Genomic DNA, 56,889 nt, shown 5'->3' on the forward strand with positions numbered 1-56,889 from the left:
CGGCAGTCTGGTCGCGTACGGCACCGACATCGGGCCCCAGGCCATCTGCTACCGCTCCGACCTGTTCGCCGAGGCCGGCCTGCCCACCGACCGCGCCAGCGTGGCCGAGTTGTTCACGGGGGACTGGGACAACTTCTTCGAGGTCGGCGCGGACTACGTCGCGACGACCGGTCGGCCCTTCATCGACTCCGCGAACTCGGTGCTCCAGGGCATCATGAACCAGATCGAGTACACCTACGAGGAGCCCGACGGCACGATCATCGCCACCGAGAACCCCGAGGTGCAGGAGACGTACGAGACCGTGGTCGAGAAGGCCATCCCGATCTCCGCGTTCCCGGGTCAGTGGACCGATGACTGGTACGCGTCGATGGCGAACGGCGAATTCGCCGCGATGCTCTGCCCGGGCTGGATGCACGGCATCATCTCGGGCGAGGCACCCGAGGTGGAGGGCTGGGACATCGCCGATGTCTTCCCGGGTGGTGGCGGCAACTGGGGCGGGTCGTACCTGACCGTGCCCGCCGACGGAGCGAACGTCGAGGCGGCGCAGGACCTCGCCGCCTGGCTGACGGCGCCCGAGCAGCAGGTCAAGGCGTTCGTGAACGCCGGGACCTTCCCGAGCCAGACCGATGCCTACTCCGACACGAACCTCACCGGGTTCACGAACCCGTACTTCAACGACGCCCCCACCGGCGAGATCGGTGTGGCGCGGGCCGAGGCGGTCGCGGTCTCGCCCTACAAGGGACCGAAGTACTTCCAGTTCCACGACGCGCTGCAGAACGCCGTGACCCGCGTCTTCGACGGCCTCGAGACTCCTGAGGTCTCGTGGGAGAACTGGCTGACCGAGGTGTCAGCCTTCTAGGCGGCTCCATCGCTCGGGGTCCCGTCATCCGATCCAGGATGCCGGGACCCCGACATCCGCCGCTCTCGTCTCCCCGCCGCCGCAAAGGATCCCCGTGACCGACACCGCCACGCGCCCGTCCGTGCAGGACGAGGCCCCGCCGCCCCGCGCACCCCGTGTGCTCTCGTTCAGTCAGAACCTCAGCCGCTTCGACCTGAAGGTCTCGCCCTACCTCTACATCTCGCCGTTCTTCATCCTCTTCGCGGTCACGGGTCTCTTCCCCATCGTCTTCACCGCGGTGATCTCGTTCCAGGACTGGGATCTCGTGCGGGGGGAGGGCACCTTCGTCGGGTTCGACCAGTACATCTGGATCCTGCAGCAGCCCCACTTCTGGACGGCGCTGCGCAACACGTTCAGCATCTTCCTGATCTCCACCGTCCCGCAGCTGATCGTGGCGGTCTTCATCGCGGCGCTGCTCGATCGCAACATCCGCGCCAAGACCTTCTGGCGGATGGGTGTGCTGCTGCCCTACGTCGTGGCCCCCGTCGCGGTGGCGCTCATCTTCTCCAACCTGTTCGCCGACCGGTTCGGGCTCGTCAACACGCTGCTCGGCGGCATCGGCATCGGCCCGATCCCCTGGCACACGGATCCGTTCTGGAGCCACGTCGCGATCGCGACGATGGTGAATTTCCGCTGGACCGGCTACAACACGCTGATCCTGCTCGCGGCCATGCAGGCCGTCAACCGGGACTACTACGAGGCCGCCGCGATCGACGGCGCGGGCGCATTCCGGCAGTTCGTCTCCATCACGCTGCCCTCGCTCAAGCCGACGCTGATCTTCGTGATCATCACCTCGACGATCGGCGGACTGCAGATCTTCGACGAGCCGCGCATGTACGACCAGTTCGGACGGGGCGGGGCCGCGCAGCAGTGGCTGACGATCACGCTCTACCTGTACGACATCGGCTGGGGGCAGTGGAACTTCGGCCGCGCCGCGGCGATGGCCTGGATCCTCTTCCTGATCATCATCGTGATCGGGCTGATCAACCTGTTCGTCACACGTTCCCTCGTGCGCGACGAGGGTCGACGCGGAGCCATGTCGCGCAGCCACCGGCGCGCGGAGCGCCGTGCACGAAAGGACGCCCGATGACCTCGCTCGGAACACCTCCGCTCGCCATCGCCGACAGCAGCATCCCGAACGCGCGCAAGAGCCGCCGTGGCGCTCGCGCCATCCGCATCCGGGGCAACCGCCCGGGTGTCTGGACGTACGTCGCCCTCGGGGTCGTGCTCGTCGCCTCGATCTTCCCGTTCTACTGGTCGTTCCTGATCGGCTCCGGCGACGCCAGCACGATCCGCGACCCGAACGTCTCGTGGATCCCGGGCGGCAACTTCCTGTCCAACGCGGCGGCGGTGATGTCCGATCCCGCCGTGAACTTCTGGCCGGCGCTGTGGAACTCGATCTACAGCTCGGCGCTCATCGCGCTCTCGGTCGTGGCCTTCTCCACCCTCGCCGGGTGGGCGTTCGCCAAGCTGCGCTTCCGCGGGAGCGCGTGGCTGCTCGTGTTCGTCATCGCCACGATGGCCGTGCCGATGCAGCTGGGCGTCGTCCCGCTCTACATCCTCTTCAGCGACCTCGGCTGGACCGGCAGCATCGGGGCGATCATCATCCCCTCGCTCACGAGCGCGTTCGGGGTGTTCTGGATGACGCAGTATCTGCGCCAGGCGGTGCCCGACGAGCTCATCGAGGCGGCACGCGTCGACGGGGCGTCGATGATCCGCACGTTCTGGACCGTCGGGCTCGTCGCGGCCCGCCCCGCGGCGGCGATGCTGGGTCTGTTCACCTTCGTCACGGCATGGAACAATTTCTTCTGGCCGTTCATCGTGCTCGACCGGCAGAACCCGACCCTCCCGGTCGCGCTGTCGCTGCTGCAGTCCAACTACTTCGTCGACTACTCGATCGTGCTCGCCGGCGTGCTGCTGTCCACCATCCCCCTGCTCATCCTCTTCGTGTTCGCGGGGAGGCAGCTGGTGAGTGGCATCATGCAGGGGGCAGTCAAGGGCTGAGGCTGCTGCGTCACAGCGCCTTCCGTCCGTCATCTCCACCGAGAAAGGAGCGCGCGATGAGCGTGCCCGAAACACGTCCATTCCCGACCGACTTCCTGTTCGGCGCGGCCACCGCCGCGTACCAGATCGAGGGAGCGGCCTTCGAGGACGGGCGGACTGCATCCATCTGGGACGCTTTCGCGCGCGTTCCCGGAGCCGTCATCAACGCCGACAACGGCGACGTCGCCTGCGACCACTACCACCGGTACCGCGACGACGTCGCGCTGATGCAGCGCTTGGGGCTGCAGACGTACCGGTTCTCGACGTCGTGGTCGCGGGTGCGTCCCGACGGCGGCGCGGTGAACCCGGCGGGCCTGGACTTCTACAAGCGTCTAGTGGACGAGCTGCGCGAGGCGGAGATCATCCCGTGGCTGACGCTGTACCACTGGGACATGCCGCAGGCCCTCGAGGAGAAGGGCGGATGGACCTCGCGGGAGACCGCCGAACGGTTCGCGGAGTACGCGCTCTCGGTGCACGACGCGCTGGGCGATCGCGTCGGCATCTGGACCACGCTGAACGAGCCGTGGTGCTCGTCCTTCCTCGGATACACGGCGGGAGTGCACGCCCCGGGGCGGCAGAGCGTCACCGACGGGGTCCTCGCCGCGCACCACCTCCTTCTCGGGCACGGCACGGTGGTGCGGGAGCTTCGCGCCCGCGACGCGGATCTCGAGCTCGGCATCACGCTCAACCTGACGGTCGCCGAGCCGGTGGATCCGGCCGACCCCGCCGACGACGACGCAGCCCGGCGCATCGACGGGCAGTTCAACCGATGGTTCCTCGATCCGATCTTCCGCGGGCAGTATCCGGACGACGTCCTCGGCGATCTCGTCACGGTGGATGCCGCGGCCCGCGCCGCCCTCGACGCCGCCATCCTTCCGGGCGACCTCGAGACGATCGCCACGCCCATCGACACCCTCGGCGTGAACTACTACCACGGCGAGTTCGTCGGCGGCCGCGAGGCCCCGAACCCCCCGCGGCCCGGGGAAGCCCCCACGGACCGCGAGGGAAGGTCTCCGTTCCCCTCGCACGAGGGCATCTTCTGGCACGAGCGGGGCTTGCCGCGCACGTCGATGAACTGGGAGGTGCAGCCCGAGGGCCTCACGACCCTGCTCGAACGGGTGTGGGAGGAGTATGCGCGACCGGCCGGCACGACGCTGTACGTGACCGAGAACGGGGCGGCGTACGACGATGTCGTCACGATGTCGGAGTCCGGTCCCCGCGTGCACGATGAAGAGCGCCGCGAGTTCGTCCGCATGCACCTGTCGGCGGTCCTCGACGCCCTCGCGGCAGGGGTCGACGTGCGCGGGTACTTCTACTGGTCGCTGCTCGACAACTACGAGTGGGCGTGGGGGTACGAGAAGCGGTTCGGCATCGTGCGGGTGGACTACGACACCCAGGAGCGCACCGTGAAGGACAGCGGCCTGGAGTATGGTCGCATCATCGCCGCGCGTGCCCTCGACCCGGAGTCGGCCGCGCGACGCTGACCCGTCCCGCGCCCGGGGCTCGACGTCGAAGCGCCGCTGCGCCCGCCGCCGTGCCGCACCCCGATGAGAGAAGACATGTCCACCGACGCCGTTCGCGACACCCCGACGATCGAGCAGGTCGCCGCGGCGGCGGGGGTATCGCGCTCCACCGTCTCGCGGGTGGTGAACGGCTCGAACGCCGTCAGCCCCGCGGCGCTCGCGGCGGTCAAGGGTGCGATCGAGCGTCTCGCCTACGTGCCCAACCGCGCGGCACGCTCGCTCGCGAGCCGGCAGACCCACGCGATCGCCCTCGTGGTGCCGGAGGACGTGTCGCAATTCTTCGGGGACCCGTATTTCGCGAGCATCGTGACCGGCATCAGTCGTCGCCTCAGCGAGAGCGACTACCTGCTGAACCTCATCATCGCGTCGGACGATCCCCGCAACAAGACGGCGTCGTTCGTGCGCGGCGGGGCGGTCGACGGGGCCTTGGTCGCGTCGCAGCACGCCGGCGATGGCTTCATCGAGGCGATTGCCGCCGCCGTCCCGCTCGTGTTCGGCGGCCGTCCGGCCAGGTGGAGCGACACGCACCACTTCGTCGACGTCGACAACGTCGCGGGTGCTCGCGTGGCGACGCAGCACCTCATCGAGCGTGGGCGGACCCGCATCGCGACGATCGCGGGTCCGCTGTCGATGCCCGTCGGCATCGACAGGCTCGCCGGCTGGCGTGCGGCCCTCGCCGATGCCGGGCTGCCCGAGGGGCCCATCGAAGACGGGGGTTTCAAGTCCGCTCTCGCCGAGGACGCGATGCGACGGATGCTCGCAACGGGAAGACCGTTCGACGGGCTCTTCGTCGCGAGCGACATGATGGCGCGCGCCGCGATCCGCGTGCTCACCACCGAGGGTATCCGGGTGCCCGAGGACGTCGCGATCGTCGGCTACGACGACACTCCGGTCGCCACCGATCGCGAGCCCCAGCTGACGACGATCCGTCAGCCGCTCGAGCGGATGGGCGAGACGATGGCGTCGTTGCTGATCCAGGTGATCGCGGGCACGGCACCGGCGGAGCGGGCGCTGATCATGCCCACCGAGCTCGTGGTGCGCGAGACGACCTGATTCCGCGGATCCGCGGAGCTCAGCCGCGACCGGGGGAGCTCGCCAGGAGCGCGTTCCCCCAGGGGTCCTCGAACGACAGCGTGCGTCCGTCATCCTGCACGGCCGTGCCGAAGTGGGCCAGGCGCTCGCCCAGACCGCCCAGGGCGTCGTCGTCGGGGAGCGTGAGATCGATGCGGCCGAGCCCGAGCGCCGGCATGCGGGGCCCCGCGCCCCGAGAGTTCCACACGTTCATCGCCATGTGGTGGTGGTAGCCGCCGGCACTGACGAACAGCGCCTGGCCGCCGAGGGCGGCCGTCTGGTCGAAGCCGAGCCGGCCCACGTAGAACTCGTGAGCGGTGGCGATGTCGCCGACGGACAGGTGCACGTGGCCGACGGATGCCGGCGACGAGCCGCTCGCGGCATCCTCGCTCAAGTGCTCGCGGAGGAAGGCGGCCGGGTCGAGATGCAGCGTCGCCATCTCGATCTGCCCGTGGGTCCACGACCACGTCGTCCGGTCGCGATCCCAGTACAGCTCGATCCCGTTCCCCTCCGGGTCGGTGAGGTAGAACGCCTGGCTCACGAGGTGGTCGGCGCTGCCGGTGAACGTGTGGGGCGCCCGGGTCGCGACGGAGTACAGGGCCGCCGCGAGATCGGCCTGGCTCTCGAAGAGGATCGCGGTGTGGAACAGCCCGGCCGACCGCGGCGCGGCGGCGCGCAGGTGGGGGCTGTGCCGGAGCACCACGATGACCCGGCCGTCGCGGCCGAGCGCGACGGTGTCACCCTGGGCGTCGATCACGGTGAGCGTGATCACGTCGCGGTAGAACCGCGTCATCGCGTCGAGGTCGGCGACGTCGAGCGTGACGGCACCCATCGTCGTGGCCGGGTCGATGCCCGGGCGGGCTGTCTCATTCACATGTATGCATAACGCGCGGCGAGGTGCGGGCATTCCGCGGGTCCCGGCCCGCCGATGGCCGGTCGGCGGGCCGGGAACCCCCGATCAGTCCTGCGGGTCTCCGCCGATCTGTCCGACCACCGGCAGCGGGCCTCCGTCGTCGGCGCCGGTGCGACGCCAGCGGGCGATCGCGTTGCCCGCGTGATAGATCACGAGCGCGGCGGCCGCGCCGAGCACGATCGCGCCGAGCTGGAAGCCGCCGCCCAAGTCCATCGTGAATCCGGCGATCGCGATCACGAGTGCGACGGCCCCGGTGTACTGGTTGACGGGCCGGGAGAAGTCCACGCGGCCCTCGACCCAGATCTTGATGCCGATGATGCCGATGAGCCCGTAGAGCGCCGTCGTGACCCCGCCGAGCACGCCCGCGGGGATCGAGTTGAACACCTCGCCGACCTTCGGCGAGAGGCTGAGGAGGATCGCGACCGATCCCGCCACCCAGTACGCGGCCGTGGAGTAGACCCGGGTCGCCGCCATGACGCCGATGTTCTCGCCGTAGGTGGTCGTGCCCGATCCGCCGAAGGCTCCCGCGAGGGCGGTGGCGGCGCCGTCCGCGATGAGCGCGCGACCGGTCGAGGCGTTGACCCGGTCATCCGTCATCGTCGCGACGCCGCGCACGTGGCCGACGTTCTCGGCGATCAGCACGAGCACGACGGGCAGGAACATCGCGATGACGCCCCACGTGCCGGGCGAGGCGAAGTCGGGCAGGGTGAAGGAGGGCAGGCCGATCCACGAGGCATCCGCCACCGCGGCGTAGTCGACCTCGCCGCGCAGCAGCGCCACGACGTATCCGACGATGACGCCGACGAAGATCGAGATGCGTCCGAGGAAGCCCCGGAACAGGACGCTGAAGAGCACGACCGCGACGAGGGTGATGGTGGCCGTGATCGGCGCCTGCTGGTAGCTGTCCCACGCCACCGGCGCGAGGTTGAAGCCGATCAGGGCGACGATCGCGCCCGCGACGACGGGCGGCATGAGCCGGTTGATCCACCCGAGGCCCGCGAACTGCACGACGACGCCCACGAGGGCGAGCAGGACGCCGGTGGCCACGATCCCCGCGAGGGCCGACCCCATGCCCGCCGACGCGGTGGCCGCCGTGACGGGCGCGATGAAGGCGAACGAGGAGCCCAGGTAGCTGGGCAGCCGGTTCTTCGTGATGAGCAGGAAGAGGATCGTCCCGACGCCGCTGAACAGCAGCGTCGTGGCGACGGGGAACCCCGTGATGGCGGGTACGAGGAACGTCGCCCCGAACATCGCGACGACGTGCTGCACGCCGACGGCGGCGGTGAGCGGCCAGTTCAGGCGCTCGTTCGGCGCCACGACGGCGTCGGGGGCGACGGTGCGGCCGTCGCCGTGCAGGCTCCACAGGGGCATGGGTTCTCCGTTCGGAAGGGTTGTCGGGTCGGACGCCGCGGTCGGCGCCCGACCCGGCTGCGCGAGGTGCGCAGTGAGTCGGGCTGGTGTCTCGTCGGGCGCTCAGGCGCCGGTGAGTCGCGTGAGCAGCTCGCGGTAGCGCGCGCTCGTGCGGTCGATGATGTCCGCCGGCAGGGCGGGCGGCTCGCCCGTGCGATCCCAGTGGGCGCCGAGCCAGTCGCGCACGATCTGCTTGTCGAAGCTCGCCATCCGCTGCTCGGGCGTGCCGCCGGCGTTCCACGCCTGTGCGTCCCAGTAGCGCGACGAGTCGCTCGTGAGCACTTCGTCGGCCAGGCGCAGCACGCCCTCCTCGTCGACGCCGAACTCGAACTTCGTATCGGCCAGGAGCAGGCCGCGCTTCTCCGCCAGGGCCGCCGCGCGCCGGTAGATCTCGAGCGAGAGGTCGCGCAGCTGCGCGGCCCGCTCGGCGCCGACCAGCTCGACCGTGCGCTCGTAGGCGATGTTCTCGTCGTGCTCGCCGAGGGGGGCCTTGTATGCGGGCGTGTAGATCGGCTCGGGAAGCCGGTCGCCGTTGCCCAGGCCCTCGGGCAGCCCGATGCCGCACACCGTGCCCGAGGCCTGGTACTCCGCCCACCCCGAGCCCGTCAGATACCCGCGGACGACGCACTCGATCGGCGCCATCTCCAGCGAACGCACGACCATCGCGCGGCCGGCGACCGCGTCGGGCACCCGCGAGCGGGCGTCGTCGTCGAGACCGAGGTCGGCGGCGGCCACGAGGTGGTTCGGGATGCCGCGGCCACCGTCGCCGCCGGCGAGCATGTCGAACCACCACAGGCTCAGGGTCGTCAGCAGCTCGCCCTTTCCGGGGATGCCGGGCGAGAGTACGTGGTCGAACGCGCTGACCCGGTCGGAGGCCACCACCAGCATCCGCTCGGCCACGCCGCCCTCGGGTGTCGTGTCCGGGACGTACAGGTCGCGCACCTTGCCGGAGTAGACGTGCCGCCAGCCGGGAAGATCGTGGGGGGAGCTCACCCGCCCATTATCGCGGAGGCGCGCGGCGCGCCGTGGTCAGCGCCGCCGGGGGCGGTCCTCGCGCTTCGCGGAGGCGCCGTGGCGGTCGGGCTTGAGCTCGATGAGCTGGCCGCTGATGCGCGTGCCCTCGAGCCTGCGCAACGTGTCGCGGGGGAGCTCTGCCGGCAGCTCGACGAGCGAGAAGTCGGTGCGGATCTGGATCGCGCCGAAATCCTCCCGGCGCAGCCCGCCCTCGTTGGCGAGGGCGCCGACGATCTGGCGGGGCTCGACGCGGTGCCGGCGGCCGACCGAGATGCGGTAGGTCGCGCGCGTCGCGCCGCCGTCGCGGCTGCGGCGCTCGCGGCCGCCGCGGTCGGTACCCGGGCGCGCGTCGCGCTCGCGCCCGCCACGCGGTTCCGGCGCGGCGTCGGGCTCGAGCAGCAGCGGGGTGTCGCCCTGCGCGACGATCGCGAGCGCCGCCGCGACATCCGCTTCGGGAACGTCGTGGTGCTCGACGTAGTGGGCGACGATGTCGCGGAAGACGCCGATCTGCGACGGATCGGCGAGGGCCGCGGTGATCGCGTCGTCGAAGCGGGTGAGGCGCGTGGCGTTGACGTCGTCGACGCTCGGCAGCTTCATCTCGGTCAGGGGCTGGCGGGTAGCCTTCTCGATCGCGGAGAGCATGCGGCGCTCGCGGGGCGTGACGAAGCTGATCGCCGCCCCCGTGCGCCCGGCACGGCCCGTACGCCCGACGCGGTGCACATAGGACTCGGTGTCGATCGGCAGGTCGTAGTTGACGACGTGGCTGATGCGGTCGACGTCGAGGCCGCGCGCCGCGACATCCGTCGCGACGAGGATGTCGAGCTTGCCGCTCTTGAGCTGGTTCACGGTGCGCTCGCGCTGCGCCTGCGCGACGTCGCCGTTGATGGCGGCGGCGGTGTAGCCGCGGGCCCGCAGGCGCTCGGCGAGGGTCTCGGTCTCGTTCTTCGTGCGCGTGAAGACGATCATGCCCTCGAAGTTCTCCACCTCGAGGATGCGCGTGAGCGCGTCCACCTTCTGCGGGTACGACACGACGAGGTACCGCTGCGTGATGTTCGCGGAGGTCGTGGTCTTGGTCTTGACCGTGATCTCTTCGGGGTCGTTGAGGTACTGGCCCGAGATGCGGCGGATCTGCGCCGGCATGGTCGCGGAGAAGAGGGCCACCTGCTTGCCGGAGGGGGTGTCGGCGAGGATCGTCTCGACGTCCTCCGCGAAGCCCATCTTGAGCATCTCGTCGGCCTCGTCGAGCACGAGGAAGCGCAGCTCGGAGAGGTCGAGGGTGCCCTTGTCGAGGTGGTCCATGATGCGGCCGGGGGTGCCCACGACGATGTGCACGCCGCGGCGGAGGGCGGAGAGCTGCTGGCCGTATCCCTGGCCGCCGTAGACCGGCAGCACGTGCACGCCGCGCAGGTGCGCCGCGTACTTCTCGAAGGCTTCGCACACCTGCAGGGCCAGCTCGCGGGTCGGTGCGAGCACGAGTGCCTGCGGCGTCTTCTGCGACAGATCCAGCTGGGAGAGGATCGGAAGTGCGAAGGCGGCGGTCTTGCCCGTGCCGGTCTGGGCGAGACCGACGACGTCGCGGCCCGACAGCAGGGGCGGGATCGTCGCGGCCTGGATGGCGGACGGGGTCTCGTACCCCACGTCCTTCAGTGCTTTCAGCACCGCGTCGTCGAGACCGAGGTCGGTGAAGGTGGATTCGACGAGGGCAGGCTCTGCCTCGGCGTGCGTGTTCTCGGAGGAGGCCATACTGCGACCGTAGCCGGGTGCCTGCCCCGTCGCGACCCGGCGCGCGCGGGCGGACGCCCCGAGGGGTCGGCGCGGGCCCCGGCGACCGGCGCGGCTCAGGCCCGGGCGCGGCTCAGGTAGTGCTCGATCACGTACTGCGCGATCGCGATCGAGCTCGTCGCGGCGGGGGAGGGAGCGTTGCGCAGCACCGTGACGGGCCCCACCTGGTCGACCGCGAAGTCATCGAGCAGCTCCCCGGCCCGGCCCCAGGCCTGCGCGCGCACGCCCGCCGACGTCTTCGCCGTCAGGTCGCTCATCCGCAGCTCGGGGATGAAGCGCCGCGCCTTGCGGTAGTAGAGCGGCTTGATGAGCGATCCGCTGATCTCGTCCACCCCCATGCGCCAGTGCTGCTTCGCGAGCGGCCATGCGCCGGGCCACCGCAGCGACGCCATCGTGTCCTTCGGAGAGATGCGCAGCCAGCCGTATCCCTCGCGCGCCAGCGCCGGCACCGCGTTGGGCCCGACGTGGATGTCGTCGTACACGCCGCGGGTGAAGTGCACGCCCAGGAAGGGGAAGCGAGGGTCGGGGACCGGGTAGATCATGCCGCGCACGAGGTCGCCGCGCTCGGGCGCGAGCTCCCAGTACTCGCCGCGGAAGGGGAGGATCCTGGGCGACGGGTCGGCCCCGACGAGCTGCGCGACGACATCGGACTGCAGGCCCGCGCACGCGATCACTCGGTCGAACACGTGCTCTCCCGAGGGGGTGACCACCCGCACGGCGCCGTTCTCCAGGTGGATGCCGGTCACCTCGCTGTGCAGCAGGATGTGGCCGCCCGCCGCGCGCACATCCTGCGCCATCGCCTCGGTGATGGCGGCGTAGTCCACCGACGCGGTGTGCGGCGAGTGCACCGCGGCGACGCCCGCGACGTGCGGCTCGATCTCCCGGATCCGGCCGACGTCGTCGATGCGCACCAGGTCGGGCACGCGGTTCTCGATCGAGCGGCGTTGAATCTCGGCGAGAGCGGGCAGTTCGGTCTCGTCCACCGCGACGACGAGCTTGCCCACCTCGCGGTAGGGCAGCCCTTTCTCCTCGCAGAACTCGCGGATCGACACGCGTCCCGCGGCGCACAGCGTCGCCTTCAGCGATCCGGGCTTGTAGTACAGGCCGGCGTGCACGACGCCGGAGTTGTGTCCGGTCTGGTGCGCCGCGAGACGCGACTCCTTCTCGAGGACGGTCACCTCGCCCGCACCCGTCGTCGCCAGTTCGCGTGCGAGCGCGACGCCGACGATTCCGCCCCCGATGATCCCGATGCGGTCAGCAGACATCCCGAGCTCCCCCCAGAAACACGGTGCCCCCTGCACCGTCCCCTGCCAGAACCGTACCGGCAATCGCTTCGGCGCGCGCGCCCGGATCGGGAGGGCGCGCGCCCCGGTCAGTCCGCGACGCGGGCGGCGATGTCGGTGCGGTGGTGGGAACCCTCGAGGTGGATGCGCCCGAGCGCTTCGTAGGCCCGTTCGCGGGCTTCGCCGAAGCCCTCCCCGGTCGCGACGACGCTGAGCACCCGCCCGCCCGTCGCGACGAGCGCCCCGCCCCGCACGGCGGTCGCGGCGTGGGCCAGGTGCACGCCGGGGACGGATGCCGCGGCATCCGCGCCGTCGATGACCCGTCCGGTGACCGGGGCATGCGGGTAGCCCTCGCTCGCGAGCACGACCGTGACGGCCGCGTCGCCCGCGAAATCGGGCCGCGGCTCGTGGTCGAGGTGACCGGATGCCGCGGCCATGAGCAGGCCCGACAGCGGCGTGCGCAGGCGCGGCAGCACGACCTGCGTCTCGGGGTCGCCGAAGCGCGCGTTGAACTCGATGACCTTGACGCCCTGCTCGGTGAGGATGAGGCCCGCGTAGAGCAGACCGATGAAGGGGGTGCCCTCGGCATCCAGGCGCCGGATGACGGGCTCGGCGATGTCGCGCGTGACGAGGTCGACGAACTCGCGCTCGGAGCCGAAGCGCTCGGCGAGCCACGGCAGGGGGGAGTAGGCGCCCATGCCGCCCGTGTTCGGGCCCGCGTCGCCGTCGTAGGCGCGCTTGTAGTCCTGCGCGGGGGACAGCGGCAGCACGGTGTCTCCGTCGGAGAGGAAGAAGAGCGAGACCTCGGGACCGGAGAGGAACTCCTCCACGAGCACCGCACCGCTCTCGAGGTAGGTCGCCGCGTGGGCGAGGGCGGCGGACCGGTCCTCCGTCACGAGCACGCCCTTGCCTGCGGCGAGGCCGTCGGCCTTCACGACGAAGGGGGCGCCGAGCTCGTCGAGCGCGGCCTCGACCTCCGCGGGCGTCTGGGCGCGCATGGCGCGGCCGGTGGGCACCTTCGCGGCATCCATGATGCGCTTGGCGAACGCCTTGGATCCCTCCAGCTGCGCTGCGGCGCGGCCGGGGCCGAACACCGGCACGCCGCGGGAGCGCAGCGCGTCGGCGACCCCTGCGACGAGGGGGGCCTCGGGCCCGATCACGACGAGGTCGACCGACTCGGTCTCGACGAAGTCGCTCACCGCGACGGGGTCGACGGGGTCGACGTCGACGAGCGTCGCGACCTGCGCGATGCCCGCGTTGCCCGGGGCCGCGAGCAGGTCGTGCCCGGCGCCCTCAGACGCCAGCGCGAGGACGATGGCGTGCTCTCGCGCGCCGGAGCCGAGGACGAGGATTCTCACCCGGCCAGCCTACCCAGGGCCCCGCCGGGTACCGTGGTGGGGTGCCCCGAAAGATCTCCGTCGCCGACGGCCGCGCCGCGCTCGACGCCGTGAACGCCTCACCCGACGAGCCCGCCCGCGACGATCTAGCGACCGCCGTGCGCTACCTGCTGCAGCTGCTCGTGGAGAAGGCGCCGGGCAACGCCGTCGAGGTGAGGGTGCCCCCGTTCGGAGCCGTGCAGGCGATCCAGGGGCCGCAGCACACGCGCGGCACGCCTCCCAACGTCGTCGAGACCGACGCGGCGACGTGGATCGCGCTCGCGACGGGGGCCGTGCGGTGGGGGGATGCCGCGGCCGCCGGCCGCATCATGGCCTCCGGCGTGCGCGCCGACCTCTCCGACGTCCTCCCGCTCCGCCCCTGACCCCCGCCCCGCCCCCGCCCGCCCCGCGCCGAGACACCACTTCCGCGCCGAGACACCACGCCGCGTACGGTGGCTCGACGCAGAAGTGGTGTCTCGCCCGGGGGCAGCGCCCCGGCATCCGGTGGGAGAATGGTGTGGTGAGCACCGAACAGCCCGAGGGCACGCCCGCTCCGCAGAGCGGGGCGATGCAGGATGCCGCGGCCGGGCGTCAGCACTGGACCAGCGACGAGATCCTGGCCGCCAGGGTGAGGCGCGTGCCCAAGTACAGCGTCTTCATGGTCTTCGGCGTCGTCGTCGGCATCTTCGTCGCCCTGATCCTCACGTTCTCGTGGAACGGATCGGCGGGGCCGAGCCCGCTCACGGGGGTGCAGTACTCGTCGGCGCAGGTCTTCGGCTTCCTGGCGATCTTCTGCGGCGTCATCGGCCTCGGGATCGGCGGGATCGTGGCCCTCGTCATCGACAAGATCTCGGGCCGCCGCGCCCGCACCGTGCTCGCCGACCGGGAGACCGTCGTCGACGACTGAGGATCGTGCGGTCGCTGAACGTGCGCACGCTCACGGCTTCACCCCGTCAGGCGATCTCCGCGATGATCGGGTGGATCGCCGAGTCGAACGCGACCACGTCGCTGCGCAGGCCGTCGGTCACGGCGATCGTGAGCGACCCGATCCACCACACGCCGCGCTGCGACAGCGGCAGCACCTGGACGTTCAACTCGAACGAGTGCGCGCGCCGGCCCACCTCGCGCTCGTGCTGCGCGATCGCGCCCGCGTAGGCCCGGTACGACACCCCGCTCCGACCGATCGGCTCGGACGAGTGGCGCTCGTGCACCCGGCGGGCGAAATCCAGCGCCTCGAGGTGGGCCGTCATCTGCTCGCGCAGCTCGTCGAACCCCTCGACCGGCAGCGCGGCGTACGTCTCGAATCCGTCGACGAGGTCGAGCGGTCCCGTCGCCGGATGCGCCTGCGGCTCCACGGTCAGCGCCCAGTACTCGCGCCACTGCCGCTCGAGCAGCGCCTGCGTGGCCTCGTCGCGCCGGCCGACCGGGGTCGTGGCCAGACCCCGGAGGGGCGGCAGCTCCTCGGGGGATCGGATGCCGATCAGCTGGCGCAGCGTAAGAGCCAGGATGACCGCGACACTCGCGTCTTCGCGGACCACCCACTCCGGCTTTCCGGCGCTGTGCATGCCGATATTGTAGGCGCGGGTGCTCGGTGGACGGCAGGCGCCCCCTGCCCTGCCGGTAGGCTGTGGGGGTGGCCGAAGCCTCGCACCAAAACTCCCCTGATCCCTACGCCGCCGCCGGTGTCGACACCGCCGCGGGCGACGTCGCCGTCGAACTCATGAAGACGGCGGTCCGGCGCACCCACGGACCGGAGGTGCTGGGAGGGGTCGGCGGATTCGCCGGTCTGTTCGATGCCAGCGCCCTGCGGGACTTCGAGCGCCCCCTGCTGGCGACGAGCACCGACGGCGTCGGCACGAAGGTCGCGATCGCCCAGGCGATCGACAAGCACGACACGGTCGGCCTCGACCTCGTCGGCATGGTCGTCGACGACATCGTCGTCGTGGGCGCGAAGCCCCTGTTCATGACCGACTACATCGCGTGCGGCAAGCTCGTGCCCGAGCGCATCGCCGACATCGTCGCGGGCATCGCACGGGGCTGCGCCGAGACCGGCACGGCCCTCGTGGGCGGCGAGACCGCCGAGCACCCCGGTCTCCTCGGGCCGAACGACTACGACATCGCGGGCGCGGCGACGGGGGTCGTCGAGGCCTCCCGCATCCTCGGCGCGCAGCGCGTACGCGCGGGCGACGCGGTTCTCGCGGTCGAGTCCAGCGGCCTGCACTCCAACGGCTACTCGCTCGTGCGCCACATCGTGGCCGGCCGCGGCATCCGCTACGCCGACCGCGCGCCCGACCTCGGCGTGAACGGCACGACGTGGGGCGAGGCGCTGCTCGAGCCGACCCGCCTCTACACGACGCCCCTCCTCGCGCTCGCCGCTGAGCACGGCGACGCCCTCCACGCCCTGAGCCACGTCACGGGGGGCGGTATCGCGGCGAACCTCGCCCGCGTGCTCCCCGCCGGAACGTGGGTCGACGTCGACCGCTCGACCTGGTCGCCGCCGCCCGTCTTCCGCATCCTCGCCGAGGCGGGCGACCTCGACCTGACCGACACCGAGGGCACATGGAACCTCGGCATCGGCTTCCTCGTGGTGATCGACGAGGCGGTGGCGGATGCCGCGGCATCCGCGCTCACCGCCGGCGGGCTGCCCGCGTGGCGGGTCGGAACCGTGCGCGGCGACGCCCGCCCCGAGGGCGACTACGAGCAGGGGGCGAAGGGCGTCGACGGCGGCGCCGTACGCCTCGTCGGCGGCTACCGCGCGGATGCACCCGCCACGGACGGAGCGAAGTAACACCCATGTGCGGCATCGTCGGCATGGTCGGTCAGGGACCGGTCAACCAGGAGATCTACGACTCGCTGCTTCTGCTGCAGCACCGCGGCCAGGACTCGACGGGCATCGCGACCGCCGAGCCGAGCGGCGTCTTCCACATCGCCAAGGCGCGAGGCCAGGTGCGCGAGGCCTTCCGCACGCGCGACATGCGCGCGCTGATGGGAAACCTCGGCCTCGGACACGTGCGCTATGCCACGAAGGGCACCGCCGGCAACGAGGAGGAGGCGCAGCCCTTCTACGTCAACGCCCCCTACGGCATCGTGCTCGTGCACAACGGCAACCTCACCAACACGCGCGAGCTCACGCAGGAGCTGTTCACGAAAGACCGCCGTCACCTCAACACCACTTCCGACACGGAGCTGCTGGTGAACGTGCTCGCCAACGAGCTGCAGGCGTCCATCTCGGGGCTCGACCTCGACCCGGAGCAGATCTTCCAGGCGGTCACCCGCGTGCACGAGCGCGTCGAGGGCTCGTACGCCACGATCGCCCTCATCGCGGGATACGGACTGCTCGCGTTCCGCGACCCCTTCGGCATCCGCCCCCTCATCCTCGGCGCTCGCAAGACCGAGTCGGGCCGGTACGAGTGGATGGTCGCGTCGGAGTCGCTCGTCCTCGAGAACGGCGACTACGACGTCGTGCGCGACGTCGCCCCCGGCGAGGCGGTCTTCATCGACCTCGACGGCGCCCTGCACACGCGCCAGTGCGTCGCCGACCCGCAGCTCAAGCCCTGCTCGTTCGAGTACGTCTACCTCGCGCGCCCCGACTCGATCATGAACGGCATCTCGGTCTACGAGGCGCGGCTTCGCATGGGGGAGCGGCTCGCCGACACGATCGCCAGGTACACGCCCGCCGGCGCGATCGACGTCGTCATGCCGATCCCGGATTCGGCGCGTCCCGCGGCGATGCAGGTGGCCCGCAAGCTCGGCATCGAGTACCGCGAGGGGTTCTACAAGAACCGCTACGTCGGCCGCACGTTCATCATGCCGGGGCAGGCCGTGCGCAAGAAGAGCGTGCGCCAGAAGCTCAACGCCATGTCGAGCGAATTCAAGGGCAAGAACGTGCTGCTGATCGACGACTCGATCGTGCGCGGCACGACGAGCAAGGAGATCATCCAGATGGCGCGGGATGCCGGCGCCAAATCCGTCACCTTCGCCTCCGCCGCGCCGCCGGTGCGCTTCCCGCACGTCTACGGCATCAACATGCCCTCGAGGCATGAGCTGGTGGCGCACGGCCGCACGATCCCCGAGATCGCGCAGGAGCTCGGCGCCGACTACATCGTCTACCAGGAGGTCGAGGACCTGAAGGCGGCGATCCTCGAGGGGTCTGATCTCGACGACCTCGACCTCAGCTGCTTCGACGGTCGCTACGTCACGGGCACCGTGTCGGAGGAGTACCTCGCGTGGGTCGAGGGAACCCAGACGTCCTGACCGGGCACCCAGCTTCCTCGAGATTCATCGGGTTACCGTGACACGATGAGCGACACTCAGGCTCCCTTGGAACGGGAGATCCGGGCGGACATCGTCCGTGCCGAGCGACCCGACCGTCCTCTTCGCCGCCTGCTGCGCCGTCTGCGCGCGGGGGTCGCGCGGCACCGCGCACTCGAGGCGGCCTACCGCGTGGGTGTCGCGCTCCTCGGCGGTGCGCTCACCGTCGGCGGACTCGTACTCGTCCCGCTCCCGGGCCCGGGGTGGCTCGTCGTCTTCCTCGGACTCGCCGTGCTCGGCACGGAGTTCCACTGGGCCAGGCGCATCGCGGGCTGGCTGAGGCGCCGGCTGGAGAGCTTCTGGGCCTGGTGGAAGCGGCGCCGAGCTCGCAGGGCGGCCGCCGGGGTTCACCGCTGAGACGAGCGGCCCGTCAGGCCTTCTCGTCCTCGTATTCGTCGGCGTAGTCATCCGCCCACTTGTCGATGAACTCGTCTTCGCCCTCGGGGCTGTGTGCGAGTTCGCGCTCGAGCGCAGCGTAGTTCACCGACGGGCTGTACGACTTGAGCTCGCGGGCGATCTTGGTGTGCTTCGCCTTCTGACGGCCACGCCCCATGCGAGACCCCCTCACGATATGTGACTGCGGACGCTGAGTGATGATGTCCGCTGCGTTCATGACACCGGTCCGTGCGGCCGGTAAGAGTAGCATTCAGAATAGCACGGGCGCGCGTGCCGAAGCCGGTATGCGCGGCCTCCGGCAGGAGGGAGGATTTCATGTCCGAGACCGATCCCGGCGCATCGGCGCGGTCGGAGGATTCCGACGAGGTCATCCACGGCGCGGTGATCGTCGCGGTGGTTCCGGGCCAGCCGACGCGCGTCCTCAAGGAGGCGGCGCACTATGCGCGCCTCATGTCGGCGCCGCTCGTCGTCGTCCACGTCGACGTCACTCGCTTCGTCACCTACGAAGACCCCGACGGGTTCGTGCACTCCGCGCCGATCGACCTGAACATCGCGCCGGGAGAGAGCGAGCTCGAGGAGGTGCGGGGCGTCGCGGCATCCGTCTACGACTCCCGCGGCATCGCCTGGACGATGCGGCAGCTGGTCGGTGATCCCGCGCTGGCCATCAAGCACCTGGCCGAGAAGATCGACGTGAAGCTCATCGTCGTCGGCACGCGCAACCGCGGGCTCGGCGAATCGATCCGCGAGTTCTTCACGGGTTCCGTGGCGGCGCGGCTCGCCCACCGCCAGGGGCGACCGATTCTCGTGGTCCCCGTGACCGAGCCCGCCGCCGACGACGAGGAGATCTGGGCCGAGTAGGTCAGCGCTCGCGTCTCAGCGCGTCGCTCAGCGTGCGCGCGGCGTTCTCCAGCGCCTCGGTCAGCTCGTCGACGACGGATGCCGCGACGTCGCCGCCCCGGGCGACGTGGGCCCGCAGCTCCGCCCGGACGCGTCCGCGGACGTCGTTCAGCGCGGCATCCGCCCGGTGCAACTGCTGGCGGCTGTGCGCGCGCGGATCCTCCGCCGGCGGTGACGCCTCGCCCTGCCGTTCCCGTGCGGCGGCGGCGAGATCGGCGCGAAGGCTCTTCATGGCCTCGCGCACGCTGCCTCGCACCTCCTCGGCGATGAGGCGCACCGAGTCGGTGAGACCCGCCTCGATGCCCTCGAGCTCCCCGGCGCGCGCGAGCACCTCGGCGCGTCCGGCCTCGGTGATCGCGTAGACGGTCTTTCGGCCGTCGACCGACTTCGAGACGAGCCCCTCCTCCTCGAGCTTGGCCAGTCGCGGGTAGATCGTGCCGGCGCTCGGGGTGTAGGTGCCGCCCGTGCGGTCGGAGAGCGCCTGGATGATGTCGTAACCGTGGCGCGGAGATTCGTCGAGCAGATTGAGCAGGTACAGCCGCAGGTCGCCGTGGGAGAAGACGGGGCTCACGATGCGCCCTCCTCGATGTCGCCGACCCGCGCCGATGCGCAGCCGGGGCGGCGCAGGACGGTGAGGTCTCCCGAGACCGAGTTCGTGCGCACGTCGACGAACGTCCCGCTCAGCTCACCCGTCGAGCCGGTGTACGTCGTGGGGCCCGAGCCCGAGCGCACCACCCCGTCCACCTGGATTCGGCCCGTGATGCTGCGGCAGACGTAGTTCGCCGGGAGGCCCTCGTCGAGGCGGATGGTGGTGTTGCCGGCGACGGTGTTCACGCTGATCTGCTGGATGTCGCCTTCGGAGTCGATGACGACGGCTCCGGAGACCGTGTCGACGTCGGCCTTGCGCAGCCGACCGGTCGCCGCGACGTCGCCGGAGACGCTGTTGGCGGAGAGCGAGCCGACGAGCCCACGAGCCTGCACGTCGCCGGAGACCGCGTTCACCTGGAGATCTCCCGTCAGGCCGTCGACGATCACATCCCCCGAGACGGTGTTCAGGCGCGCCTCGTGCTCCAGGCCCGAGACGAGGGCGGATGCCGAGACGACCCCGAGCGTGAGGGCGACCTCGCGCGGCACGGCGACGCTGATCTCGGCGCGCGGCCCACCGGCTCCGAAGTTGCGGAACACATCGAGGAAGTTGTCCCACCGAAGCTGCGGGTGGTCGATCTCGACGGCATCGCCGGTCGCCTCGATCCGCAGGTCCTTCACGGTGACCGAGTGCACTTCGATGCGCACGCCCGGCTGATCGTGCGCCACGACGTCGATCTGTCCCCCGGCGAGCCCCACCTTGAGGGAGCGCACGCTCTCGATGTCGATCACCCGCGACCCGCCGGGGTGGACGAGCCACTTCTCCATGGTCATGTCGTGCTCCTCACGATATATCGTGAGCCGACAGTAACACGTTATATCGCGTTACGCCAGGGCGCGACGTAGAAATGCGGATGCCGCGGCCGACGAGACGTCGAGCCGCGGCATCCGCGGAGGTGGCCGGTCAGTGCACCCGATTCACGGACCGGCCGACAGAAGCGGCTATGCCTTGCGGTTGCCGCTGATCACCCGGAAGAGGAAGACGATCAGTGCGATGAGGCCCGCGATGATCGCGACCCACAGCAGCCAGTTCAGCGCCGAGTTCAGGCCGCCCACGATGGCGAGGACGATCGCAACGACGATGACGATGATGAGTGCGAGGTTCATGGAGGGTCTCTCCCTTTCATGTCAGTCGCCCCCGGACGTGGGAGCGGAGTGCCGGAGCACGAGCACACTCTGCCATTACGCCGTGGGTTCTCCCGAGGGGCTTGACGGTCGCTCGCCCGCGATGGTAATCGCGGATCTCGGCGCCGACGCCTCCTGTCAAGCCCCCGTGCGGCGGGGGCGCGCGGCTCTAGCATCGCGGTGTTCACCCAGACGAGAGGAGTCGCCATGCCCCAGGGACGTGGATCGAACAGCCTGAAGGACCCGGAGCTGTATGAGGAGCTCCGTAAGGACGGTGCGTCGAAGGAGAAGGCCGCGCGCGTATCGAATGCGGCGGCACGCGACGGCCGGGGCGAGGTCGGCCGTCGCGGCGGATCGTCGGGGGACTACGAGGAGTGGACCGTGCCGCAGCTGAAGGGCCGCGCGAAGGAACTGGGGATCACGGGCTACTCCGGCAAGCGCAAGGCTGAGCTCATCTCGATGCTGCGCGATCACTGAGGGTGGCGAGGCTCAAGCGGGTCCGGCCGCTCGAGGACCGGGGCTTCGCGCGCGTGCGCGCGGGACGGGGGTTCCGGTACGTCGACCACCGGGGTCGCGTCGTCGCGCGCGTGCATCTCGACCGCATCGAGACCCTCGTCATCCCGCCCGCCTGGACGGACGTCTGGATCTGCCGGGAGGCGCGGGGACACATCCAGGCGGTCGGCGTCGACGACGCGGGGCGACGCCAATACGTCTACCACCCCGACTGGAGCGCCCGGCGTGATCGCGGGAAGTTCGCGCGGGCACTGGCGCTCGCCGAGGCCCTGCCGCGGGCCCGTGCCCGCGTGACGGTGGGATTGCGGCGACCGGAGCTCGACCGCGAGCGCGTCCTCGCCGTGGCGTTCCGGCTCCTCGACCAGGCGGCACCGCGGATCGGATCCGAGCGCTACTTCCGCGCGCACGGCAGCCGAGGGTTGACGACCCTCATCCGCCGGGATGCCGCGGTGGACGGCGACACGGTGATTCTCGACTTCCCCGGCAAGAGCGGGAAGCGGGCCTCCCTGAGCGTCGTCGACGCCGATCTCGCCGCCGCGATCGCCGAGCTGTCGACGGGGCGTCCGCGGGCCGCCCTGCTGTCCTATCGCCGCGGGCGCCGTCGCGTGCCCCTCGTGCCATCCGACGTCAACGCCTACGTGCGCGCGCTCACGGGCGGCACGTTCACGGCGAAGGACTTCCGCACGCTGCGCGGCACGATCCACGCGGCCGAGGCGCTCGCGCGAGCGGGCACGGTGAAGACGGCGAAGGATCGCGCGGCGGCCGAGCGATCGGCGATCCGCTCGACGGCGGAGGCGCTGGGCAACACCCCCGCCGTGGCGAAGTCGAGCTACATCGACCCGCGGGTCTTCGCGCGGTACGCGCGCGGGCAGGTGCTCGATCTCTCCATCGCGCCCGAGTCGGCGATCCGCGACCTGCTGTCCTGAGGCGTCGGGCGTAGCGTTGGGGGGTGTCCCCGATCCGCTGGAGCCTCCTGCCCCTCGTGATCCTCGGCGGCACGCTCGGCGTCGCCGCGCGGGAGGGCCTCCTCCTCCTCGTCCCGGCAGACGCCGCGCCCGTCATGACGCTCGCGATCAACCTGCTGGGCTCGGCGCTGCTCGGCGTCGTCGTGGGCGCCCTCGACGACAGGCATCCGCGCTGGCGCGCGGCTCTCGGAACCGGGGCGATGGGCGGGTTCACCACGTACAGCGCGTTCGCGGTGCAGGCGGTGGCCTCGGCCACCCCCGTCCTCGGCGTCGCGCTCGTGATCGCCACGCTCGCGGGCGGAGCCGTGGCGGGCTTTCTGGGCCTGGTCGCGGGCCGGGCGCTCGTGGATCGACCCGGCGAGGTCGAGGACCCGGCGGGTGCCGAATGAGCATCGGGCTGTTCGCCGTGGTGGCGCTGGCAGGGGGCGCCGGCGCGGGTGCGCGCTGGATCGTCGATGTCGCGCTCGGGCGGGTCCTCCGTGCCCGCTTCCCCTGGGCGATCCTCCTCATCAACGTCACGGGCTCGTTCGCGCTGGGAGTCGTCACGGGCGCCTCCGCCGCGCTGGATGCCGCGGTGATCGCGGCCGTCGGCACCGGCCTCCTCGGCGGCTACACGACGTTCTCGACCGTCGCCGTCGAATCCGTCCTTCTCTGGGAGAGGCGGCAGCGCCGCCTCTTCTGGGCGAACGTCCTCGGCACCGCCGCCGCCGCGCTCGCCGCCGCGGCGCTCGGCGTGCTCGCGGGCTCGGTCGCCGCCGGGACGGTGCTCGGATGAGATACTGAACTTCGATACACCTCCGTATCGAACGTCGCCGTCGCGACGCCCGAGCACTCCCGCGAAGGTCGCCCGTGTCGAAGCTCGCCGTGTTCAGTCTGCGCAACCGCGCGCTCATCGCCCTCGTCACGATCGTCGCCGCCGTCTTCGGCGGCCTCGCGCTGGCGAACCTGAAGCAGGAACTCATCCCCTCGGTCGAGTTCCCGCAGCTCGCGATCGTGACGACCTATCCCGGCGCGTCGCCGGACGTCGTCTCGAATGACGTCTCGACACCGATAGAGACCGCGATCCAGGGCGTCGACGGCCTCGAGTCGACGGTGGCCACGAGCACGACGAACGCCTCGATCATCCAGGCGTCGTTCACGTACGGCACCGACCTGACGACCGCCGAACAGAAGATCGTCCAGGCGATCAACCGCATCGACGGCCAGTTGCCGGAGTCCGTCGAGCCGAACGTCCTCTCGGCGAGCATCGACGACTTCCCCGTCATCCAGGTGGCCGTCACGGGGTACGAGGATGCCGAGGGCATCCAGCGGCTCCTCGAGGCCAGCGTCATCCCCGACCTCGAGGACGTCGAGGGGGTCAACGCCGCCCAGATCGTCGGCGGGATCGGGCAGCGGGTGACGATAACGCCCGACCTCGAGCGCCTCGCCGAGCGCGGCTACACGCAGCAGGCGATCACCGACGCGCTCGACCGGAACGGCGTGCTCTTCCCCGGCGGGGAGATCTCCGAGGGTGACGAGACGCTGACCGTGCAGACGGGGTCGAAGATCACGACCGTCGACGAGCTCGCCGCGCTGCCCCTCGTCCCGACGGACGCGGGTCAGCTCTCGGCGGGCGCGACGACGATCGCCGACGTCGCCACGGTCGCCGAGAACCAGGATCCCGTGACGACCATCTCGCGGGTGGACGGCGAGCCGGCGCTCACCATCGCCGTCACGAAGCTCCCCGCGGCCAATACGGTCGACGTCTCCCGGGGCGTCACCGGCCTGCTCCCTGAGCTGGCCGACTCGCTCGGCGGCGCCGAGTTCACGATCGTGTTCGATCAGGCGCCCTACATCGAGCAGTCGATCGAGGCCCTGGCCCAGGAGGGCCTGCTCGGACTCGTCTTCGCGGTGCTCGTCATCCTCGTGTTCCTCTTCTCCGTCCGCTCGACGCTCGTCACCGCGATCTCCATCCCGACGAGCATCCTCATCACCTTCGTCGGTCTGCAGGCGTTCGGGTACTCGCTCAACCTGCTCACACTCGGCGCCCTCACGATCGCGATCGGCCGCGTCGTGGACGACTCGATCGTGGTGATCGAGAACATCAAGCGCCACTACGTCGGCGATGCCCCGAAGCTCCCCGCCATCGTCGCCGCCGTGCGCGAGGTGGCGGGGGCGATCACGTCGTCGACGCTCACGAGCGTGGCGGTGTTCCTGCCCATCGCGTTCGTCGGCGACATCACGGGCGAGCTCTTCCGGCCCTTCTCCGTGACGATCACCATCGCGCTGCTCGCATCGCTCCTCGTCGCGCTCACGATCGTGCCGGTGCTCGCCTACTGGTTCCTCCGCCCCGGCAAGGCCGTCGTCGACGGCGAAGGCCGCGCGGTCGACCCCGAGTCCCCCGACGCCCCGCCCGACCGGCTGCAGAAGTCGTACCTTCCCGTGCTCGGCTGGACGCTCCGCCACTCCTGGGCCACGCTGGGGCTGTCCGTGGCCCTCCTGGCCGGCACCGTGGCCCTGAGCCTGTCGCCCCTGCTGAAGGTCAACTTCCTCGGTGACACCGGGCAGAACACCTTCACCATGACGCAGGAGATCGGCCCCGCGCCGAGCCTCGCCGCGGAGGACGCGGCGGCCGCGGAGGTCGAGCGCATCCTCGCGGGAGTGGCGGGCATCGAGACGGTGCAGGTCTCGATCGGGTCGTCGGGCTCCCAGCTGCTCGACGCGTTCGGCGGCGGCGGCTCCGGCATCACCTACTCGATCACGACCGACGCGGACGCCGACCAGGTCGAGGTGCGCGAGCGCGTGCGCGAGGCGGTGGCCGACCTCGAGGATGCCGGCGAGATCACGATCGCCGGCGGCGGCGGCGGGTTCGGCTCCAGCGATGTCGAGATCGCCGTGAGCGCTCCCGATGCCGTCACGCTGCAGGAGGCGACGGACATCGTCGCGGCGGAGCTCGACGGACGCGAGGGTATCGGCCAGATCACGACGAACCTCTCCGCGTCGCTCCCGTTCATCTCCGTCGACGTCGACCGGCAGGCCGCCGCCGAGCGGGGCCTGTCTGAGGTGGCCGTGGGCGGGATCGTGTCGCGCGCGATGCAGCCGCAGCAGGCGGGCTCGATCGAGGTCGACGGCAGCGCTCTGTCGGTGTACGTCGCGGCATCCGATGCGCCGGCCACGCTCGACCAGCTGCAGGCCCTGAGCATCCCCACCGCGTCCGGGGCGGTACGCCTCGACGAGATCGCAGCGGTCGAGCAGAGCGAGAGCCCGGCCTCGATCACGACCGAGCGCGGGCAGCGCACCGCAACGATCAGCGTGACCCCCTCGACCGACAACCTGCAGGTGGCATCGGCATCGGTGCAGGCCGTCCTAGACGAGGTCGACCTGCCCACGGGGGCGGATGCCGCGGTCGGCGGCGTGCTCGCCGATCAGACGGAGGGCTTCGCGCAGCTGGGCCTGGCGATCCTCGCCGCGATCCTCATCGTCTACGTGATCATGGTCGCGACCTTCCGCTCGCTGCGGCAGCCGCTGCTTCTGCTCGTCTCGGTGCCCCTGGCGGGGACGGGAGCCGTGGGGCTCCTCGTCCTGACCGGCGTTCCTCTCGGCATCCCCGGGATGATCGGGGCGGTCATGCTCGTCGGCATCGTCGTCACGAACGCGATCGTGCTGATCGACCTCGTCAATCAGTACCGCGAGCGCGGTCTGAGCGCGCGGGAGGCCACCCTTGCCGGCGGATCCCGTCGACTCCGGCCGATCCTGATGACGGCGCTCGCGACGATCCTCGCTCTCACGCCGATGGCTCTCGGCATCACGGGCCACGGCGGATTCATCTCACAGCCGCTCGCCGTCGTCGTGATTGGCGGGCTGGTGTCGTCGACGGTCTTGACGCTCATCGTGCTTCCCACCCTCTACAACCTCGTCGAGGGGGCGAGAGAACGTCGCGCCGACCGCCGTGGCGGCGGCGCTAGCCTAAGCTCGGCTCCGCGTCCGCGCGGGCCGAGGTCGGGCGCGGGTGACGCCGCGGCGACGGAGAACGCGACGGCCGAGCAGAGCGCGAAGGGCGGCTCGATCGGGGGCCTGCCGCCGGCGCCCGCCGTGCAGCAGACGCTCCGACCCCGACACGACGACGGTGCGCGCTGAGGGATCGCCGGGGTCCCGTCGCCGCGGCGGGCGCCGGCACGCCGCTCGGCGTCACCGCGGTGTCTCCGCTGTCGGCTCGGCGTGGCTGCGCGCGGTCCATGTCGATCGCGAAGACGCCGATCCAGGTGAACATGAGAGCGAACGCGAGCACCTCGAACGCGGTCAGGTTGATGATCCCCAAGATGAAGAGGACGGCGCCGATTAGCAGGATGCCGGAGACCCACGCGGTGGATCGGAAGATGCGCCCCGGCATTCCACGCAGCAGCCACGGAGTGGTCGCCAGCATGCCGGCGAAGGCGAGCGTCATGCCGGTCGCGGCACGGTCGTGCCAGAACTGCAGCGTGTTGACGGGGATGAAGCCCACCATCGCCAGGTGGAAGCCCACCGCACCGACCAGGAACGCGAGGGTGCGGGGCGCACGGCGGCTGCGCAGGACGGAGCGCCGGTGCATCTTCGTCATCTCGCGGTGCACGCGCACGGAGAAGACGAGGATGAGAGCACCCGTCATGATGAGGGTTCCGTTGAAGACGAATCCGGAGAAGACCCGGAACGCGCCGAGCTGACTGAAGTAGAGAACCCACCAGTCGGGATCCGGGGTGGTGGCGATGGAGGTGAGCGACCCGACCGCGATCAGTGTCATGAGAAGCGCGACGGCGTGGATCGTGCCGGTGTGACGGGCCGATGCCGATACCGCGAACGCGACGAAGGTCAGCGAGGCGGAGGCGAGCACCGTGGCCTGCAGGAGATTCGCCGCCCGGTCGTCGGCGAGCCAGTCGCAGGCGATGAAGACGAGCGCGACCGCCAGACCCGCGATCAGCGCGTACGCGACGGACGCGGCGGCCCGGTCGAGGGCATCGGCCCGCGGCGTGTCGCTGTCGTCGGTGATGACGTGAGCATGCGCCCTCAGGGCGATGACGCCCGCCGTCGTCGCGGCGGCGAGCGCGGTGAGAGCGCCGGCCGACCAGCCGCCCCAGAGCGGCACCTGCATGTCGAAAGGCGTGAGGAGGGCGCCGGCGCCGACGGCGCTTCCGGCGATCATGGTCGTCCGCAGCGCACGCCAGGGTCGCAGGCTCGAAGGCGCTGACGGGGCGACAAGATCGACGGGACCGGGGGTTGTCACGTCAGGTCACCTTTCAGGCGTTCGGAGGATGTGACGGGTCCGAACCGAGAAGTCCCCAGTGGCGGTGCGTGCGCCGACTCCTCAGACCGTAGCGCCGTTATGTGTTCGTGTTTCCCATGAACGCAGCTCGCATCTTTAGTTGCCGCATTATACCGCGCTGTCATTGCGTTTTCGCTACAGACGGCGGGCATATACTTCCGCGGTCGCGGCTTCATGCCCCGGAGGAGATGCGTCGGGTCACAGGCCGCCGGACGTGATGCCCCACTCGAGAAGCCATTCCTCGCCGGGGGCGAGCCACCGCAGCGAGCGGCCCGAGTTCAGCGCGTCGGCGGGGGCTGTCATCGGCTCGACGGCGATCGCGAGCGGCTGGCCGGGGTAGCGGTCCGTCGTGAAGATCTGCACGTATTCGAAGCCGGCGCCCTGCCAGAGGGTGACGGTCTGGCCGGAGGGGGCGGTGAGGGTCGTTCGCGCGACCCCATCCTCATCGCGTCGCAGCGAGCCGAAGGCGGTGTCCATCTCGATGTCGCCCACCCGCCGGCCCTCGCGCAGATCGGTCGACTCGTCGACGGGGACCTCGTCGACGGGGAGCTTCCGATCGTCGACGACGAAGCGCGTCGCACCCGGGGAGGTGAGGGTCAGATCCGCGGTGTCGGCGGCGGAGAGCATGAGATAGGGGTGGGTGCCGAGTGCGACCGGGGCGTCCTCGCCGCCGAGATTGACGATCTCGTGCGCGACGACGATGCCGTCGGGGACCAGGCGGTACGACACCCGGGTGCGCAGGTGGAACGGATATCCCGTCTGCGGCACGATGTCGGCCCCGAGCGTCAGCTCCCCGGCCGTGGCGGCGACCGGCTCGTAGGAGGTGAAGCGCAGCAGTCCGTGGGCGGCGTTGTCGAACTTCCGCTCCGTCAGCGCGAGTTCGCGTGTCACGCCGCGCTGTGTCCACACCCCGTCGCGCACGCGGTTCGGCCAGGGAGCGAGCACGATCCCGGATGCCGCGGGCGTCGGCGAACCCGCCGGGTAGGGCGGCACGAGGTCGACCCCCGCGACGCGGAGGGCGCGCAGCGACGCGCCGACCTGCGCGACCTGGGCACTGACCCGCCCGTCGGAAGTGCGCAGGAGGTGCTGACGACCGGTGGGGTCGGTGCCGGCGTCGTCGCTGTCGGTCATCGTCATCCTCCGTCGTGTCCCACCCATGCTAGGCGCCCTCGGCGGTCGGTCAGGTGGCGTCGGCTACGCTGGGGAGGTCGGCTCTGAACACTGCGCGTGTGCGCGGATGGGTTTGTGAGTTCATGGGGCCGATGGTGAGCGCCGATCGGTGCACATGACCATCACGACAATGGCCCCGGCCGACGGATGTCCGGGTTTCGCTCGAGTGCGCTCGAGCGCTGTTCGCGTGCGAGAACAACCCAGGAAGGCATCCCCATGCCGAAGAACAAGAAGCCCGCAGGCGGCCGCCCGGCCGCGAACTTCGACCCGAGGTACGGCCAGCGCTCCGCGGCCAAGCCCGGAAGCCGCAGCGCGGGGCACCGCGGACACCGTCCCGACGAGGCCGAGCCCGCCGGGAAGCGCCGCTGGAGCGCGCAGGAGAAGGCGGGCCGCGACGAGGCCCGCGGCATCCGCACCCACAGCCGCGACGCGCGCGGCGGCCGCTTCGACGACGCCCGCCCGCCCCGCCCCGAGCGCGGCCCCCGCGAGGATCGTCCGGCGCGGTCGTTCGAGGGGCGTCCCCGTCGTGATGAGGGTGATCGTCCGCGTCGGTCGTTCGAGGGGCGTCCTCGTCGTGATGAGGGTGATCGTCCGCGTCGGTCGTTCGAGGATCGTCCGCGTCGTGAGTTCGGTGACCGTCCGGCGCGGTCGTTCGAGGGGCGTCCTCGCCGTGATGAGGGTGATCGTCCGCGTCGGTCGTTCGAGGATCGTCCGCGTCGTGAGTTCGGTGACCGTCCGGCGCGGTCGTTCGAGGATCGTCCGCGTCGTGAGTTCGGTGACCGCCCCGCGCGGTCGTTCGAAGACCGCCCTCGTCGCTCGTTCGACGACCGTCCGGCGCGAGGACGCGGCGACGCGGCCCGAGGCTCGCGGGACGGCGGAGCGCGTGCCGCAGGAGGCAACCGCTCGGACTGGAACGCGCGACCGGAGCGCACCGCGGCCCAGGAGCAGCGCGTGGACGTCGTGCACGAGCGCCTGCAGGCCGAGGCGATCCAGGCGACCGATGTCGACGGCGTCGGCTTCGGCGATCTCGGTCTGGGCGACAACATCGTCCGGGCGCTCGCCGAACTGGGTGCGGCGTCGCCGTTCCCCATCCAGGCTGCCACGATCCCCGAGGTGCTCTCGGGCCGTGACGTGCTCGCCCGCGGGCGCACGGGCTCGGGCAAGACGATCGCCTTCGGCGCGCCGCTGGTCGAGAGCGTCCTGCGCGCCCAGGCGGGTCAGCGACGCGAGTTCGGCCGCCGTCCGAAGGCGCTGATCCTGGCGCCGACGCGCGAGCTCGCCCTCCAGATCGACCGCACCGTGCAGCCCATCGCCCGCAGCGTGGGGCTGTTCACGACGCAGATCTACGGTGGCGTGCCCCAGGCCCGTCAGGTCGGCGCGCTCAAGAAGGGCGTCGACATCATCATCGGGACGCCGGGCCGCATCGAGGATCTCGTCGAGCAGCGCAAGCTCGACCTCTCCGAGGTGCAGGTCGCGGTTCTCGACGAGGCCGACCACATGTGCGAGCTCGGGTTCCTCGAGCCGGTGCAGCGCATCCTCCGCCGCACCGCCGACGGGTCGCAGAAGCTGCTTTTCTCGGCGACGCTCGACCGTGAGGTCTCGGCGCTCGTCGACGAGTTCCTCGTCGAGCCGGCCGTCCACGAGGTTGCGGGAGAGGACCAGGCCTCGAGCACGATCGAGCACCGCGTCCTCGTCATCGACCACCGGGACAAGGCCGAGATCCTCGACCGGCTCGTCGACCGCGACGGGAAGACGCTCGTCTTCGCCCGTACGCGCGCGTACGCCGAGATGCTCGCCGAGCAGTTCGACGACGCCGGCATCCCCGCGGTCTCCCTCCACGGCGATCTCAACCAGGCCAAGCGCACCCGCAACCTGCAGCGCCTCACCTCGGGACGCGTGCGGGTGCTGGTGGCGACGGATGTCGCGGCCCGCGGCATCCACGTCGACGACATCGACCTCGTGGTCCAGGCCGACGCGCCCGACGAGTACAAGACCTACCTGCACCGGTCGGGCCGGACGGGGCGTGCCGGAGCGACGGGACGGGTGGTCACGCTGATCACGCGTCAGCGCCGCCGGCGCATGACCGAGATGCTCTCCCGCGCGGAGATCACGGCGCCGTTCGAGGAGGTCTCCCCGGGCGACGACGTGATCGACGAGCTGGCGGGGTCGTCTCCGACGGCGGCCGAGCTCACCGCCTAGGGACCGCGGACCTGCAGGAGGGCGCCCCGGCTCGTCGGGGAGCCCTCCTCGTCGCCGTGCGGACGCCCTCAGAAGAGGGTGGGGTCGGCGAACCTCGGCGCCGCCCCCGCACCGCGCCGTCCGGTGGCCAGGACGGGCCCCGGCGCGGCTGCCCGCATCGGCTGCTCGTCCTCGTCGCCGCCGTCCAGCCGGTGCGCGCGCAGGAGCGGGCGCACGCGCTTGGCGAGCCACACGCGGTAGCCCTTCGGGGCGTACGACGTCTGGCCGGGGTACAGGCCGCGATAGGACGACACGAGCTCGGGGTGTTCGCGCTCGAGCCACTGGAGGAACCAGGGCTTCACGCCCGGGCGCAGGTGCAGCGCGCCGTAGATCACGCGGCGTGCGCCCGCCGCGGCGATGCGTGCGAGGGCGTCGTCGATCGCCGCGACCGAGTCGGTGAGATGCGGGAGGACCGGCATGAGGAAGACCGTGACGGCGAACCCGGCGTCGGATGCCGCGCGCACCGCCTCGAGCCGCGCGGTCGTGGTGGGCGTCCCGGGCTCGAGCGACTGCTGCAGGGCCTCGTCGAAGACGGCGATCGAGAACGACAGGTCGACCGGTACGTTCTCCGCAGCCTGCCGCAGGAGGGGCAGGTCGCGCCGGATGAGCGTGCCCTTCGTCAGCACCGACAGCGGTGTGCCCGACGCGGCCAGGGTCTCGATGATGTCGGGCATGAGCCGGTAGCGCCCCTCGGCCCGCTGGTAGGGATCGGTGTTCGTGCCGAGCGCGACGTGCTCGCGCTGCCAGGTCGCGGAGGCGAGCTCGCGCCGCAGCACATCGGCGACGTTGATCTTCACGACGATCTGCGAGTCGAAGTCCCGGCCCGCGTCGAAGTCGAGGTACTCGTGCGTCCCGCGGGCGAAGCAGTTGTGGCTGATCACCCCATTGGCGATGAAGTCGCCGGTGCCGGTCGTGATGTCGATCATGTCCATCTCGACGCCGAGATCGTCGATCGACTCGATGCGCAGGTCTGAGACCGTCTTGACTGCCGTCCCCGACAGGTCGAGCTTGCGGCTGATGGATGGCTCGGTGATGCGGAAGAAGCGCTCACCGCCGAACCCGAATCCCATCAGGCGGTTGCTTGTCGTCAGGTGAGGACGGCGAGCTGCTCCGCTTGTCGCGCCCGTGACGTGCTTCCAGCCCCGGTCGCTGAGGAATCGGTGGTCACCGCTCGCCACGAGTTGTGTGCCATCGGCCAGGTGAACGCGATGGGCGCGCTTGCGAGTCGACCATTTGGCGTCCACCCGCGTGCGCACGTAGCGACGGTATGAGCCGTGAACCTGGGTGCCCATGATCTCATCGCCGACTTGCACGGCCCGCAGGGAACGGCTGGATCCGTCGGCCATCAGGATCATCGTGTCGGGCGATAGGCAGTAGGCGCAGGCATGCGTGCAGCCCCGATAGGGGTTGATCGTCCAGGAGAAGGGCATCGCCGAGGCGCCGGGCACGTGGTTGAGTGCCGACCGGGACATGACCTCGTGGAAGGTGATGCCCGCGAACTCCGGTGTGGTGACGCTGCGCACGAGCCCGTCGATGCGCTCGAGCCCCGGCAGGGCGTCGGCGTCCACCGCCCCGATCTGCTGTCCCCGCCACCTCATGGCGAACAGTCGAACACAGATTCGATGATGAAGCAAGAAGACGTGCCCCATGATCGTCTCTGTGTGCGCCACCTCGCCGGCTGCGCGGCGTGCGGGTGAGAATGGGCGGGTGACCGACCCCGACGGCTCCGCATCCTCTCGTGCCGAGGCGAGGCTCGAGCGGGAGCGCGCAACGTCTCCCGAGAGGGTGCGCCGACGCCTCGTCTACGGGGCCGGTGGCCTGGCGGTGGTCGCCGCCTTCGCCGTCGCCGTCGGCGTCGCGCTGGCCGGGGCGGGGCCGGGAGCGGGCGGGCCGGCGCCCGCGGCATCCGCGACCGTCACGGCCGCGCCGTGGGCGAGCGCGATCCCCGCCCCCGACTTCACGGGCGAGCCCGCGGCCGTGACCGCCCTCTGCGACCGGCCCGGAGTGCAGCAGGCGCTCGCCGAAGGCGATGACGCCGCCGTGATCGCCGCGGCGGGCGGCGGGGAAGGGTTCCGACGTGCGGTGATCGACGGCGTGGCGCCCTGCATCAGCCTGCGCGACGCCTCACACGTCTGGTCGGTCGTGAACAAGGCGCTTCCGATCGACCCGATCGACTTCGCGCCGTACGACTGGGTGGCCCCGCCCGGCACGCGCAACGGGCCGAACGCCGCGGTGCGCACCGACATCGCCCCGACCCTCGCCGACATGGCCGACGCCGCACGCGCCGCCGGCGTCGGCGACCTCGGGGTGCAGAACGGGTACCGCGGCTACTCGGTGCAGCAGCGGATCCACTCGCAGCGGGTCGCCGAGCTCGGTCGCGAGGCGGGGGAGCGCCTGGCCGCCCGGCCCGGTCACAGCGAGCACCAGACGGCGCTCGCGGTGGACGTCTTCGCCTGCGATCCCGGCTGCGGGTCGTCGGAGCAGTTCGGTGGGACGGCCCTGTCGGCCTGGGTGGCCGAGAACGGGTGGCGGTACGGCTGGATCGTGCGCTACGAAGACGGCTACACGCCGATCACGGGCTACGACCCCGAGGCCTGGCATCTGCGGTACATCGGGCCCGAGCTGGGGGCGGCCTACCACGCGGGCGGATTCCACACCCTCGAGGAGTTCTTGGGACTGCCGGCGGCGCCCGGATACGTCGATTGATCCCCGCCGCGGACGGCCGGTCCGGGGTGCCGCGGGTCAGCCCCAGGGCGCGAGCACGATGAACAGCACGGCCGTGACGACCCAGAAGGCGGCGACGAAGACGGTGTCGCGCGTGCGCCACGCCACGCGGTGGCGCTCGGTGCGCTCGGGGTAGGCGCCGAACGCGCGCGAGTCCATCGCGAGCGCCATCCGTTCCGCGTGACGGATGCCGCCCGCCAGCAGCGGCACGATGTACCCCGCCCGCCGCCGCGCCGCGGCGATCGGGCCCCGGCCCCGGGAGGCGCCCCGCACGCGGTGCGCGGCGCGGATCACCTCCAACTCGTACCGGAACCGCGGCACGAAGCGGAACGCGGCCAGCGCCGTGTACCCGATGCGGTACGGCACCCGCAGCTGCTGGACGATGGCGCGCGTGAGATCGGCGCCGCTCGTGGTCAGCCCCCCGATGAGGGCCAGAGCGAGAATCGCGCCGAGCCGCAGCGAGGTCGAAAAGCCGATCTCCAGCGCCGCCCCGTACAGCACGGCATCCCCGATCCGCACGACCACGACGTCGTGAGGGATGCGCGACGCGTCGGTCCACACGGCGAACCCGACGCCGACGAGCGCGAGGAAGGCGGGAACGGCCAGAAGCAGCACCGCCAGCAGTCGCATCGACAGGTGCGCCCCGACGAGGAGCACGGCGTAGGCCAGCACGAGGAACGCCGCCGGCGTCGCGAGATCGCGCACGAAGACGAGCATCAGCATCGCCGGCGCGGGGCCGGCGATCTTGGCCAGCGGCCCGAGCGCGTAGAGGAAGCGCCATCGGGACCGCGCGGCGGGCGACGCATACGGGTCGAACGCGGTGCGGGATGCCGGCACGACGGTGATCGCGTCGGTGCCGATCGGTGCGGAGGTCACGATCGTGTCCCGCCGGGGAGGTCGGACAGACGCGCGACCCCGTCGAGCTCGGGGTGGGCGGCGACTGCCCGCAGCGCCTCGGCCAGGGGCGGTCGGCGGAGCCCCGCTCGCCGAAGGAGGTCGGCGTCGGCGAAGAGCTCGGTCGGGGACGTGTGCGCGAGCAGGCGCCCCCCGGCGAGCACCGCGGCCCGCGTGGCGTACTCCGCGACCAGCTGCATGTCGTGGGTCACGACGATCACGGTCGTGCCGCCGGCGTTCAGTTCCGCCAGGAGGGACATCAGCTCGTCGGCCCGCGCGCGATCCTGGCCGAACGTGGGCTCGTCGAGGGCCAGCACCGGGGCCCCCGCGATGAGCGCCGTGCCCACAGAGAGCCGACGTTTCTGCCCTCCCGAGAGGAGGAAGGGGTGGGATGCCTCGCGGCCCGCCAGGCCGAAACGCTCGAGCATCTCCGACACGCGCTCGGTGATCTCCGCCTCGGAGACGCGCCGCAGCCGCAGCGGCAGGGCGAGCTCGTCGAAGACGGTCGCCGCGACGAACTGGTGCTCGGGGTTCTGGAAGACGAACCCGACCGCGCGGGAGAGCGCCCCGGCATCCGCGCGCGACGGGTCGAGTCCGATCACCTGCACCCGGCGGCGGGGCGGCGGCACGACGCCGGCCATCGCCTGCACGAGCGTCGTCTTGCCCGCCCCGTTGGCCCCGACGACGGCGAGGAAGTCGCCCGCCTGCACGTCGAGGTCGACGCCGCGAAGGATGTCGCGACCGCCGCGTGCGACGGTGAGGCCTCGCACGCGGACGAGGGGCTCGGTGTCGCGCGGTGGCGCGTGCCGCGCGACGTGAGGAGCCTGCGCGCGTTCGAGGAGCTTCGGTGGGCCACCCTCCTCTCCCGCGTGCGAACTCCTCGTGCGGGTGGATGGAGGCGGGCAGCTCTCGAGCGCGCGGCGCAGGTCTGCGGGCGTCAGCGGCAGGGGGTCGAGCGGGTATCCGGCGGCGCGCAGCCGCAGGGCCGCGAGCGCCGCGGTCGGCAGCCAGACCCCGAGCGCGTGCAGCTCGCCGGCGCGCCGGCTCAGCACGTCGTCGACCGGCCCGTCCGCCACCGGTCGCCCCGCCGCGTCGAGCGCCACGACCCGCGAGGCGAGCGCGACCGCCTGGTCGAGATTGTGCTCGACCAGCACGATGGTGCGGTCCCCGCGCGCGACGACGTCGCGGAGGGCGGCGTACACGTCGTCGATGCCGGCGGGGTCCAGGTTCGCGGTGGGTTCGTCGAGCACCAGGATGCCGGAGCCCATCGCGAGCGCACAGGCGATCGCGAGGCGCTGCCGCCCTCCGCCCGAGAGCCGCTCGGGGTTCTCGGCCCGGCGCTCCCACAGTCCCACGCGCCGCAGCGCCGACTCGGCACGGGCGAGCACCTCGGCGACGGGGAGGCGCAGGTTCTCGGGGCCGAATGCCACCTCGTCGAGCACGGTCCCCGTGACGAGCTGGGCATCGGGATCCTGGAAGACCATGGCGACGTGCGTGCTGAGCCGGGCGACCGGCGTCGTCGTGGTGTCGAGGCCGGCCACCTCGATCCGTCCCGAGATCCCCGCCGGCAGGGAGTGGGGGATGAGCCCGTTCATCGCGAGCGTCAGCGTGGACTTCCCCGAGCCGCTGGGACCGAGCACGAGCACGACCTCGCCCGGTCGGACCGAGAGCGAGACGCCGCCGGGGGCGGGGGCCGCGGCATCCGGATACGTGATCGACACGTCGTGCAGCGCGAGCACGGGGCTCTCGGCGAGCGCAGGCGGATCGCTGATCGCCGGATGCGGTCGAGCGGGTACGGTCACGGGGCCTCGAGACGACGGGTGGGCTCCCAGGTTAGCCGACCCTAACCTGCCGTGGGCGGGTCGCGGCCGGCGGTCAGCGGGCGGTGAGGCGGCCGACGCCGGCGCGGCGCAGCGCGACACCGACCCACAGGCCCGCCGCGGTCCACGCGACGGGTCCGAGCACCGAGAGCACGACGTAGACGATCTGCGCCCAGACGGGCAGGCGTGCAAGATCCGCGGCGAAGCCCACGATCACCGCCACGAGCACGCCGATGACGGCCGCGGAGACGAAGAAGCGCCACGCGCCCCATGCGCGGTAGCGCGTGAGCGCGGCGACGCCCTCCTGGACCGCGCCGAACAGCAGCGCCGTGCCGAGGAAGCGGGGCGCCCATGCCGGGTTGAAGGCGCTCGCGACGAGCGCCGCGATGACGTGTGCGAGGAGGGCGACGAGGGGGAGGCGGAGCAGCTCCTGCGCGATGATCCCCGGGAGCACGTGGCTGCCCAGCACGAGCCCGTAGACGATCGGCAGCGCCGCCACGACCACCGGCGTGAGCCACCCCGCGACGGCCCCGAGGAGCCCGGTCGCGACGCCGATCGCCGCGCAGATCAGCAGGACGCGCGTCGAGAGGGCTGTCGGGGTGCGCACCGGGCCAGGCTATCGCGCGGCGTGGCGCCCCGGACCGCCTGGCGGCAGTGAGTATTCGCTCGCGGCGGGGTTTGTCGAACGGTCGCGACACGCCGCGCGCCCCGCAGGCGCCACGGCATGTCGCGACCGTTCGACGAAGACGAGGGTGGGGGCGGGGGTGAGGGTCGAGCCCGGCTGGCGTCAGACCCGGCGGCGCCGCGGCGTGAGTCGCACGTGCGGCAGCGGGGGCGCGGGGATGCGCTCGGCACCGTGCCCGACGACGTGGCCGAAGCGGGGCGAGTCGGCCTCCCACTCGTCGCGGGCCTCGACGATCTCGTCGTGGCTGCGGCCGACGAAGTTCCACCACATCACGATCTCGTCGGCGAAGGGCTCTCCGCCGAGCAGGAACACCGTCGCGCCCTCGGGGCCCGCGACGACGTCGATGTGGGGGCGATGGATGCCGAGGTAGAGCAGGTCGTGCGGGGCGAGGTCGAGGGCGGATGCCGCGGCATCCCGATCCGCGTGCACCCGTACGTCGCCGAAGACGCCCAGCAGGCCGTACTCCCACGCGGGTTCGAGCGGCAGGCGGGCGCTCGCGCCCGCCGCGATGCGCACCTCGACGCCCGCGAGCGGTGTGTGGACCGTCGCGGGCGATTCCGCCCCGCCGAAGGGGCCCATGACCACCGTCGCCTCTCCCGCGTCCTCGCCGCTCGGAGAGCTGATCGTCACCTCGGGCAGGTTCTCGTGGCGCTCGAACGCCTGCGGCCCGTGCCGCCGCGCGTCGGGCAGGGCGACCCAGAGCTGCAGGGCGTCGAGGGCCACGGCATCCTCGCCCGTGGAGTACTCGGAGTGGGCGATGCCGGCGCCGCTGGTCATGAGGTTGAGGGCGCCGCGCGCGACGAGGACGTCGCTGCCGACGGTGTCGCGGTGGCGCACCTCGCCGACGAAGGGCCACGTGACCGTCTGCAGGCCGATGTGCGGGTGGGGTTCCACACGCATGCGCGCGACCTGGGGGCCGAACCGGTCGAGGAAGCACCACGCCCCGATCATCGGCAGGTCGCGCTGCGGGAGGGCGCGGTGCACCTCCATGCCCCGCACGCCCCCGAGGGGCACGTCGCGCGAGGTCAGCAGCAGGGCGCGTGGTCCATCGCATGCGGCGGGCGCCTCGACCTCCTCCGGGCCCGCGTCGAGCCGGGTCATGCGGGGGATTCTCCGGGGCTCGCGGAGTCCTGCGCCTGCGAGGAGCGCGGCCAGTCGATCACGGCGCCCGCGACCTCGTTCTCGCTGAGGTACTTCGCGATGAACGGGCACAGCGGGACGATCGTGGCGCCCTCCCGGGCCGCGTCCGACAGCGCCTCGGAGGCGAGGACGTCGGCCAGGCCCTGCCCGCGGAACTCCTTCTCCGTCTCCGTGTGGGTGAACAGGATCCGCCCATCGGGCCGGGTCTTGTACTCGGCGAAGCCCGCGAGCTTGTCGCCGACGTGGATCTCGTAGCGCGAGGCATCCTCGTTGCGGGTCACCGTCGGTGTCGGATCGGTCATGGGACTCCTTCGGTCGGCACGGTCGCCTCGGTCCAACGTACGGGCGCCGTGAGGTGTTCCGCGAGGGCCCCGGTTCGACGTCGTGCGCCCCGCCGTCCCCCGCGCCCCGCCTCGGGCGGGCGGATGCCGCGGCGTGATGAGGAAGACTCGAGGGATGGACCTCCTCGCGACGATCCCCGACGATGCCGGGCCCGACGAGGTGTACGAGGCGTTCGCGCTCTGGGCCGAGCACCGGGGATTCACGCTCTACCCGGCGCAGGACGAGGCCGTGATGGAGCTCGTGTCCGGATCGCACGTGATCCTCTCGACGCCGACGGGCACCGGCAAGTCGCTCGTCGCGGTCGCCGCGCACGCGGCGTGCGTCGCCCGCGGCGGACGCACCTACTACACCGCCCCCATCAAAGCCCTCGTGAGCGAGAAGTTCTTCGCGCTCGCCGAGATCTTCGGTGCGGAGAACGTGGGGATGGTCACGGGCGACTCGTCGGTGAACCCGGATGCCCCGATCATCTGCTGCACGGCCGAGATTCTCGCCAACCTGGCGCTGCGCGAGGGGGCCGGGGCATCCGTCGACCAGGTCGTGATGGACGAGTTCCACTACTACGGCGAGCCCGATCGCGGCTGGGCGTGGCAGGTGCCGCTCCTGCTGCTGCCCCGCGCGCAGTTCCTGCTGATGTCGGCCACGCTCGGCGACGTCTCGGCGATCGCGTCCGACCTCGAGCGGCGCACGGGTCGCACGGTCGCCGAGGTGACGGGCGTCGAGCGTCCCGTTCCGCTGCACTTCTCCTACGCCCGCATCCCCGTGCACGAGCAGGTCGAGCAGCTGCTCGGCACCGGGGAGGCGCCGATCTACATCGTGCACTTCTCGCAGGCGGCCGCGATGGAGCGGGCGCAGGCGCTGTCGAGCATCAAGGTGATCTCGCGGGCCCAGCGCGACGAGATCGCCGAGGCGATCGGCGGCTTCCGGTTCACGACGGGGTTCGGGCGCACGCTCTCGCGCTACGTGCGGGCGGGCATCGGCGTGCACCACGCCGGGATGCTGCCGCGGTACCGCCGGCTCGTCGAGACCCTCGCGCAGCGGGGACTTCTGCGCGTCATCTGCGGCACCGACACCCTGGGCGTGGGGATCAACGTGCCGATCCGCACCGTGCTCCTGACGGCGCTGACGAAGTACGACGGTCAGCGGATGCGGCACCTGAGCGCCCGCGAGTTCCACCAGATCGCGGGGCGGGCGGGCCGCGCCGGCTACGACACGGCGGGAACGGTCGTGGCCATGGCGCCCGACCACGAGATCGAGAACGCGACGGCGATCGCCAAGGCGGGCGACGACCCCAAGAAGCAGCGCAAGATGGTGCGGAAGAAGGCGCCGCAGGGCTTCGTCTCATGGGGCGAGGCGTCGTTCGAGAAGCTGGTCGAGGCCGTGCCCGAACCGCTCGAGCCGCGCATGCAGCTCACGGCGGCGATGCTCATCAACGTCATCGCGCGCGGCGGCGACGTCTTCGCGAACGTGCGCTCGCTCGTCTTCGACAACCACGAGCCGCGCGCGCGGCAGTACGAGCTGGCGCGCCGGGCGATCGCGATCTTCCGCACGCTGCGGGATGCCGGGATCGTCGAGTACTCGGAGGGACGCGTCCGCCTCACGGTCGATCTGCAGCCCAACTTCGCCCTCAACCAGCCGCTCTCGCCGTTCGCGCTCGCCGCGATCGAGCTCCTCGACCCCCTCGACACCCCCGGGGCGGCCGGGACGGGGCACTACGCCCTCGACGTCGTGAGCGTCATCGAGGCGACGCTGGACGACCCGCGTCCCGTGCTGTCGCAGCAGGAGTTCCGCGCCCGCGGCGAGGCGGTCGCGGCGATGAAGCGCGACGGCCTCGACTACGACGAGCGCATGGAGGCGCTCGAGGAGATCACCCACCCGAAGCCGCTCGCCGAACTGCTGACCCAGTCGTTCGAGGTCTTCGCGACCAGCCAGCCGTGGGTGCGCGACTTCGAGCTGTCCCCGAAGTCGGTCGTGCGCGACATGTTCGAGAGGGCGCTGTCCTTCGGCGAGTTCGTCTCGCTCTACCAGCTCGGGCGCAGCGAGGGGCTCGTGCTCCGATACCTCAGCGACGCGTACCGCGCGATCCGGCAGACGGTGCCCGCGGAGGCGCGCACCGAGGAGTTGCTGGATGTGATCGAGTGGCTCGGCGAGCTCGTGCGACAGGTGGACTCGAGCCTCGTCGACGAGTGGGAGGCGCTCGTGAACCCCTCGCCGGCCGAGGCCGGCGCGCCCGTCGTGCCCCCGGCCCCGCCCTCCGTGGTCGTGAACCGCCGGGCGTTCACGGTGCTCGTGCGCAACGAGATGTTCCGGCGCGTGCAGCTCGCGGCGCTGCAGAAGGACGACGAGCTGGCGGAACTGGATCCCGACGTCGACTGGTCGGCGGCGTTGGATGCGTACTTCGACGAGCACGACGAGATCCTCACCGGCGGACCCGCGCGCTCCCCGGCGCTGTGCGTCATCGACGAGACGGATGCCGCGGCATCCGGTGTGTGGCGGGTCGAGCAGACGTTCGACGATCCCGCGGGCGACCACGACTGGCGCATCCGCGCCGAGGTCGACCTCGGCGCCTCGGCCGACGAGGGCACGGCGGTGGTGCGGGTGCTCGAGGTGCGCCGGCTCTGACGGCCGCTCCCGGTCTGGTGTCGCGGGCCCGCCCGGCGTAGCGTGGCCCGAAACGGACGCTTCGGGGGTGGTCGTGATGGCCCTGTTCAGACGCCGGCGGCACGAGCCCTATGCCGCCCTCAGCGAAGAGGAGCGGATGTCGCGGTACGTGTATCTGCTGAACACGCTTCCCGCCGAAGTGATCGAGAAGGCGCACGAAGCCGCGTTCCGGGAGTTCTCGGTGCGTGAGCGGCGCGAGATGTTCGATCGCCTGCGACCCTTCATGTCCGTAGAGGAGCAGGCCGGGAGGCCACGACCGGCTCTCATGGCCGGCGTGCTGCGCAGGATATCCGGGGTCAACGGCGGGACGACGGTGCGCGAGCGCGACGGCTCCGGAACCGGAGCGAGCACCGGAGCGGGCACCGCCGAGGATCCCCGGCGCGCGTTCGAGGACAGCCTGCAGGCCAACGCCATCACCGCGGCGATGGCGCAGCACTTCATCCTCTCGGCGGTCGTCGTTTCGTACTTCGCGCACGGTGCGGGGGCGGACATGCTCGCGGGCGAGCCAGAGTGGGTGTCGGACCTCGCGGCGACGGACGCCGCGGGCGCCGGGCACGCGGGCGGGTACGGCGGCGAGCACTCCGCGGGGTACGGGGACGGCGGCGGATACGACGGCGGCTTCGGCGGGGGATTCGGGGGCGGCTTCGACGCCGGGGGCGGCTTCGCCTGAGGCGTGACCCCGAAGGGATCGGGGCCGGATGTCGGGGCGCGTCGTTACACTCGACGGGTGCCGCCCAGCGATCCCGACTCCGCTCCGTGGGGCGAGCCCCCCGAGGAGTGGGCGCCCCCCGAGGACGCCTGGATCCCGCCCGACGACTGGGCTCCGCCGGAGGGTGACGCTCCCCCGCCCGAGGATCGGGCGCTGCTCGCGGGTGAGGGCCCGGCATCCGCCCCGCCCGCCCCGGCCCCCACGCCCACCCCGGCACGCCACGACACCCCCATCGAGGCGCTGCGCACCGTCTACGGATACGACGCATTCCGCGGCGAGCAGGCGGCCATCATCGATCACGTCACGGCGGGCGGCGACGCCGTCGTACTGATGCCCACGGGCGGCGGCAAGAGCGTCTGCTATCAGATCCCCGCGCTCGTGCGCGAGGGCACCGGCCTCGTCGTGAGCCCGCTCATCGCGCTCATGCACGACCAGGTCGACGCCCTGCGCGCCAACGGGGTGAGCGCCGCGTACCTCAACTCCACCCAGGCCGCCGCCGAGCGCGCCCAGGTCGAGCGCGACTACCTCGCGGGCAGGCTCGACCTGCTCTACGTCGCGCCCGAGCGGCTCAACACCTCCGCGACGCAGGCGCTGTTGCAGCGCGGGCGGCTGAGCGTCATCGCCATCGACGAGGCGCACTGCGTGTCGCAGTGGGGCCACGACTTCCGCCCCGACTACCTCGGTCTCGGCGACCTCGCCGAGCGGTTCCCCGGTGTGCCGCGCCTCGCCCTCACCGCCACGGCCACCCCGGCGACCCACCGCGAGATCGCCGAGCGCCTGCGGATGCCGCAGGCACGGCACTTCGTCGCCAGCTTCGACCGCCCCAACATCCAGTACCGCATCGAGCCGAAGGTCGAGCCGCGCAAGCAGCTGCTCTCGTTCCTGCGGGCGCAGCCCGAGGGCGCGGCGGGCATCGTCTACGCGCTCAGCCGCAAGAGCGTCGACCAGACGGCGCAGTTCCTCCGCACGCAGGGGATCGACGCCCTGCCGTACCACGCGGGCCTCGACGCCGGTGTCCGGGCCGCGCACCAGTCGCGGTTCCTGCGCGAGGACGGCGTGGTCATGGTCGCGACCATCGCCTTCGGCATGGGCATCGACAAGCCCGACGTGCGCTTCGTCGCCCATATCGACCTGCCCAAGTCGGTCGAGGGGTACTACCAGGAGACGGGGCGCGCGGGTCGCGACGGCGAGCCCTCCGTCGCGTGGATGGCCTACGGCCTCGGCGACGTCGTGCAGCAGCGGCGGATGATCGACCAGAGCCCGGGCGACCGCACCTACAAGATGCGCCTCGGTCAGCACCTCGACGCGATGCTCGCCCTGTGCGAGACGGTGGGATGCCGCCGACAGAACCTGCTCGGATACTTCGGACAGGGGTCGGATCCGTGCGGCAACTGCGACACGTGCCTCACCCCGCCCGAGACATGGGACGGCCTGGTCCCGGCGCAGAAGCTGCTCTCGACGATCGTGCGGCTGCAGCGAGAGCGGGGGCAGGCGTTCGGCGCGGGGCACCTCATCGACATCCTCCGGGGGGCGCGCACCGAGCGCATCGCGCAGCAGCGGCACGACGAGCTGAAGACGTACGGCATCGGCGCCGATCTCACGGAGCAGGACTGGCGCAGCGTCATCCGGCAGCTGCTCGCGCGCGGCATCCTCGTCGCTCAGGGCGATTACGGCACGCTCGCCCTGAGCGAGGCGAGCACGGGGGTCCTCACGGGCTCGACCGCGGTCGCCCTCAGGCGCGACACACTGGGCCGCGGGGGAGGCGGCGTATCGTCCCGAGGGCGCAGGGCCGCGGCATCCGCGTCGCTCGACGAGGCCGACCAGCCGCTCTTCGAGGCGCTGCGCGCATGGCGCGCCGAGGAGGCGAGGCGGCAGGGAGTGCCGGCCTACATCGTCTTCGGCGACGCGACCCTGCGCGCGCTCGCCGAGCACCGCCCATCGAGCGAGGCGGAACTCGGTGGCATCTCGGGGATCGGGGAGAAGAAGCGCGAGGCCTACGGCGAGGCCGTGCTCGCCGTCATCGCCGCCGCCTGAGGGTGCCACGGCCGGAGTCCCGGTCCGAGCGCGCGCGATGCCCGGAGCCCCGGGCTGTGGGCTCGCCACAAGTCAACGGGCCGACGGCGCCCCCGGAAGTTGGCGCTACCCCACAGTCGAGTTCCCGCATCGTTGTGGCAGTCCTACCATCGAGGAACACCCCCTTTCCGCGTCGAGAGGATGCCCCATGGCTGACGCCGCCGTCCGTCCGAACAAGCCCGCCACCGCCGCGCGCACGCCCGCAGGCGGCGCCACGCCTGCGCCCAACAGCGCCGCCGAGGCATCCGAGCCGCGCATCGACGTCGAGGGCGTCACCGACATGCTGCTCGGCACGTGGGCCGACACGCGCCGCGAGGCGCGCGAGATGCTCAAGGACCCCGCCTTCTGGCGCGTGGACGGCCTCGGCATGGACGAGCACCGGGAGCGCGTGCTCAGCCAGCTCCACCTCCTCGTCGAGAACGGCGGCGTGCACCGGGCCTTCCCCGTCGAATACGGCGGGGAGGCCGACAACGGCGCGAACATCGCCGGCTTCGAGGAGCTCGTGGTCGCCGACCCGAGCCTGCAGATCAAGTCGGGGGTGCAGTGGGGCCTGTTCGGCTCGGCCGTGCTGCAGCTGGGCACGAAGGAGCACCACGACAAGTGGCTGCCCGGCATCATGAACCTCGACATCCCGGGCGCGTTCGCGATGACCGAGACGGGACACGGGTCGGATGTCGCGGCCATCGGCACGACGGCGACCTACGATCCCGAGGCGCAGGAGTTCGTCATCCACACGCCGTTCCGGGGCGCCTGGAAGGACTACCTCGGCAACGCCGCCCTTCACGGCATCGCTGCGACGGTGTTCGCCCAGCTCATCACCAACGGCGTCAACCACGGCGTGCACTGCTTCTACGTGCCCCTGCGCGACGAGAACGGCGACTTCCTCCCCGGCATCGGAGGCGAGGACGACGGGCTCAAGGGCGGGCTGAACGGGATCGACAACGGTCGCCTGCACTTCGACCAGGTACGGATCCCCCGCACCAACCTCCTCAACAGGTACGGCGACGTCGCACCCGACGGTACGTACTCGAGCCCGATCGCGACCCCCGGCCGCCGCTTCTTCACGATGCTCGGCACCCTCGTGCAGGGCCGCGTCTCGCTCGACGGCGCAGCGGCGTGGGCCTCGGCACTGGGCCTTCACATTGCCATCACCTACGCCACCCAGCGCCGGCAGTTCGATTCGGGCGGGGGGAGCGAGGAGGTCGTGCTGCTCGACTACGGCCGGCACCAGCGCCGTCTGCTGGCGCGCCTGGCCACGACCTACGCGCAGATCTTCGCGCACGACGAGTTCCTGCAGAAGTTCGACGCCGTCTTCAGCGGCGCCGCCGACAGCGACGCCGACCGCGAAGACCTCGAGACCCTCGCCGCCGCGCTCAAGCCCCTCTCCACCTGGCACGCGCTCGACACGCTGCAGGAGGCGCGAGAGGCCTGTGGGGGCAACGGCTTCATGTTCGAGAACCGGCTCGTGGGCCTGCGTGCCGACCTCGACATCTACGCCACGTTCGAGGGCGACAACAACGTCCTCCTCCAGCTGGTGGGCAAGCGCCTGCTCAGCGACTACGCCAAGCAGTTCAAGGGCAAGGATGCCAGGGCCCTCGCCGCCTACGCGGTCGGCCAGACGGCGGGCAAGGTCTTCCACGGGGCGGGCCTGCGCCAGCTCGGGCAGGCCGTCGGCGATCTCGGTCAGGTCGCCCGCTCGGTGGAGCGGGGCCTGCGCGCCGACCAGCAGCACCAGCTGCTGACCGAGAGGGTCGAGCAGATGGTCGCCGATGTGGCGGCGCGCCTGCGTCCCGCCCCCAAGCTTCCGCCGGCCGAGGCGGCAGAGCTGTTCAACCAGAACCAGTCCGAGCTCATCGAGGCGGCGCGCGCCCACGGCGAGCTCCTGCAGTGGGAGGCCTTCACCGACGCGGTGAACCGCGCCGACGGCGAGGGGACCCGCCAGGTGCTGACGTGGCTGCGCGATCTCTTCGGCCTGTCGCTGATCGAGAAGCACCTCGCATGGCACCTGATCAACGGGCGACTCTCCGCCCAGCGCGCGTCGGCGGTCTCGGCCTATATCGACCGTCTGTGCGCTCGGCTGCGCCCCCACGCCCTCGACCTCGTCGAGGCGTTCGGCTACGCACCCGAGCACGTCCGCGCGCCGATCGCGTCCGGCGCCGAGAAGCAGCGCCAGGACGAGGCCCGCGAGTACTACGCACGACTGCAGGCGTCGGGTGAGGCGCCCGTACCGGAGAAGGCCGCTCGACGGGCGTAATTACCGCATCGGGGGTGCGCAGCGCAACCGGCTGCCTCTCGGGCCGGTTCTTCCGTACTGTCGTCGGCGGCGCGTCGGGCGCCGTCCTCGACCAGGAAGCGAGTACACCGATGAGCATCGGCTTCGGCATTTTCCTCTTCGCCATCGGCGCGATCTGCGCCTTCGCGCTCAACCTCGACCTCGGCTGGATCGAGATCAGGACCGTCGGCTACATCCTCATGGCCGCGGGCGCCGTCGTCACGATCATCGGGATCGCCCTTCTGGCGCGCCGCCGCAGCATCAGCTCCACGGAGCGCACGCAGGTCGACCCGGCCTCGGGCACCCGCGTGACGCAGCGCGAGGCATCCGCTCCGGACGACCCGCGCGTCTGAGGCCCGCCCCGCACGCATCCCGCGGATAGTCGCTGTCCGCGGGATGCGGCATATTGGTGCCCGAGAGGGAGGCGCCATGGCAGAGCAGCCGCATGAGCACATCGCCGACAGTCACGAAGTCATCCGTGTGGTGGGCGCGCGGGAGAACAACCTGAAGGACGTCTCCCTCGAGATCCCCAAGCGTCGCCTCACCGTCTTCACCGGGGTCAGCGGGTCGGGAAAGTCCTCGCTCGTCTTCGGAACGATCGCCGCCGAGTCGCAGCGCCTCATCGACGAGACCTATCCGACCTTCGTGCAGCAGTTCATGACGCAGCTGCAGCGGCCCGACGTGGACGCGCTCGAGAACCTCAGCGCCACGATCCGCGTCGACCAGGAGCGGATGGGGGCCAACGCCCGCTCCACCGTCGGGACCGCGACCGACGTGCACGCGATGCTGCGCATCCTCTTCAGCCGCCTCGGCACGCCGCACGTCGGCTCGCCGCAGGCGTTCTCCTTCAACGTGCCCTCGATATCGGGCGCCGGGGCGGTGACCATCCAGACGGGGGCGAAGAGAGGCACGAAGGAGCGGCGGTCGTTCGAGATCACCGGCGGGATGTGCCCCGAGTGCGAGGGCCTCGGGGAGGCGCGCGACATCGATCTCGACGAGCTCTTCGACAAGACGAAGTCGCTCGCGGACGGGGCGATCACGATCCCCGGGTACAGCGCCGACGGGTGGATGGTGAAGGGCTTCACCGAGTCGGGGTTCGTCGACCCGCGCCTGCCGATCCAGGACTACACGGACCAGCAGCGCGCCGACTTCCTCTACCGGGAGCCCACCAAGGTCAAGATCGGCGGCATCAACATGACCTACGAGGGGCTCGTACCCAAGGTCACCAAGAGCATGCTGCAGAAGGATCGGGACTCGCTGCAGCCGCACATCCGCGCCTTCGTCGATCGGGCCGTGAAGTTCCTGCCGTGCCCGGCCTGCGACGGCACCCGCCTGAACGAGGGCGCGCGGTCGTCGAAGGTCAACGGCATCAGCATCGCCGACGCGGCCGCGATGCAGATCACCGACCTCGCGGCGTGGCTGCGCACGGTGGAAGACCCCGAGGTCGCCCCGCTCGTCGAAGGCCTCCGCGACACGGTGGACTCCTTCGTCGACATCGGGCTCGGATACCTGTCGCTCGACCGCGCGAGCGGCACGCTCTCGGGCGGCGAGGCGCAGCGGACCAAGATGATCCGCCATCTCGGATCCAGCCTCACCGACATCACCTACGTCTTCGACGAGCCGACGGCGGGCCTGCACCCCCACGACATCCAACGCATGAACGCGCTCCTGCGGCAGCTGCGCGACAAGGGCAACACGGTGCTCGTCGTGGAGCACAAGCCCGAGGTCATCGAGATCGCCGACCATGTCGTCGACCTCGGGCCGGGCGCGGGACGCGACGGCGGGCGGATCCAGTACGAGGGGGATGTCGCGGGTCTGCGCGCCTCCGGCACGCTGACGGGCCGGCACCTCGACCACCGGGCGCCGCTCAATCGCGCACCGCGTGCCGCGTCGGGTGCGCTGCCGGTGCGCGGGGCCGCGCAGCACAACCTCAGGGACGTCGACGTCGACATCCCCCTCGGGGTGCTCACCGTGGTCACCGGCGTCGCCGGCTCGGGGAAGTCCTCGCTCATCCACGGCAACGTGCCGGCGTTCGATGACGTCGTGGTGGTCGACCAGGCGCCGATCAAGGGGTCGAGACGATCGAGCCCCGCGACGTACACCGGCGTCCTCGATGCCGTGCGCACCGCCTTCGCGAAGGCCAACGGCGTGAAGCCCTCCCTCTTCAGCGCCAACTCCGAGGGGGCGTGCCCGGCGTGCAAGGGGCTGGGCGTGATCGTCACGGAGCTGGGCTTCCAATCCACCGTCGAAACCCCCTGCGAGGTGTGCGAGACCACCGGCTTCAGCGAGCGGGTGCGCGAATACACGCTCGACGGCAAGAACATCGCCGAGGTGCTCGCGATGTCGGCGGCCGAGGCGGCGGAGTTCTTCCCGCGAGGACCCGCGCACACCACGCTCGCCCGCATGATCGACGTGGGCCTGGGGTACATCACGCTGGGCCAGGCCCTCAACACCCTCTCCGGCGGCGAGCGCCAGCGCCTCAAGCTCGCGATCAGCATGGCGAAGAAGGGGGCGGTCTATGTGCTCGACGAGCCGACGACCGGACTCCACCTCGCCGACGTGGACACCCTGCTGGGGCTGCTGGACCGGCTCGTCGACGCGGGCAACACCGTCATCGTGATCGAGCACCACCAGGCCGTCATGGCGCACGCCGACTGGGTCATCGATCTCGGCCCGGGCGCAGGACACGACGGCGGACGCGTCGTGTTCGAGGGCCCCCCGGCGGAGTTGATCGAGGCCGACACGCTCACCGGCCGACACCTGCGGGACTACCTCGGCGCCGATCGGTGACGGTGGTGCGGGGGATGCGCCGTCGTCGGATCAGCGGCCGGTGTCGAACAGGTGCCGGCCGCCGTGTTCCAGGACCTTGACCATGATTCCCCGCGCGCGCAGGTCTGCGACCGCCCGTGACTCCTCGTCGATGTCCCGCCCCAGAGCGTGGACGTTGGCGACGACGAGGACGTCGCCGCGGACGAGGGTCGCGAAGAAGCGGTCGAGGCGAGCGGACCACTCCTCGAGGATCTCGGGGGAGGGGTGGCGGAAGCCTTCGATGGGAACGCCGAAGCGGGTCAGCTCGTCGCGCTGTTGGACGACCGACGGCATCCCGGGGCGGGAGACGACCAAGCCGACCAGTCGTGCGCCGGCGGGCCTGGCCTGCCACCAGTGGCGGTCCCGCTGCAGCTCGACGAAGCACTTGGGGCATTCGGCGGCCGCGTGCGGCAGCGTGAGCGGGGCCGTGTCGGCCGTCGGGGCGGCGGCATGACGATGCGGTGCGCCTGCGATGCTCGCCTCGTCGATCATGATGCCTCCCCGGACTCTCGCTCCATTCTGCCCGAGCCGGGGCCCGGGGTCATGCCCTGTCGAGGCGGATCTGGAGACTCAGCTCCTCCGCGTCGAGCTCGTCGAGCGCGTGCCGGAGCGTCGCGGACCCGTAGTCGCCGTCGCCCCTGATCTCCACGAGGCGGACCCGCATGGCGCGGATCGCGGCCAGCCGCAGCTCGAGCACCTCATGGGCGCTCGCGGACAGGTCATCCTCGCGCGGCGCCGACCATCGCCGGGCGACCCGATCGCGGAGGACCGGATCGAAGGGCTCCCCGTCGCCCCGCCGCAGCGCCGGATCGGCGAGGGTGCGGGAGGCCGCCTCGTGCAGGTGCACGTTGAGCGCGTCGAGCTCGGTTCGCGACGGACGGTCGTGGTCCTCTCCTCCCAGCCCGAGCACCCGCGTCAGCCACGCCAGCGTTCCGCCCTGCAGCAGGAGCGTCCCGGCGGCCACGAGGAAGGCCACCAGCACGAGCAGCGCCCGGCTGGGGGTGTCGCGGGGGAGGGTCTGGGCTGCCGCCAGCGTCACCGCGCCGCGCATGCCGGCCCACACGATGATCGTCCCGTGCCGCCATCCGAGGGGCGACGCCTCGAAGTAGTCGAGGTCGGCCAGCGCGCGGCGCACGCGGCGCCGGGCGCGGTGCCACGGGCGCCCTCGGGCGGTCGAGTGTGCGATATCCCGCGCCTGGGCGGTGTCGATGCGGCTCTCGAAGCGGCGCAGCATCGTGCGCCCTCCGAACCGGCGCCGCGCACGGCGCGACTGCAGCCAGATGAACGGGGTCACCCAGGCGACACGGACGGCCAGCACGATGAGCACCGCCGCGCCCGCGAGGCCGAGGGCATGGGCGAACCCGCCCAGCGCACGCTCGTTCTCGCCGAGGATCGCGGAGAGCTCGAGACCCATGATGAGGAAGACCGCACCCTCGAGCACCACCTCGACGGTGCGCCAGTTCACCCTGTCGGAGAGCCGCTGCTCCGGGGTGAACCACCGCGCGGCGCCCTGCCCCGTGACGATCCCCGCCACGACCGCCGCGACGAGCCCAGACCCTCCCGCCTGCTCCGTGGGGAGGTAGGCCAGGAACGGCACGACCACGCCGAGGGCGGTGTTCGCGGCGGTGTGGGAGATCAGCGCCCGCAGCCGCAGGCTCACGAGCCCCACGATCAGGCCGATGCCGACGGCGACGACGACCGCCCAGAGGAAGTCGAGGACGCCCTCGCCGAGGACGAACGTGCCGGTGGTGGCGCCCACGGCGGAGCTGAGCAGGACGAGCGCGGTCGCGTCGTTGAGAAGACTCTCCCCCTCGAGCACCGTGACGACACGGGGGGAGATGCCGAGGCGCTTGACGATGGAGGTGGCCACGGCATCCGTGGGACTGAGGATCGCTCCGAGGGCGATCGCCAGCGCGATGCCCAGACCCGGAACGGCCCACGCGAAGAACAGCCCGAGCGCGAACGACGTGAGCAGCACGAGCGCGATGGAGAGCCCGCTGATCGCCGTGAAGTCGCGGCGGAACTCCATGGCAGGCAGCGAGACAGCCGCCGAGTAGAGCAGGGGAGGCAGGATCCCCATGAGGATCCACTCCGGGTCGACGAGCAAGTCGGGCACGAAGGGGAGGAGGCTCACGACCACCCCGACGGTGACGAGAGCGAGCGGGGTGACGACCCCCAGGCGCGGGGCGACGGCGGTGACGACCGCGATCGTGACGACCGCGACGACGATGACGAGCAGCAGCTCCATCGATCAGGCGAATCCGAGAGCGCGCACCGCGTCGCGCTCGTCGATCAGCTCGGCGACCGAGGCGTCGATCCGGGATCGGGCCCGCTCGTCGATCGTCAGCCCCTCCACGACGCGGTAGCCGGTGCCGTCGGATGCGACGGGGAACGAGCACACGAGCCCCTCCGGCACGCCGTACTCGCCGCGCGACACGATGGCCGCCGAAGTCCACCCGCCCGGGGTGCCGTGCACCTCGTCACGGACGTGCTCGATGGCGGCGTTGGCCGCCGACGCGACGGAGGAGGATCCGCGCACCTGGATGATCTCGGCCCCGCGCCCCGACACACGCGGGATGAAGACCTCGTCGAGCCATGCCAGGGCATCCCCCACGCTTCCCATGCGCTCCGCGAGCACGCGGGAGAGCGGGCGTCCCGCGAGGGTCGCATGGCTGACGTCGGGGAACTGCGTCGCGGAGTGGTTGCCCCAGATCGCGACATCGCGGATCCACTCGACGGGCGCGTCGAGCACGGCGCCGAGCTGACCGACAGCTCGGTTGTGGTCGAGGCGGGTCAGCGCCGAGAAGCGATCGGCGGGCACGCCGTCGGCCGCGGCGGCCGCGATCAGAGCGTTCGTGTTCGCGGGGTTGCCCACGACGACGGCGCGCACATCCGGTGCCGCGGTGGCGGCGATGGCGGCCCCCTGCGGGCCGAAGATGCCCGCGTTGGCGGCCAGCAGATCGGCGCGCTCCATGCCGGGCCCGCGCGGCCGCGCGCCCACGAGCATGCCGATGTCGCACCCCTCGAACGCCACGCGCGGGTCGTCGGTGACCTCGATGCCATGAAGGAGGGGGAACGCGCAGTCCTGCAGCTCCAGGGCTGCGCCCTCCGCGGCCCGGATCCCGGAGGGGATCTCGAGGAGCCGCAGTCGCAGCGGGCGGTCGACCCCGAGCATGTCGCCGGCGGCGATCCGGAACAGGAGCGCGTAGCCGATCTGACCGCCCGCGCCCGTGATGGTCACCGTCGTGTGCGTCATGATGTAGACCCTATTGCGCGCCGCGCGGGACGTCAGGTGCGCGCCTCGGGGCGCGACGTGGCAACCCGCCGCGGGGCCCGGCACGCGATACCGTGACGGAATGGAATCACGCGGTGCATCGGGCGCCTCCTCGCCCCTGTATCCGCCGATCGAGCCGTACGACACCCGTGAGCTGCTCGTCGGCGACGGTCAGCGGCTGTACGTCGAGCAGAGCGGCAACCCCGACGGCAAGCCGGTCGTCTTCCTCCACGGCGGGCCCGGGGCCGGCACCTCGCCGTGGCAGCGGCAGCTGTTCGACCCGGAGAAGTACCGGATCGTGCTGTTCGATCAGCGCGGATGTGGGCGGAGCACTCCGCACGCCAGCGCGCCCGACGCCGACCTTCGACACAACACCACGTGGCATCTCGTGGCCGACCTCGAGATGCTGCGCAAGAACCTCGGCATCACGGCGTGGCAGGTCTTCGGCGGCTCCTGGGGCAGCGCGTTGGCGCTGGCCTACGCGCAGACTCATCCCGAGTCGGTGACCGAGATCGTCCTGCGCGGAGTGTTCACGCTGCGCCGGGTCGAGCTCGAGTGGTTCTACGAGGGCGGCGCCGAGGCGATCTTCCCCGATCTCTGGGAACGGTTCGTCGCCCCGATCCCGGTGCTGGAGCGCTCCCGGATCATCGACGCCTACCACCGCCGTCTCTTCGACGCCGATCCTGCCGTGCACCGTCCGGCGGCGCTCGCGTGGACGACGTGGGAGGCCTCGACCCTGACGCTCCGGCCCGATCCCGAGCTCGTCGCCTCGATGACCGACGCCGACGCGGCGACCGCCTTCGCCCGCATCGAGAACCACTACTTCGTGCACGGCGGCTGGCTTCGGGAGGGGCAGCTGATCGAGGATGCCGCGCGGCTCCGCGGCATCCCGGCGGTGATCGTCCAGGGGCGGTACGACGTGTGCACCCCCGCCATGACCGCGTGGGACCTGCACCGTGCGTGGCCCGAGGCCGAGCTGGTCATCGTCGACGATGCGGGGCACTCCGCGACCGAGCCCTCGATCCAGGCCGCCCTCGTGGCCGCCACCGACCGTTTCGCCGCTCGCTGACCGCGACGCCCGTGCTCGACGGGGACCCTGCCGCCCGCCTTCACGAGACGCGGCAGCTGAGCCGGCGCGGCCGGCGCGCGTCAGAGGAGGTTGAGCTCGCGCAGCTTCGTCTCGACGTCGGCGTTGGTCGGCTCGACGTGGTGCGACGAGTCGGGGTAGACGACGACGGGGATGTTCGTGCGACCCGAGATGTCGCGCGCGACATCGGCGGCCGCCGGGTCGGCCTCCAGATCGACGTAGGTGTACGCGACGCCCAGGCCGTCGAGCTGGCTCTTGGTGCGACGGCAGTCGCCGCACCAGGTGGCACCGAACATGGTGATCGTGTCGGGATTCACAGAAGTCATGACGACAAGCCTACGAGGGATCCGGAGGCCGGGCTCCGGCGAGGAGTTCAGACGATGGCCGTGCGCGCGCCCGGGTCACCCGCCCCGGCCGTGATCAGATCGAGCGCCCGTCGCAGCGTCGAGCTCGAGGTGTGAGCCGTGTAGGGGAAGTAGACGACCTCGACGCCGACGTGCGCGAAGTCGCGCTCCAGCGCGGCCCCCTTCTCGGTGCCGCGCCAGTCGTCGCCCTTGAAGAAGTGAGTGAAGCCGACGTCGTGCCAGGCATCCAGCTTCGACGGCGTCGTCTCGATGTGCACCCGGTCGACGAAGCGGATTCCGCGGACGATCTCCGCTCGCTCCGCGGTCGGGACGACCGGCTCGATCCCCTTGACCTGGCGGAGCATCTCGTCGCTGACGACGCCGGCGACGAGGATGTCGCAGTGCTCCTTGGCGTGGCGAAGGATGTTCAGATGCCCGACATGGAAGAGGTCGAACGCTCCCGCGGCGTAGCCGATGCGCTGTCGCATGTGGATTCCCCAGATTCCCCGATGCCCGGCTCCCCAGCCGAGCGGCCCGGCTCCCCAGCCGTGCTGCGGCCAGTGTAGCGGTCCTCGCGCGAGGTCACACCTCGCGGCGGGAGTACTCGCGGTAGCGGAGGCCGAGGGCGCCCGAGACCATTCCGGCCCCGCGGGCGGCCAGACGCGCCCCGCGTGCGTCGTGGACGACCGACCGACTCAGCCGTCCCCACGCCCAGCGCAACGCGCCTGCGGCGGAGCGCGCCGCGCCTCGTCCCGCCCAGCCGAGACGGCGAAGCGCGCGTCCTCGAACGGAGTCCTCCAGCAGGACGTCGCAGGCCGCGGTCGTGGTCCCCACCCGGTACGCACGCCGCAGCACCCATCCCCGCCGGGTCCGCTCCGGCGCGACCGGGTCGAGCACGCGGGCGTCGGGGGCGGAGACGATGCGCGCCCCTCGGAGCGCGGCCTGCCGGGTGAAATAGATGTCCTCGCCCCCGGTGGCGCCGAACCTCTCGTCGAACGCGAGCGCGAGCCGTGTCGCGGTCCGCAGATCGATGAGCAGGTTGTTCGATGGCGCCGCCTGCATGCGCGCGCCGGCGGGGAAGCGCACCCGCCGGAAGAAGCCGCCCGCGCTCAGCCACGGGTCGACGGGGCCGTCGAAGACGGACATCACCTCGCCGGAGACGAGGTCCGCCCGGCCCGCGAGCCAGGGCTCGACGAGCGCCGCCAGCCACCCGGGCTCGGGGGTCTCGTCGTCGTCGATGAACGCGACCGCGACGGCTCCCCGGTCGCGGGCTGCGGTCAGGGCGGTGTTGCGCACGGCGCTCAGGCCGCGGCGCGGTTCTGCGACATAGTCGCACGCCGCCTCCCGCGCGATCGCTTCGGCCGAGCGCTCCGGATCGTTGTCGACGACGATCACGGACGCCGATACCTCCGTCGTCGCCGCGATCTCCTCGGAGAGCAGGGGAAGCAGACGCCGGAGCGTCGCCGCACGCCGGAAGGTGGGCACGGCGATCGCGACGCGCGGTCGCTCCGGGTCAGCCACGACCGCGACTCCGCCGTGCGCGGACGGCCAGGCGATAGGCCGTGCGATGACGCAGGCCCGCCGCCGACCAGTCGCGAGCGTCGAGCGTCGGCGATCCGGCGGGCGGCCCGTCGCCGACGGCGGCCATGAGCGCCCGAAGGGCGTCGGCCGAGATGTCCTCGTGGTAGAGGTGGACCCACGCGTGACCGACCTCGTCGCGCAGGCTCCGGTTCACGGCGTTGTCGGGGACGAGCACCGGTCGCCCGAGCGAGAGGGCCGCGAGGACCGCGCCCGAGTTGTGCATGTGCCGGTAGGGCAGCACGACCGCGCTGCACGAACGGACGGCGCTCGCGAAGTCATCCTCGGAGAGGAATCTGAGATCCGTGGAGACGCGCCGGTCCGTGGCCGCGCGCCCCCGCACCTCTTCGCCCAGCGCCCCGCTCGTGGGATTGCCCGACACCCGCAGCGACCAGTCGGGGTGCGTCGGGGCGGTCTCCGCGAAGGCGGCCAGCAGCTCCTCCACCCCCTTGTAGCGCCGTACGAGCCCCACGAAGCCGAGCGTCCTGGGTTGCGGGGCCGGGGCGGGCGCGTCGCGGAACCACTCGCCGAAGTGCCCGTGGGGCACGAGGGTGGATGCCGCGCCGGGCGGAACGGGCGTGTTCTCGTTGAGCACGATGCGATGGTCTGCGACCCGATCGATGCGCACCAGCAGCCGTCGCTGCCAGGCCGTGACGTCCCGGGGCAGCTCGAGGTTGTGGACCGTCCGGATCACGGCGATGCGTCCCAGGCTCAACCGCGCCACGAGCGCCGTCGCGTACAGGGTTCGCGCGGCCGCCTTGATGCGGTTCCCGCCGCCGAAGAGGGTCTCCGGCCAGTGGAAGTGGAGCGCGTCGTATCGGCCGAAGAGCGCCCGGCGGCGGTCGAACCGGAGGTGGTCGATCCCGTCCGTCCGCGCGAGCGCGCGGTCCAGCAGATGCACGTACGGATTGCTCGTCGGACGCGGTGCGCCGAACGACTGCATCACCGTCACGGCACGCCGCGACATCCCCTTCTTCTCCCCCATGGGTGCACAGTCTGCCATCTCCGACCGTGCGCGCGGGGCGACCGAGGCCCTATGCTCTACTCCCATCGACGTGCATGAGATGGGGGTCTGGCATGTCAGAGACGTTCGCCGTGTCGTACCGGCGGCTCGCCGCCGCGCAGAAGGGACACGCGCGCGGGGCGCCGGGGTACTCCGTCTACGTGAATCGCCGCGCGGGGCGCGTCCTCGCGACGCTCGCGCACGGATGGGGTCTCACGCCCAACCAGGTCACGCTCGTCAGCGCCGCCCACACGCTGGTGGGGCTCGTGGTGCTGGCGGTCGCGCCCGCCCAGGCGTGGACGGGTGTCGTCGTCGCTGTGCTGCTCGCCCTCGGCTACGCCTGGGACTCCGCTGACGGGCAGCTCGCGCGTCTGCGGGGAGGGGGTTCCCTCGCCGGGGAGTGGCTCGATCACTTCGTGGATGCGGTGAAGATCGCGTCGCTGCACCTCGTGGTCCTCGTCGCGTTGTGGCTGCACACGCCGTACCGGGACTCGGCCTGGCTCGTCGTCCCCCTGCTCTTCTCGGTCGTGGCGGTCGTGAGCTTCTTCGGCATGCTGCTGAACGACCTGTTGAAGGGCAAGAAGGGCGTCGCCTCGACGCACGCTCGCGGCGGCGGCACGTTCGCGCGCT

The 56,889-nt window shown here is 71.5% G+C and carries 51 protein-coding genes and 1 pseudogene (2 of these 52 only partly in view); 26 read left to right on the forward strand and 26 right to left on the reverse strand.

Annotation, left to right across the window (positions count from 1 at the left end; all coding sequences use genetic code 11):
* The 5 genes from ACIGCK_RS00570 to ACIGCK_RS00590 all read left to right on the forward strand — a co-directional run.
* Nucleotides 1-859 carry the 3' portion of an ABC transporter substrate-binding protein gene (locus tag ACIGCK_RS00570; RefSeq protein ID WP_396662964.1) on the forward strand. The gene continues 413 nt to the left of window position 1, outside the view, so the window shows 859 of its 1,272 coding nt (coding positions 414-1,272); the start codon falls outside the window, past its left edge; its stop codon occupies nt 857-859.
* Nucleotides 860-953: 94 nt separating this feature from the next.
* Entirely contained in the window at nt 954-1,988 is a 1,035-nt protein-coding gene (locus ACIGCK_RS00575; RefSeq protein WP_396662965.1) for a carbohydrate ABC transporter permease, read from the forward strand.
* Nucleotides 1,985-2,902, forward strand: coding sequence for a carbohydrate ABC transporter permease (locus ACIGCK_RS00580; protein WP_396662967.1), 918 nt, complete (start codon nt 1,985-1,987; stop codon nt 2,900-2,902). Before ACIGCK_RS00575 ends, ACIGCK_RS00580 begins: the two co-directional genes overlap by 4 nt.
* Before the next feature lie 56 nt (nt 2,903-2,958).
* Entirely contained in the window at nt 2,959-4,425 is a 1,467-nt protein-coding gene (locus ACIGCK_RS00585) for a GH1 family beta-glucosidase (protein ID WP_396662969.1), read from the forward strand.
* A gap of 75 nt (nt 4,426-4,500) precedes the next feature.
* Entirely contained in the window at nt 4,501-5,517 is a 1,017-nt protein-coding gene (locus ACIGCK_RS00590; RefSeq protein ID WP_396662971.1) for a LacI family DNA-binding transcriptional regulator, read from the forward strand.
* Between the two features lie 19 nt (nt 5,518-5,536).
* On the opposite strand, the gene ACIGCK_RS00595 is transcribed toward ACIGCK_RS00590, so the two are convergent.
* The 6 genes from ACIGCK_RS00595 to purD all read right to left on the reverse strand — a co-directional run bounded on the left by ACIGCK_RS00595 (nt 5,537) and on the right by purD (nt 13,295).
* Nucleotides 5,537-6,367: a VOC family protein gene (locus ACIGCK_RS00595; RefSeq protein ID WP_396663960.1), complete on the reverse strand. Its 831-nt coding sequence runs from the start codon at nt 6,365-6,367 to the stop codon at nt 5,537-5,539.
* Between the two features lie 126 nt (nt 6,368-6,493).
* Entirely contained in the window at nt 6,494-7,819 is a 1,326-nt protein-coding gene (locus tag ACIGCK_RS00600) for a uracil-xanthine permease family protein (protein WP_396662972.1), read from the reverse strand.
* A 102-nt stretch (nt 7,820-7,921) separates the two neighbouring features.
* Nucleotides 7,922-8,851: a phosphoribosylaminoimidazolesuccinocarboxamide synthase gene (locus tag ACIGCK_RS00605; protein ID WP_396662974.1), complete on the reverse strand. Its 930-nt coding sequence runs from the start codon at nt 8,849-8,851 to the stop codon at nt 7,922-7,924.
* A gap of 36 nt (nt 8,852-8,887) precedes the next feature.
* A complete protein-coding gene (locus ACIGCK_RS00610; RefSeq protein WP_396662975.1) occupies nt 8,888-10,615 on the reverse strand; it encodes a DEAD/DEAH box helicase in 1,728 nt (575 codons plus the stop codon).
* A gap of 95 nt (nt 10,616-10,710) precedes the next feature.
* Nucleotides 10,711-11,919 carry an L-2-hydroxyglutarate oxidase gene (lhgO, locus tag ACIGCK_RS00615; RefSeq protein WP_396662977.1) on the reverse strand — a complete coding sequence of 403 codons (1,209 nt, stop codon included), beginning with the start codon at nt 11,917-11,919 and terminating at the stop codon, nt 10,711-10,713.
* A gap of 107 nt (nt 11,920-12,026) precedes the next feature.
* Entirely contained in the window at nt 12,027-13,295 is a 1,269-nt protein-coding gene (gene purD / locus ACIGCK_RS00620; protein WP_396662978.1) for a phosphoribosylamine--glycine ligase, read from the reverse strand.
* 41 nt (nt 13,296-13,336) lie between these two features.
* On the opposite strand from purD, the gene ACIGCK_RS00625 reads away from it, so the two are divergent.
* Both ACIGCK_RS00625 and ACIGCK_RS00630 read left to right on the forward strand, forming a co-directional pair.
* Nucleotides 13,337-13,696 carry a sterol carrier family protein gene (locus ACIGCK_RS00625; RefSeq protein WP_330170882.1) on the forward strand — a complete coding sequence of 120 codons (360 nt, stop codon included), beginning with the start codon at nt 13,337-13,339 and terminating at the stop codon, nt 13,694-13,696.
* 137 nt (nt 13,697-13,833) lie between these two features.
* Entirely contained in the window at nt 13,834-14,220 is a 387-nt protein-coding gene (locus ACIGCK_RS00630) for a potassium transporter Trk (protein WP_396662980.1), read from the forward strand.
* 46 nt (nt 14,221-14,266) lie between these two features.
* Here the strand turns inward: ACIGCK_RS00630 and ACIGCK_RS00635 are convergent, their stop codons facing one another.
* Nucleotides 14,267-14,878, reverse strand: a complete 612-nt coding sequence (locus ACIGCK_RS00635; protein ID WP_396662982.1) for a zinc-binding alcohol dehydrogenase — start codon at nt 14,876-14,878, stop codon at nt 14,267-14,269.
* Nucleotides 14,879-14,946: 68 nt separating this feature from the next.
* Between ACIGCK_RS00635 and purM the strand changes: the two genes are divergently transcribed.
* Genes purM through ACIGCK_RS00650 form a run of 3 tightly spaced genes read left to right on the forward strand, consistent with a single transcriptional unit; the run spans nt 14,947 to nt 17,981 of the window.
* On the forward strand, nt 14,947-16,101 hold the full coding sequence (gene purM / locus ACIGCK_RS00640; protein ID WP_396662984.1) for a phosphoribosylformylglycinamidine cyclo-ligase: 1,155 nt from the start codon (nt 14,947-14,949) through the stop codon (nt 16,099-16,101).
* 5 nt (nt 16,102-16,106) lie between these two features.
* Nucleotides 16,107-17,567, forward strand: a complete 1,461-nt coding sequence (gene purF / locus ACIGCK_RS00645) for an amidophosphoribosyltransferase (protein WP_396662985.1) — start codon at nt 16,107-16,109, stop codon at nt 17,565-17,567.
* A 45-nt stretch (nt 17,568-17,612) separates the two neighbouring features.
* Nucleotides 17,613-17,981: a TIGR02611 family protein gene (locus tag ACIGCK_RS00650; protein ID WP_396662987.1), complete on the forward strand. Its 369-nt coding sequence runs from the start codon at nt 17,613-17,615 to the stop codon at nt 17,979-17,981.
* A gap of 13 nt (nt 17,982-17,994) precedes the next feature.
* Here ACIGCK_RS00650 and ACIGCK_RS00655 read toward each other — a convergent pair whose 3' ends face one another.
* Nucleotides 17,995-18,177, reverse strand: a complete 183-nt coding sequence (locus ACIGCK_RS00655; RefSeq protein ID WP_330170888.1) for a DUF3073 domain-containing protein — start codon at nt 18,175-18,177, stop codon at nt 17,995-17,997.
* A 158-nt stretch (nt 18,178-18,335) separates the two neighbouring features.
* On the opposite strand from ACIGCK_RS00655, the gene ACIGCK_RS00660 reads away from it, so the two are divergent.
* Nucleotides 18,336-18,878, forward strand: a complete 543-nt coding sequence (locus ACIGCK_RS00660; protein WP_396662989.1) for a universal stress protein — start codon at nt 18,336-18,338, stop codon at nt 18,876-18,878.
* A gap of 1 nt (nt 18,879) precedes the next feature.
* Here ACIGCK_RS00660 and ACIGCK_RS00665 read toward each other — a convergent pair whose 3' ends face one another.
* From ACIGCK_RS00665 to ACIGCK_RS00675, 3 genes are all read right to left on the reverse strand, one after another.
* Complete coding sequence (locus tag ACIGCK_RS00665; RefSeq protein WP_396662991.1) at nt 18,880-19,488, reverse strand: PadR family transcriptional regulator; 609 nt, start codon at nt 19,486-19,488, stop codon at nt 18,880-18,882.
* Nucleotides 19,485-20,336, reverse strand: a complete 852-nt coding sequence (locus ACIGCK_RS00670) for a DUF4097 family beta strand repeat-containing protein (protein WP_396662993.1) — start codon at nt 20,334-20,336, stop codon at nt 19,485-19,487. Before ACIGCK_RS00670 ends, ACIGCK_RS00665 begins: the two co-directional genes overlap by 4 nt.
* A gap of 168 nt (nt 20,337-20,504) precedes the next feature.
* The gene (locus ACIGCK_RS00675) at nt 20,505-20,669 is read right to left on the reverse strand and encodes a hypothetical protein (protein ID WP_396662995.1); all 165 of its coding nucleotides are present in this window, start codon (nt 20,667-20,669) and stop codon (nt 20,505-20,507) included.
* A gap of 225 nt (nt 20,670-20,894) precedes the next feature.
* Between ACIGCK_RS00675 and ACIGCK_RS00680 the strand changes: the two genes are divergently transcribed.
* From ACIGCK_RS00680 to ACIGCK_RS00700, 5 genes are all read left to right on the forward strand, one after another.
* On the forward strand, nt 20,895-21,164 hold the full coding sequence (locus tag ACIGCK_RS00680) for a Rho termination factor N-terminal domain-containing protein (protein WP_396662996.1): 270 nt from the start codon (nt 20,895-20,897) through the stop codon (nt 21,162-21,164).
* A 2-nt stretch (nt 21,165-21,166) separates the two neighbouring features.
* Complete coding sequence (locus ACIGCK_RS00685; RefSeq protein ID WP_396662997.1) at nt 21,167-22,126, forward strand: DNA topoisomerase IB; 960 nt, start codon at nt 21,167-21,169, stop codon at nt 22,124-22,126.
* Between the two features lie 23 nt (nt 22,127-22,149).
* Nucleotides 22,150-22,554 carry a fluoride efflux transporter FluC gene (locus ACIGCK_RS00690; protein WP_396662999.1) on the forward strand — a complete coding sequence of 135 codons (405 nt, stop codon included), beginning with the start codon at nt 22,150-22,152 and terminating at the stop codon, nt 22,552-22,554.
* Nucleotides 22,551-22,940 carry a fluoride efflux transporter FluC gene (locus ACIGCK_RS00695; protein WP_396663001.1) on the forward strand — a complete coding sequence of 130 codons (390 nt, stop codon included), beginning with the start codon at nt 22,551-22,553 and terminating at the stop codon, nt 22,938-22,940. The genes ACIGCK_RS00690 and ACIGCK_RS00695 overlap by 4 nt, the downstream gene beginning before the upstream one ends.
* 74 nt (nt 22,941-23,014) lie before the next feature.
* The gene (locus ACIGCK_RS00700) at nt 23,015-26,281 is read left to right on the forward strand and encodes an efflux RND transporter permease subunit (RefSeq protein ID WP_396663003.1); all 3,267 of its coding nucleotides are present in this window, start codon (nt 23,015-23,017) and stop codon (nt 26,279-26,281) included.
* Between the two features lie 115 nt (nt 26,282-26,396).
* On the opposite strand, the pseudogene ACIGCK_RS00705 reads toward ACIGCK_RS00700, so the two are convergent.
* Nucleotides 26,397-27,320, reverse strand: a pseudogene (locus ACIGCK_RS00705) (DUF998 domain-containing protein); the annotation flags it as partial.
* A 318-nt stretch (nt 27,321-27,638) separates the two neighbouring features.
* A complete protein-coding gene (locus tag ACIGCK_RS00710; RefSeq protein ID WP_396663004.1) occupies nt 27,639-28,571 on the reverse strand; it encodes an aldose 1-epimerase family protein in 933 nt (310 codons plus the stop codon).
* A gap of 255 nt (nt 28,572-28,826) precedes the next feature.
* Here ACIGCK_RS00710 and ACIGCK_RS00715 point away from each other — a divergent pair, with 255 nt between their 5' ends.
* Nucleotides 28,827-30,809, forward strand: coding sequence for a DEAD/DEAH box helicase (locus ACIGCK_RS00715; protein WP_396663006.1), 1,983 nt, complete (start codon nt 28,827-28,829; stop codon nt 30,807-30,809).
* 68 nt (nt 30,810-30,877) lie between these two features.
* Here ACIGCK_RS00715 and ACIGCK_RS00720 read toward each other — a convergent pair whose 3' ends face one another.
* A complete protein-coding gene (locus ACIGCK_RS00720) occupies nt 30,878-32,497 on the reverse strand; it encodes an Rv2578c family radical SAM protein (protein ID WP_396663962.1) in 1,620 nt (539 codons plus the stop codon).
* Between the two features lie 58 nt (nt 32,498-32,555).
* On the opposite strand from ACIGCK_RS00720, the gene ACIGCK_RS00725 reads away from it, so the two are divergent.
* On the forward strand, nt 32,556-33,554 hold the full coding sequence (locus tag ACIGCK_RS00725; protein ID WP_396663008.1) for a D-alanyl-D-alanine carboxypeptidase family protein: 999 nt from the start codon (nt 32,556-32,558) through the stop codon (nt 33,552-33,554).
* 36 nt (nt 33,555-33,590) lie between these two features.
* Here ACIGCK_RS00725 and ACIGCK_RS00730 read toward each other — a convergent pair whose 3' ends face one another.
* From ACIGCK_RS00730 to ACIGCK_RS00750, 5 genes are all read right to left on the reverse strand, one after another.
* On the reverse strand, nt 33,591-34,418 hold the full coding sequence (locus ACIGCK_RS00730) for an energy-coupling factor transporter transmembrane component T (RefSeq protein ID WP_396663964.1): 828 nt from the start codon (nt 34,416-34,418) through the stop codon (nt 33,591-33,593).
* 26 nt (nt 34,419-34,444) lie between these two features.
* Complete coding sequence (locus ACIGCK_RS00735) at nt 34,445-36,268, reverse strand: ABC transporter ATP-binding protein (RefSeq protein WP_396663010.1); 1,824 nt, start codon at nt 36,266-36,268, stop codon at nt 34,445-34,447.
* Between the two features lie 73 nt (nt 36,269-36,341).
* Nucleotides 36,342-36,893, reverse strand: a complete 552-nt coding sequence (locus tag ACIGCK_RS00740) for an ECF transporter S component (protein ID WP_396663012.1) — start codon at nt 36,891-36,893, stop codon at nt 36,342-36,344.
* Between the two features lie 180 nt (nt 36,894-37,073).
* Nucleotides 37,074-38,072 (reverse strand): pirin family protein, encoded by a 999-nt coding sequence (locus tag ACIGCK_RS00745; protein ID WP_396663014.1) that lies wholly within the window; start codon nt 38,070-38,072, stop codon nt 37,074-37,076.
* On the reverse strand, nt 38,069-38,413 hold the full coding sequence (locus ACIGCK_RS00750; RefSeq protein ID WP_396663016.1) for a GNAT family N-acetyltransferase: 345 nt from the start codon (nt 38,411-38,413) through the stop codon (nt 38,069-38,071). The genes ACIGCK_RS00745 and ACIGCK_RS00750 overlap by 4 nt, the downstream gene beginning before the upstream one ends.
* A 154-nt stretch (nt 38,414-38,567) precedes the next feature.
* On the opposite strand from ACIGCK_RS00750, the gene ACIGCK_RS00755 reads away from it, so the two are divergent.
* The 6 genes from ACIGCK_RS00755 to ACIGCK_RS00780 all read left to right on the forward strand — a co-directional run bounded on the left by ACIGCK_RS00755 (nt 38,568) and on the right by ACIGCK_RS00780 (nt 48,955).
* Nucleotides 38,568-41,072, forward strand: a complete 2,505-nt coding sequence (locus ACIGCK_RS00755) for a DEAD/DEAH box helicase (RefSeq protein WP_396663018.1) — start codon at nt 38,568-38,570, stop codon at nt 41,070-41,072.
* A gap of 76 nt (nt 41,073-41,148) precedes the next feature.
* Nucleotides 41,149-41,781 carry a hypothetical protein gene (locus ACIGCK_RS00760; protein WP_396663020.1) on the forward strand — a complete coding sequence of 211 codons (633 nt, stop codon included), beginning with the start codon at nt 41,149-41,151 and terminating at the stop codon, nt 41,779-41,781.
* A 57-nt stretch (nt 41,782-41,838) separates the two neighbouring features.
* A complete protein-coding gene (gene recQ, locus ACIGCK_RS00765; protein ID WP_396663022.1) occupies nt 41,839-43,854 on the forward strand; it encodes a DNA helicase RecQ in 2,016 nt (671 codons plus the stop codon).
* Nucleotides 43,855-44,041: 187 nt separating this feature from the next.
* Nucleotides 44,042-46,147, forward strand: coding sequence for an acyl-CoA dehydrogenase (locus tag ACIGCK_RS00770; protein WP_396663024.1), 2,106 nt, complete (start codon nt 44,042-44,044; stop codon nt 46,145-46,147).
* A 14-nt stretch (nt 46,148-46,161) separates the two neighbouring features.
* Nucleotides 46,162-46,518 carry a DUF6458 family protein gene (locus tag ACIGCK_RS00775; protein WP_396663025.1) on the forward strand — a complete coding sequence of 119 codons (357 nt, stop codon included), beginning with the start codon at nt 46,162-46,164 and terminating at the stop codon, nt 46,516-46,518.
* Nucleotides 46,519-46,594: 76 nt separating this feature from the next.
* The gene (locus ACIGCK_RS00780; protein WP_396663027.1) at nt 46,595-48,955 is read left to right on the forward strand and encodes an ATP-binding cassette domain-containing protein; all 2,361 of its coding nucleotides are present in this window, start codon (nt 46,595-46,597) and stop codon (nt 48,953-48,955) included.
* Between the two features lie 30 nt (nt 48,956-48,985).
* On the opposite strand, the gene ACIGCK_RS00785 is transcribed toward ACIGCK_RS00780, so the two are convergent.
* Genes ACIGCK_RS00785 through ACIGCK_RS00795 form a run of 3 tightly spaced genes read right to left on the reverse strand, consistent with a single transcriptional unit; the run spans nt 48,986 to nt 52,229 of the window.
* On the reverse strand, nt 48,986-49,465 hold the full coding sequence (locus tag ACIGCK_RS00785; protein WP_396663029.1) for a dehydrogenase: 480 nt from the start codon (nt 49,463-49,465) through the stop codon (nt 48,986-48,988).
* A gap of 49 nt (nt 49,466-49,514) precedes the next feature.
* Nucleotides 49,515-51,221: a cation:proton antiporter gene (locus ACIGCK_RS00790; protein ID WP_396663031.1), complete on the reverse strand. Its 1,707-nt coding sequence runs from the start codon at nt 51,219-51,221 to the stop codon at nt 49,515-49,517.
* 3 nt (nt 51,222-51,224) lie between these two features.
* Nucleotides 51,225-52,229: a malate dehydrogenase gene (locus tag ACIGCK_RS00795; RefSeq protein WP_396663033.1), complete on the reverse strand. Its 1,005-nt coding sequence runs from the start codon at nt 52,227-52,229 to the stop codon at nt 51,225-51,227.
* A gap of 100 nt (nt 52,230-52,329) precedes the next feature.
* Between ACIGCK_RS00795 and pip the strand changes: the two genes are divergently transcribed.
* Nucleotides 52,330-53,316, forward strand: coding sequence for a prolyl aminopeptidase (gene pip / locus ACIGCK_RS00800; RefSeq protein ID WP_396663035.1), 987 nt, complete (start codon nt 52,330-52,332; stop codon nt 53,314-53,316).
* A gap of 80 nt (nt 53,317-53,396) precedes the next feature.
* Here the strand turns inward: pip and ACIGCK_RS00805 are convergent, their stop codons facing one another.
* From ACIGCK_RS00805 to ACIGCK_RS00820, 4 genes are all read right to left on the reverse strand, one after another.
* Nucleotides 53,397-53,660, reverse strand: a complete 264-nt coding sequence (locus tag ACIGCK_RS00805) for a glutaredoxin domain-containing protein (RefSeq protein ID WP_396663037.1) — start codon at nt 53,658-53,660, stop codon at nt 53,397-53,399.
* A gap of 47 nt (nt 53,661-53,707) precedes the next feature.
* Nucleotides 53,708-54,166 carry an adenylyltransferase/cytidyltransferase family protein gene (locus tag ACIGCK_RS00810; protein ID WP_330170915.1) on the reverse strand — a complete coding sequence of 153 codons (459 nt, stop codon included), beginning with the start codon at nt 54,164-54,166 and terminating at the stop codon, nt 53,708-53,710.
* 94 nt (nt 54,167-54,260) lie between these two features.
* Nucleotides 54,261-55,199 (reverse strand): glycosyltransferase family 2 protein, encoded by a 939-nt coding sequence (locus ACIGCK_RS00815; protein WP_396663038.1) that lies wholly within the window; start codon nt 55,197-55,199, stop codon nt 54,261-54,263.
* Nucleotides 55,192-56,241: a glycosyltransferase gene (locus tag ACIGCK_RS00820; protein WP_396663040.1), complete on the reverse strand. Its 1,050-nt coding sequence runs from the start codon at nt 56,239-56,241 to the stop codon at nt 55,192-55,194. Before ACIGCK_RS00820 ends, ACIGCK_RS00815 begins: the two co-directional genes overlap by 8 nt.
* 92 nt (nt 56,242-56,333) lie before the next feature.
* Here ACIGCK_RS00820 and ACIGCK_RS00825 point away from each other — a divergent pair, with 92 nt between their 5' ends.
* Nucleotides 56,334-56,889 carry the 5' portion of a CDP-alcohol phosphatidyltransferase family protein gene (locus ACIGCK_RS00825; RefSeq protein WP_396663042.1) on the forward strand. The gene runs 179 nt beyond the window's last position, so 556 of the gene's 735 nt are visible here — the first part of the coding sequence; it begins with the start codon at nt 56,334-56,336; its stop codon lies off the right edge, out of view.

Origin of the sequence: Microbacterium sp. NPDC078428 (assembly GCF_044542535.1) — a bacterium.
GTDB classification, from domain to species: domain Bacteria; phylum Actinomycetota; class Actinomycetes; order Actinomycetales; family Microbacteriaceae; genus Microbacterium; species Microbacterium limosum.

Excerpts from the sequence above, each read along its gene's own strand:
- ACIGCK_RS00580 (WP_396662967.1), top strand. The coding sequence starts at position 1,985 with ATGACCTCGCTCGGAACACCTCCGCTCGCCATCGCCGACAGCAGCATC.
- ACIGCK_RS00585 (WP_396662969.1), top strand. The coding sequence starts at position 2,959 with ATGAGCGTGCCCGAAACACGTCCATTCCCGACCGACTTCCTGTTCGGC.
- ACIGCK_RS00590 (WP_396662971.1), top strand. The coding sequence starts at position 4,501 with ATGTCCACCGACGCCGTTCGCGACACCCCGACGATCGAGCAGGTCGCC.
- ACIGCK_RS00595 (WP_396663960.1), bottom strand. The coding sequence starts at position 6,367 with ATGGGTGCCGTCACGCTCGACGTCGCCGACCTCGACGCGATGACGCGG.
- ACIGCK_RS00600 (WP_396662972.1), bottom strand. The coding sequence starts at position 7,819 with ATGCCCCTGTGGAGCCTGCACGGCGACGGCCGCACCGTCGCCCCCGAC.
- ACIGCK_RS00610 (WP_396662975.1), bottom strand. The coding sequence starts at position 10,615 with ATGGCCTCCTCCGAGAACACGCACGCCGAGGCAGAGCCTGCCCTCGTC.
- lhgO (WP_396662977.1), bottom strand. The coding sequence starts at position 11,919 with ATGTCTGCTGACCGCATCGGGATCATCGGGGGCGGAATCGTCGGCGTC.
- ACIGCK_RS00635 (WP_396662982.1), bottom strand. The coding sequence starts at position 14,878 with ATGCACAGCGCCGGAAAGCCGGAGTGGGTGGTCCGCGAAGACGCGAGT.
- purF (WP_396662985.1), top strand. The coding sequence starts at position 16,107 with ATGTGCGGCATCGTCGGCATGGTCGGTCAGGGACCGGTCAACCAGGAG.
- ACIGCK_RS00650 (WP_396662987.1), top strand. The coding sequence starts at position 17,613 with ATGAGCGACACTCAGGCTCCCTTGGAACGGGAGATCCGGGCGGACATC.
- ACIGCK_RS00655 (WP_330170888.1), bottom strand. The coding sequence starts at position 18,177 with ATGGGGCGTGGCCGTCAGAAGGCGAAGCACACCAAGATCGCCCGCGAG.
- ACIGCK_RS00660 (WP_396662989.1), top strand. The coding sequence starts at position 18,336 with ATGTCCGAGACCGATCCCGGCGCATCGGCGCGGTCGGAGGATTCCGAC.
- ACIGCK_RS00670 (WP_396662993.1), bottom strand. The coding sequence starts at position 20,336 with ATGACCATGGAGAAGTGGCTCGTCCACCCCGGCGGGTCGCGGGTGATC.
- ACIGCK_RS00675 (WP_396662995.1), bottom strand. The coding sequence starts at position 20,669 with ATGAACCTCGCACTCATCATCGTCATCGTCGTTGCGATCGTCCTCGCC.
- ACIGCK_RS00680 (WP_396662996.1), top strand. The coding sequence starts at position 20,895 with ATGCCCCAGGGACGTGGATCGAACAGCCTGAAGGACCCGGAGCTGTAT.
- ACIGCK_RS00695 (WP_396663001.1), top strand. The coding sequence starts at position 22,551 with ATGAGCATCGGGCTGTTCGCCGTGGTGGCGCTGGCAGGGGGCGCCGGC.
- ACIGCK_RS00710 (WP_396663004.1), bottom strand. The coding sequence starts at position 28,571 with ATGACCGACAGCGACGACGCCGGCACCGACCCCACCGGTCGTCAGCAC.
- ACIGCK_RS00715 (WP_396663006.1), top strand. The coding sequence starts at position 28,827 with ATGCCGAAGAACAAGAAGCCCGCAGGCGGCCGCCCGGCCGCGAACTTC.
- ACIGCK_RS00720 (WP_396663962.1), bottom strand. The coding sequence starts at position 32,497 with ATGGGGCACGTCTTCTTGCTTCATCATCGAATCTGTGTTCGACTGTTC.
- ACIGCK_RS00745 (WP_396663014.1), bottom strand. The coding sequence starts at position 38,072 with ATGACCCGGCTCGACGCGGGCCCGGAGGAGGTCGAGGCGCCCGCCGCA.
- ACIGCK_RS00750 (WP_396663016.1), bottom strand. The coding sequence starts at position 38,413 with ATGACCGATCCGACACCGACGGTGACCCGCAACGAGGATGCCTCGCGC.
- ACIGCK_RS00755 (WP_396663018.1), top strand. The coding sequence starts at position 38,568 with ATGGACCTCCTCGCGACGATCCCCGACGATGCCGGGCCCGACGAGGTG.
- ACIGCK_RS00760 (WP_396663020.1), top strand. The coding sequence starts at position 41,149 with ATGGCCCTGTTCAGACGCCGGCGGCACGAGCCCTATGCCGCCCTCAGC.
- ACIGCK_RS00770 (WP_396663024.1), top strand. The coding sequence starts at position 44,042 with ATGGCTGACGCCGCCGTCCGTCCGAACAAGCCCGCCACCGCCGCGCGC.
- ACIGCK_RS00780 (WP_396663027.1), top strand. The coding sequence starts at position 46,595 with ATGGCAGAGCAGCCGCATGAGCACATCGCCGACAGTCACGAAGTCATC.
- ACIGCK_RS00785 (WP_396663029.1), bottom strand. The coding sequence starts at position 49,465 with ATGATCGACGAGGCGAGCATCGCAGGCGCACCGCATCGTCATGCCGCC.
- ACIGCK_RS00790 (WP_396663031.1), bottom strand. The coding sequence starts at position 51,221 with ATGGAGCTGCTGCTCGTCATCGTCGTCGCGGTCGTCACGATCGCGGTC.
- ACIGCK_RS00795 (WP_396663033.1), bottom strand. The coding sequence starts at position 52,229 with ATGACGCACACGACGGTGACCATCACGGGCGCGGGCGGTCAGATCGGC.
- pip (WP_396663035.1), top strand. The coding sequence starts at position 52,330 with ATGGAATCACGCGGTGCATCGGGCGCCTCCTCGCCCCTGTATCCGCCG.
- ACIGCK_RS00805 (WP_396663037.1), bottom strand. The coding sequence starts at position 53,660 with ATGACTTCTGTGAATCCCGACACGATCACCATGTTCGGTGCCACCTGG.
- ACIGCK_RS00810 (WP_330170915.1), bottom strand. The coding sequence starts at position 54,166 with ATGCGACAGCGCATCGGCTACGCCGCGGGAGCGTTCGACCTCTTCCAT.
- ACIGCK_RS00820 (WP_396663040.1), bottom strand. The coding sequence starts at position 56,241 with ATGGGGGAGAAGAAGGGGATGTCGCGGCGTGCCGTGACGGTGATGCAG.